The organism is Cellulomonas cellasea, from assembly GCF_006538745.1.
GTDB classification, from domain to species: Bacteria; Actinomycetota; Actinomycetes; order Actinomycetales; family Cellulomonadaceae; genus Cellulomonas_A; species Cellulomonas_A cellasea.
Genome location: NZ_BJLR01000030.1, coordinates 226,899 through 283,990, shown reverse-complemented (window position 1 = coordinate 283,990; position 57,092 = coordinate 226,899). Strand labels below are relative to the sequence as shown.

At 76.2% G+C, this 57,092-nt stretch carries 47 protein-coding genes, 1 tRNA gene, 1 pseudogene and 1 riboswitch (2 of these 50 cut by a window edge); of the genes and pseudogenes, 32 read left to right on the top strand and 17 right to left on the bottom strand.

The genetic code is table 11. From position 1 onward, the window contains the following. A protein-coding gene (locus CCE01nite_RS16520; RefSeq protein ID WP_425322231.1) for a response regulator crosses the window boundary here: on the top strand, nt 1-242 show its 3' portion. 424 nt of this gene lie to the left of the window's left edge; the window shows 242 of its 666 coding nt (coding positions 425-666); its start codon lies off the left edge, out of view; it ends in the stop codon at nt 240-242. A 6-nt stretch (nt 243-248) separates the two neighbouring features. Here the strand turns inward: CCE01nite_RS16520 and CCE01nite_RS16515 are convergent, their stop codons facing one another. From CCE01nite_RS16515 to CCE01nite_RS16495, 5 genes are read right to left on the bottom strand one after another with little or no spacing between them, the layout of a single operon-like run. After that, nucleotides 249-1,976 (bottom strand): GAF domain-containing sensor histidine kinase, encoded by a 1,728-nt coding sequence (locus CCE01nite_RS16515; RefSeq protein WP_052104497.1) that lies wholly within the window; start codon nt 1,974-1,976, stop codon nt 249-251. Next, complete coding sequence (locus tag CCE01nite_RS16510) at nt 1,973-4,009, bottom strand: amino acid ABC transporter ATP-binding/permease protein (protein WP_141372707.1); 2,037 nt, start codon at nt 4,007-4,009, stop codon at nt 1,973-1,975. The genes CCE01nite_RS16515 and CCE01nite_RS16510 overlap by 4 nt, the downstream gene beginning before the upstream one ends. Beyond that, complete coding sequence (gene cydD / locus CCE01nite_RS16505; protein WP_141372706.1) at nt 4,006-5,724, bottom strand: thiol reductant ABC exporter subunit CydD; 1,719 nt, start codon at nt 5,722-5,724, stop codon at nt 4,006-4,008. The genes CCE01nite_RS16510 and cydD overlap by 4 nt, the downstream gene beginning before the upstream one ends. A 13-nt stretch (nt 5,725-5,737) precedes the next feature. Beyond that, nucleotides 5,738-6,868: a cytochrome d ubiquinol oxidase subunit II gene (gene cydB, locus CCE01nite_RS16500; protein ID WP_141372705.1), complete on the bottom strand. Its 1,131-nt coding sequence runs from the start codon at nt 6,866-6,868 to the stop codon at nt 5,738-5,740. A gap of 19 nt (nt 6,869-6,887) precedes the next feature. After that, the gene (locus CCE01nite_RS16495; RefSeq protein WP_141372704.1) at nt 6,888-8,375 is read right to left on the bottom strand and encodes a cytochrome ubiquinol oxidase subunit I; all 1,488 of its coding nucleotides are present in this window, start codon (nt 8,373-8,375) and stop codon (nt 6,888-6,890) included. A 469-nt stretch (nt 8,376-8,844) separates the two neighbouring features. Here CCE01nite_RS16495 and CCE01nite_RS16490 point away from each other — a divergent pair, with 469 nt between their 5' ends. Then, nucleotides 8,845-12,444, top strand: a complete 3,600-nt coding sequence (locus tag CCE01nite_RS16490) for a ribonuclease E/G (protein ID WP_218026489.1) — start codon at nt 8,845-8,847, stop codon at nt 12,442-12,444. A gap of 31 nt (nt 12,445-12,475) precedes the next feature. On the opposite strand, the gene CCE01nite_RS16485 is transcribed toward CCE01nite_RS16490, so the two are convergent. Further along, nucleotides 12,476-13,738 carry an acyl-CoA thioesterase/bile acid-CoA:amino acid N-acyltransferase family protein gene (locus tag CCE01nite_RS16485; RefSeq protein WP_052104527.1) on the bottom strand — a complete coding sequence of 421 codons (1,263 nt, stop codon included), beginning with the start codon at nt 13,736-13,738 and terminating at the stop codon, nt 12,476-12,478. 205 nt (nt 13,739-13,943) lie between these two features. Here CCE01nite_RS16485 and rplU point away from each other — a divergent pair, with 205 nt between their 5' ends. The 14 genes and pseudogenes from rplU (at nt 13,944) to CCE01nite_RS22530 (ending at nt 26,299) form a co-directional block, all read left to right on the top strand. Further along, nucleotides 13,944-14,255 carry a 50S ribosomal protein L21 gene (gene rplU / locus CCE01nite_RS16480; RefSeq protein WP_211254616.1) on the top strand — a complete coding sequence of 104 codons (312 nt, stop codon included), beginning with the start codon at nt 13,944-13,946 and terminating at the stop codon, nt 14,253-14,255. 63 nt (nt 14,256-14,318) lie between these two features. Next, nucleotides 14,319-14,573 carry a 50S ribosomal protein L27 gene (rpmA, locus tag CCE01nite_RS16475; RefSeq protein ID WP_034635467.1) on the top strand — a complete coding sequence of 85 codons (255 nt, stop codon included), beginning with the start codon at nt 14,319-14,321 and terminating at the stop codon, nt 14,571-14,573. Between the two features lie 130 nt (nt 14,574-14,703). Beyond that, nucleotides 14,704-16,218, top strand: a complete 1,515-nt coding sequence (gene obgE / locus CCE01nite_RS16470; protein ID WP_034635470.1) for a GTPase ObgE — start codon at nt 14,704-14,706, stop codon at nt 16,216-16,218. A 19-nt stretch (nt 16,219-16,237) separates the two neighbouring features. Beyond that, nucleotides 16,238-17,410 carry a glutamate 5-kinase gene (gene proB, locus CCE01nite_RS16465; RefSeq protein ID WP_034635472.1) on the top strand — a complete coding sequence of 391 codons (1,173 nt, stop codon included), beginning with the start codon at nt 16,238-16,240 and terminating at the stop codon, nt 17,408-17,410. Between the two features lie 331 nt (nt 17,411-17,741). After that, nucleotides 17,742-18,299 carry a GNAT family N-acetyltransferase gene (locus tag CCE01nite_RS16460; protein ID WP_141372702.1) on the top strand — a complete coding sequence of 186 codons (558 nt, stop codon included), beginning with the start codon at nt 17,742-17,744 and terminating at the stop codon, nt 18,297-18,299. 181 nt (nt 18,300-18,480) lie between these two features. Beyond that, nucleotides 18,481-19,848 (top strand): glutamate-5-semialdehyde dehydrogenase, encoded by a 1,368-nt coding sequence (locus CCE01nite_RS16455; protein WP_141372701.1) that lies wholly within the window; start codon nt 18,481-18,483, stop codon nt 19,846-19,848. Nucleotides 19,849-19,908: 60 nt separating this feature from the next. Continuing rightward, a complete protein-coding gene (locus CCE01nite_RS21440; protein ID WP_170223982.1) occupies nt 19,909-20,061 on the top strand; it encodes a hypothetical protein in 153 nt (50 codons plus the stop codon). A gap of 53 nt (nt 20,062-20,114) precedes the next feature. Next, nucleotides 20,115-20,717 carry a nicotinate-nucleotide adenylyltransferase gene (nadD, locus tag CCE01nite_RS16450; protein ID WP_141372700.1) on the top strand — a complete coding sequence of 201 codons (603 nt, stop codon included), beginning with the start codon at nt 20,115-20,117 and terminating at the stop codon, nt 20,715-20,717. Between the two features lie 694 nt (nt 20,718-21,411). Continuing rightward, nucleotides 21,412-22,032, top strand: a complete 621-nt coding sequence (locus CCE01nite_RS16445; RefSeq protein ID WP_141372699.1) for a hypothetical protein — start codon at nt 21,412-21,414, stop codon at nt 22,030-22,032. Nucleotides 22,033-22,040: 8 nt separating this feature from the next. Beyond that, the gene (gene rsfS / locus CCE01nite_RS16440; RefSeq protein WP_141372698.1) at nt 22,041-22,427 is read left to right on the top strand and encodes a ribosome silencing factor; all 387 of its coding nucleotides are present in this window, start codon (nt 22,041-22,043) and stop codon (nt 22,425-22,427) included. Then, nucleotides 22,424-23,098 carry a histidine phosphatase family protein gene (locus CCE01nite_RS16435; protein ID WP_141372697.1) on the top strand — a complete coding sequence of 225 codons (675 nt, stop codon included), beginning with the start codon at nt 22,424-22,426 and terminating at the stop codon, nt 23,096-23,098. Before rsfS ends, CCE01nite_RS16435 begins: the two co-directional genes overlap by 4 nt. 80 nt (nt 23,099-23,178) lie before the next feature. Further along, nucleotides 23,179-23,251, top strand: a tRNA-Ala gene (locus tag CCE01nite_RS16430). Between the two features lie 221 nt (nt 23,252-23,472). Next, nucleotides 23,473-23,985, top strand: a pseudogene (locus CCE01nite_RS22535) (ATP-binding protein); the annotation flags it as partial. Between the two features lie 2,077 nt (nt 23,986-26,062). After that, complete coding sequence (locus CCE01nite_RS22530) at nt 26,063-26,299, top strand: helix-turn-helix domain-containing protein (RefSeq protein ID WP_307722751.1); 237 nt, start codon at nt 26,063-26,065, stop codon at nt 26,297-26,299. 339 nt (nt 26,300-26,638) lie between these two features. Here CCE01nite_RS22530 and CCE01nite_RS16420 read toward each other — a convergent pair whose 3' ends face one another. Continuing rightward, on the bottom strand, nt 26,639-26,953 hold the full coding sequence (locus CCE01nite_RS16420) for a hypothetical protein (RefSeq protein ID WP_141372695.1): 315 nt from the start codon (nt 26,951-26,953) through the stop codon (nt 26,639-26,641). A 522-nt stretch (nt 26,954-27,475) separates the two neighbouring features. Here CCE01nite_RS16420 and CCE01nite_RS16415 point away from each other — a divergent pair. Together CCE01nite_RS16415 and CCE01nite_RS16410 are read left to right on the top strand one after the other, a co-directional pair. Continuing rightward, the gene (locus CCE01nite_RS16415; protein WP_141372694.1) at nt 27,476-29,602 is read left to right on the top strand and encodes a CHAT domain-containing protein; all 2,127 of its coding nucleotides are present in this window, start codon (nt 27,476-27,478) and stop codon (nt 29,600-29,602) included. A gap of 13 nt (nt 29,603-29,615) precedes the next feature. Next, entirely contained in the window at nt 29,616-31,127 is a 1,512-nt protein-coding gene (locus tag CCE01nite_RS16410; protein ID WP_141372693.1) for an esterase/lipase family protein, read from the top strand. Between the two features lie 209 nt (nt 31,128-31,336). Here the strand turns inward: CCE01nite_RS16410 and CCE01nite_RS16405 are convergent, their stop codons facing one another. Further along, on the bottom strand, nt 31,337-31,753 hold the full coding sequence (locus CCE01nite_RS16405) for a GNAT family N-acetyltransferase (RefSeq protein ID WP_141372692.1): 417 nt from the start codon (nt 31,751-31,753) through the stop codon (nt 31,337-31,339). Between the two features lie 115 nt (nt 31,754-31,868). Between CCE01nite_RS16405 and CCE01nite_RS16400 the strand changes: the two genes are divergently transcribed. The 3 genes from CCE01nite_RS16400 to CCE01nite_RS16390 all read left to right on the top strand — a co-directional run bounded on the left by CCE01nite_RS16400 (nt 31,869) and on the right by CCE01nite_RS16390 (nt 35,354). Next, on the top strand, nt 31,869-33,386 hold the full coding sequence (locus CCE01nite_RS16400; RefSeq protein ID WP_141372691.1) for a hypothetical protein: 1,518 nt from the start codon (nt 31,869-31,871) through the stop codon (nt 33,384-33,386). An 88-nt stretch (nt 33,387-33,474) separates the two neighbouring features. Then, a complete protein-coding gene (locus CCE01nite_RS16395; RefSeq protein ID WP_141372690.1) occupies nt 33,475-34,122 on the top strand; it encodes a hypothetical protein in 648 nt (215 codons plus the stop codon). A 98-nt stretch (nt 34,123-34,220) separates the two neighbouring features. Continuing rightward, complete coding sequence (locus tag CCE01nite_RS16390) at nt 34,221-35,354, top strand: winged helix DNA-binding domain-containing protein (protein WP_141372689.1); 1,134 nt, start codon at nt 34,221-34,223, stop codon at nt 35,352-35,354. On the opposite strand, the gene CCE01nite_RS16385 is transcribed toward CCE01nite_RS16390, so the two are convergent. Beyond that, nucleotides 35,338-35,817 carry a DUF6463 family protein gene (locus CCE01nite_RS16385; protein ID WP_141372688.1) on the bottom strand — a complete coding sequence of 160 codons (480 nt, stop codon included), beginning with the start codon at nt 35,815-35,817 and terminating at the stop codon, nt 35,338-35,340. The two genes, CCE01nite_RS16390 and CCE01nite_RS16385, sit on opposite strands and share 17 nt — an antisense overlap. 179 nt (nt 35,818-35,996) lie before the next feature. Between CCE01nite_RS16385 and CCE01nite_RS16380 the strand changes: the two genes are divergently transcribed. After that, nucleotides 35,997-36,536, top strand: a complete 540-nt coding sequence (locus tag CCE01nite_RS16380; protein ID WP_246056619.1) for a DUF2243 domain-containing protein — start codon at nt 35,997-35,999, stop codon at nt 36,534-36,536. A gap of 19 nt (nt 36,537-36,555) precedes the next feature. Further along, complete coding sequence (locus tag CCE01nite_RS16375; RefSeq protein WP_218026487.1) at nt 36,556-37,515, top strand: cytochrome c oxidase assembly protein; 960 nt, start codon at nt 36,556-36,558, stop codon at nt 37,513-37,515. Here the strand turns inward: CCE01nite_RS16375 and CCE01nite_RS16370 are convergent. After that, nucleotides 37,490-38,383, bottom strand: a complete 894-nt coding sequence (locus tag CCE01nite_RS16370) for an SDR family oxidoreductase (protein WP_141372687.1) — start codon at nt 38,381-38,383, stop codon at nt 37,490-37,492. The genes CCE01nite_RS16375 and CCE01nite_RS16370 overlap by 26 nt on opposite strands. Before the next feature lie 92 nt (nt 38,384-38,475). On the opposite strand from CCE01nite_RS16370, the gene CCE01nite_RS16365 reads away from it, so the two are divergent. Then, complete coding sequence (locus CCE01nite_RS16365) at nt 38,476-39,129, top strand: CYTH domain-containing protein (RefSeq protein ID WP_141372686.1); 654 nt, start codon at nt 38,476-38,478, stop codon at nt 39,127-39,129. Nucleotides 39,130-39,189: 60 nt separating this feature from the next. On the opposite strand, the gene CCE01nite_RS16360 is transcribed toward CCE01nite_RS16365, so the two are convergent. Then, nucleotides 39,190-39,591 (bottom strand): DUF2510 domain-containing protein, encoded by a 402-nt coding sequence (locus CCE01nite_RS16360; protein WP_141372685.1) that lies wholly within the window; start codon nt 39,589-39,591, stop codon nt 39,190-39,192. 99 nt (nt 39,592-39,690) lie between these two features. Between CCE01nite_RS16360 and CCE01nite_RS16355 the strand changes: the two genes are divergently transcribed. Further along, entirely contained in the window at nt 39,691-40,620 is a 930-nt protein-coding gene (locus tag CCE01nite_RS16355) for a VOC family protein (protein ID WP_246056618.1), read from the top strand. 136 nt (nt 40,621-40,756) lie between these two features. On the opposite strand, the gene CCE01nite_RS22220 is transcribed toward CCE01nite_RS16355, so the two are convergent. The 5 genes from CCE01nite_RS22220 to CCE01nite_RS16330 form a co-directional block, all read right to left on the bottom strand. Next, nucleotides 40,757-41,677 (bottom strand): energy-coupling factor transporter transmembrane component T family protein, encoded by a 921-nt coding sequence (locus CCE01nite_RS22220; RefSeq protein ID WP_246056615.1) that lies wholly within the window; start codon nt 41,675-41,677, stop codon nt 40,757-40,759. Nucleotides 41,678-41,682: 5 nt separating this feature from the next. Continuing rightward, complete coding sequence (locus CCE01nite_RS16345) at nt 41,683-43,344, bottom strand: ABC transporter ATP-binding protein (protein ID WP_141372683.1); 1,662 nt, start codon at nt 43,342-43,344, stop codon at nt 41,683-41,685. After that, on the bottom strand, nt 43,341-44,084 hold the full coding sequence (locus tag CCE01nite_RS16340) for an ECF transporter S component (protein WP_141372682.1): 744 nt from the start codon (nt 44,082-44,084) through the stop codon (nt 43,341-43,343). The genes CCE01nite_RS16345 and CCE01nite_RS16340 overlap by 4 nt, the downstream gene beginning before the upstream one ends. Beyond that, the gene (locus tag CCE01nite_RS16335; RefSeq protein WP_141372681.1) at nt 44,081-44,824 is read right to left on the bottom strand and encodes a YkoF family thiamine/hydroxymethylpyrimidine-binding protein; all 744 of its coding nucleotides are present in this window, start codon (nt 44,822-44,824) and stop codon (nt 44,081-44,083) included. Before CCE01nite_RS16335 ends, CCE01nite_RS16340 begins: the two co-directional genes overlap by 4 nt. Nucleotides 44,825-44,941: 117 nt before the next feature. Beyond that, nucleotides 44,942-45,064, bottom strand: a riboswitch (TPP riboswitch). Nucleotides 45,065-45,196: 132 nt separating this feature from the next. Next, nucleotides 45,197-46,237, bottom strand: a complete 1,041-nt coding sequence (locus tag CCE01nite_RS16330; protein WP_141372680.1) for a glutathione S-transferase family protein — start codon at nt 46,235-46,237, stop codon at nt 45,197-45,199. Nucleotides 46,238-46,463: 226 nt separating this feature from the next. Between CCE01nite_RS16330 and CCE01nite_RS16325 the strand changes: the two genes are divergently transcribed. The 7 genes from CCE01nite_RS16325 (at nt 46,464) to CCE01nite_RS16290 (ending at nt 56,114) form a co-directional block, all read left to right on the top strand. Next, nucleotides 46,464-48,254: a hypothetical protein gene (locus CCE01nite_RS16325; protein WP_141372679.1), complete on the top strand. Its 1,791-nt coding sequence runs from the start codon at nt 46,464-46,466 to the stop codon at nt 48,252-48,254. A gap of 74 nt (nt 48,255-48,328) precedes the next feature. Next, nucleotides 48,329-49,102: an LLM class F420-dependent oxidoreductase gene (locus CCE01nite_RS16320; RefSeq protein WP_034635251.1), complete on the top strand. Its 774-nt coding sequence runs from the start codon at nt 48,329-48,331 to the stop codon at nt 49,100-49,102. Between the two features lie 157 nt (nt 49,103-49,259). After that, nucleotides 49,260-51,092: a metallophosphoesterase family protein gene (locus tag CCE01nite_RS16315; protein WP_084142992.1), complete on the top strand. Its 1,833-nt coding sequence runs from the start codon at nt 49,260-49,262 to the stop codon at nt 51,090-51,092. A 165-nt stretch (nt 51,093-51,257) separates the two neighbouring features. After that, nucleotides 51,258-52,214 carry a metal ABC transporter substrate-binding protein gene (locus CCE01nite_RS16310; RefSeq protein WP_052104505.1) on the top strand — a complete coding sequence of 319 codons (957 nt, stop codon included), beginning with the start codon at nt 51,258-51,260 and terminating at the stop codon, nt 52,212-52,214. After that, nucleotides 52,211-53,062: a metal ABC transporter ATP-binding protein gene (locus CCE01nite_RS16305; protein ID WP_084142991.1), complete on the top strand. Its 852-nt coding sequence runs from the start codon at nt 52,211-52,213 to the stop codon at nt 53,060-53,062. Before CCE01nite_RS16310 ends, CCE01nite_RS16305 begins: the two co-directional genes overlap by 4 nt. Continuing rightward, the gene (locus CCE01nite_RS16300) at nt 53,059-53,970 is read left to right on the top strand and encodes a metal ABC transporter permease (RefSeq protein WP_052104503.1); all 912 of its coding nucleotides are present in this window, start codon (nt 53,059-53,061) and stop codon (nt 53,968-53,970) included. The genes CCE01nite_RS16305 and CCE01nite_RS16300 overlap by 4 nt, the downstream gene beginning before the upstream one ends. Further along, nucleotides 53,967-56,114, top strand: a complete 2,148-nt coding sequence (locus tag CCE01nite_RS16290) for an MFS transporter (protein ID WP_428829504.1) — start codon at nt 53,967-53,969, stop codon at nt 56,112-56,114. The genes CCE01nite_RS16300 and CCE01nite_RS16290 overlap by 4 nt, the downstream gene beginning before the upstream one ends. 100 nt (nt 56,115-56,214) lie before the next feature. Here the strand turns inward: CCE01nite_RS16290 and CCE01nite_RS16285 are convergent, their stop codons facing one another. Next, nucleotides 56,215-57,092 carry the final stretch of a helicase HerA-like domain-containing protein gene (locus CCE01nite_RS16285; protein ID WP_141372678.1) on the bottom strand. It continues 1,108 nt past the right edge of the window, so the window shows 878 of its 1,986 coding nt (coding positions 1,109-1,986); its start codon lies off the right edge, out of view; its stop codon occupies nt 56,215-56,217.

The window sequence follows — 57,092 nt, the reverse complement described above, 5'->3', positions numbered from 1 at the left end:
GCCGCGCCGGGCACGAGGACCCGACCGAGAACCTCACGCCGAGCGAGCTCAAGGTGCTCGACCTCATCGGCGAGGGCATGTCGAACCGGGAGATCGCCGAGCGCCTCGGGGTCGCCGAGAAGACCGTCAAGAACCACATCACGTCGCTGCTCGCGAAGATGGGCCTCCAGCGGCGCACCCAGGTCGCGGCGTGGGTCGCCGCGCGCAAGCACAGCGGGTGGCGCGCCGAGACGGGGCACTGACCCCGCTCAGCCGAGCGGCGCCTCCCACGACAGCAGCGCCCCGCGGCCGTCGGGCGTCGCGCCGAGGCTGAACGTGCCGCCGTGCTGGCTGGCGCGCGCCGCGAGGTTGCCCGTGCCGGACCGCCGGTCGCTGCGGCCCGAGAGGCCCGCGCCGTCGTCCTGGACCTCGACGAGCACCCGGCCCGTGGGCCCCGAGCCCCGGACCGAGACGCGCACCGACACCGACGACGCCTGCGCGTGGCGGGCGGCGTTCGCGAGCCCCTCCCGCACCACGGCTACGACGTCGTCCGTGAGATCGGGGCCGATGCGGGCGTCGAGCTGGTCGGCCTCGATGTAGTCGCCGTCGGGCACCACGGTGCCGTCGAGCGAGACGACGAACGACGGCGCGAACCCCAGCCCGGTGCGCGCGAGCGACGCCTCCCGGCGCAGGCGCTCGACGAGCCCGGTCGCCGCGTCGGGGTCGCGCAGCGCGTAGACGATCTGCCGGATCTGGCGGACCGAGCCGTCGACGTTGTCGAGCGCGTCCTCGACGATGCCCATGAGCTCGCTCGGGTCGACGCCGCGAGCGGCCCGGCGACGGACTGTCTCGAGCTGCATGCCGGTCGCGAAGAGCTGCTGGATCGCGAGGTCGTGCAGGTCGCGGGCGATGCGCTCGCGCTCGTCGAGCAGCGCCGCGACGTCCTGCGCGTGCCGGGCCTCGGCGAGCACGAACGCGAGCGCGGCCTGCGCGGCGAACGACTCCGCGGTGACGAGGTCGCTCGGCTCGAACGGCGCGCTGCCGATGCGGCGGAGCACGATGAGCACGCCGACCCCGCGCCCGGACGTCTGCAGGGGTGCGAACAGCGCCGGCCCGAACGCACGCATGGGCGCGACCCGGACGACGCGGGAGGCCGAGAGCGACTCGACGAGCAGCCCGCGACCCTCGTCCATCACGGACCACGAGCGCCCGTCGCGCGGCATCACCGCGCCGATGAGGCTCTCGGCCGCGTGCCCGTCCGCGAGCTCGACGACCAGCTCGCCGCCGACGCCGGGGAGCGCGAGCGCCGCGGTGTCGGCCCCCGAGACCTCGCGGGCGGTCGCCGCGATGTGCTCGAGCGCCTCCTCCTCGTCGACGCCCGAGAGCAGCATCGTCGTGATGTCCTGCCCGGCGCGCAGCCAGTGCTCGCGGCGCGCGGCGTCGGCGTAGAGCTGGGCGTTCGCGACCGCGATGCCCGCGGCGGCGGCGAGCGCGACGACGACGTCGGCGTCCGCGCGCGTGAAGCCGCCGTCCTTCTCGGACAGGTAGAGGTAGCCGTAGACCTGCTCGCGCACGCGCACGGCCGCCCCGAGGAACGAGCCCATCGGCGGGTGGTTCGGCGGGAAGCCGCGGAACGCGGGGTGCTGCGTGAGGTCCTCGAGCAGCAGGACGCCGTGCGCCGGGATCCGGCCGAGCACGCCGATCGAGTGCGGCGGGTTGCTCATCATCTCGGCGATCGACGTCGGCATCCCGGACTGCACGAACGTCGTCGACGCCCCACGGGCGTCGAGCACGTTGATCGCGCCGTACCGCGCGTTCGTGAGCTCCGTGCTGACCTTGACGAAGCGCTCCATGACCCCGCGCAGGTCCAGCCCGCTCGCGACCGAGAGCACCGCGTTGAGCAGGTCGGTCAGGCCGTCGCCGGTGACGACGTCGCTGTCCTGCCCGGTGGCCGGCGGCCGGCTCGGGCGGGTCGGTCGCGTCACCGCGTCGGTCATGGGTCCTCCCGGTCCTCGTGCTGCTCACGTGCCTGCGCCTCACGGTAGCCCGCGTCGCTCGCGAGGAGCTGCGCGTGCGTACCGCGGGCCGCGACCCGGCCGTCGCGCAGCACGAGGACCTCGTCGGCGGCGTCGAGCGCGGACAGCCGGTGTGTCACGACGACGACGCCGCGCGCGGGCGGGCCCGCGGGGGAGCCGGGGCGGGCGGGGGAGCCGGGGGCGGCGGGGGAGCCTGGGCCGGCGGCGAGCGGGTCCGTGCCGGTGGTCAGCAGGTCGCGCACGAGCCGGTCCGCGGTCGCGGTGTCGAGGTGCTCGGCGGGCTCGTCGACGAGCAGGAGCGGCGCACGCGAGAGCAGCGCCCGGGCGAGCAGGAGCCGCCGGCGCTCGCCGCCCGAGACGTTGCGCCCGTCGGCGCCGAGCGGCGTCGCGAGGCCGTCCGGCAGGCCCGCGAGCCAGGCGGTGAGCCCGGCGCGGTCGAGCGCGGCGCGGGCCTCGTCGTCGGTCACGTCGCCGCGTGCGACGCGGAGGTTCTCGAGGACCGTCGTCTCGAACAGGTGCGCGTCCTCGGTCGTGAGCACGACGCGCGAGGTCACCTCGGGGCGTGGCAGGGCGCCCGGCGGGAGCCCGCCGAGCGTGAGGCTCCCGCCACGCGCCGGGAGCAGGCCCGCGAGCGTGAGCAGCAGCGTCGTCTTGCCCGTCCCGCTCGGGCCGACGACCGCGACCGACCGGCCGGGGCGCACGTCGAGGTCGAGGCCGCGCACGACGGGCTCGCGGCCGGGCCAGCCGCACGCGAGGTCGCGGGCGGCGAGCGTGGCGGACGACGCGGGCTGCTGCGTCGCTCCGGACGGACCCGCGTCCGCAGCAGCCGCGGAGGCGACGGCCGCCGGCTCGGGCGGGCAGGCGGAGGACGGCGCGAGCTCGGCGTCCGATGCCGGCGTGCTCCGCCTCAGGGGGTCGGGTGCGTCCCCGGGCACCGCCGCGCCGACGGGCACCGGCCGGTCGCGCCCCATCTCGTCGGACGCCGTCCCGTCCGGCGCCGTCCCGTCCGACGTCGCCTCGTCGAGCAGCGCCAGCACGCGCGCCGCGGCCGCGCGCGAGCGCTGCACCTGGATGGCGGCGGCGGGCAGCACGGCGGTGGCCTCGAACGCCGCAAGCGGGGTCAGCACGAGCACCGCGAGCTCGACCGGGGCGATCATGCCGGCGGTGAGCGCCGGCACGCCGAGCACGAGCGCCGCGAGGACGGCGAGGCCGACCGCGAGCTGCCCGAGCGCCGCGGACAGCGCGGCGGGCCGCGCCCCGGCGTCGACCGCGCGCGCGAGGGCCGCGTCGGCGGAGCGCAGGGCGTCGAGCTCGCGCGGGAGGAGGCCGGCGACCGTGACGGGCCCGGGTGCGTCGAGCACGCCGAGCGACACGCTCGCGACCGCCGCGCGTGCCTCGATGGCCCGCGCCTCGCTCGTCCGGGCCGCGCGGGCGGCGAGCGCGGGCGACACGACGCCCGCCAGCACGAGGCACACCGCGAGCGCGAGGCCCGCGGCGGGCAGGAACAGCGCCATCGCGACCGCGGTCCCGACGCCGAGCACGGCGGCGACCGCGGCGGGCAGCAGGCCGCGCACGACCGCGTCGCCCACGGTGTCGACGTCCGCGCCGACCCGGGCGAGCAGGTCGCCGCGCCGCAGGGCGAGCGCGGCGCCGACCCGCCCCGTCGCGACCCGTTCGTAGAGCGTCGTGCGCAGCGTCGCCATGCCGCGCAGCGCGACGTCGTGCGAGGTCAGGCGCTCGACGTAGCGGAACGTGCCGCGCCCGATCCCGAACGCGCGCACGGCGACGGTCGCGACGGACAGCTCGAGCACGGGCGGCATCTGGGACGCGCGGGCGATGAGCCACGCCGCGACGGCGGCGAGCGCGACCGCCGAGCCGAGGCTGAGCACGCCGAGAGCCACGGCGAGCGCGACGCGGGTGCGGTCGACGTCGAGCAGCGCGAGCGCGCGGCGCAGGGGGTCGCCGGCGGACCAGGGACGGGTGGGGGCGCTCACGCGACGACCTCCGGGCGCGCCGCGGACGGGCCGGCGCCGGGGGAGAGCCCGGCGGGGAGCTCGGCGGGCCGGACCGCGACGACCTCGTCGGCGACCGCGACGAGCGACGCCCGGTGCGCGACGAGGACGACGGTGCGCCCGGCCTCGCGCAGGGCGGCGACGGCGTCGAGCACGACCTGCTCACCCGCGGCGTCGAGGTGCGCGGTCGGCTCGTCGAGCACGACGAGCGGAGCCGTGCCGAGCAGCGCGCGCGTGAGGGCCGCGCGCTGGCGCTGCCCGACGCTCAGGCCGTCGCCGCCCCGCCCGACCGGCGTGGCCCAGCCGAGCGGCGCCGCGGCGACGACCGCGTCGAGCCCGGTCAGCGCGGCGGCGGCGTCACGGCGCCCGGGCGTGACGTCCGCACCGCCGGTCACGACGTCGGCGAGCGTGCCGGGCTCGAGGAGCGGGCGCTGGGGGAGCCAGGTGAGCTGCGCCCAGAAGGTGGTGGGGTCCACGTCGGCGAGCGCGGTCGCCGTGCCGTCCGGGGCGACGAGCTCGACCGTGCCGTGGTCGGGCCGCACGAGGCCGAGCAGCACGTCCACGGCGGTCGTCTTGCCGCTCCCGCTCGGGCCGGTCAGGGCGACGACCCGACCGGGGCGCACGTCGAGGTCGAGCCCCGCGGGTGCCAGCACGTCGCGGCCGGGCGCCCGCACCCCGACGCCGCGCAGCCGCAGCGACGCGGTGCGCAGGTCCGGCGCGGGCCGCGTGCCGCGTGCGGGCAGCGGCGTCTCGAGCACCGCGAACACCTGCTCGGCGGCCGCGACGCCGTCGGTGGAGGCGTGGAACTGGGCGCCGACCTGGCGCAGCGGCAGGTACACCTCGGGCGCGAGCACCAGCACCGCGAGCCCCGTGACGAGGTCGAGCTCGCCGTAGACGAGCCGGAGCCCGATCCCGACGGCCACGAGCGCGACCGAGAGCGTCGTCAGCAGCTCGAGCACCATGCCGGACAGGAACGCGACCCGCAGCGTGCCCATCGTCGCGCGCCGGTGCGCGTCGCCGAGCTCGCGCACGCGCGCGACCGGCCCGAGCTCGCGCCCGAACGCCCGCAGCGTCGCGAGGCCGGCGAGGAGGTCGAGCACCTGCGACCCGAGCCGCTGCATCACGCGAAGCCCGCGCTCCGAGCGGCCCTGGGTCAGGCGGCCGACGAGCACCATGAAGAGCGGGACGAGCGGGATCGTGCCCGCGACGATCGCCGCCGAGACCCAGTCGAGCCCCAGGATCACGACGAGGGTCGCGGGCGTGACCGTGGCCGCGAGCACGAGCTGCGGCAGGTACCGCACGAAGTACGGCTCGAGCGCGTCGATCCCGCGCGTCGCGAGCGTCACGACGCGGGACCCGTCGCCCTCGACGGTCCAGCGCGGACCGAGCAGCGCGGACCGCTCGACGAGCTGCGCCCGCAGGTCGCCGATCACCCGGGTCGCCGCCCGGTGCGCGAACCGCTCCTGGACGCCGGCCACCAGCGCGCGCACCGCGACCACGGCGGCGATCCACACGACCTGCGGCCCGATCTCGGCGAGCGTCGCGCCGTCGTGCACCGCCGCGGCGAGCGCGTGCGCGAGGAGCAGGGCCTGCGCCACGACGAGCGCCGCGACGACGGTCCCGAGCACGACCGTCAGGGCGATGTAGCTCCGCGCGGCGCGCGCGTGCCGGAGCAGCCGGGGGTCGAGCGGCTTCACGCCGGGCAGCGTCTCACGACGCGGTCGGGCGGTCGGTCGCGTCGCTGCCGGCATCGCTCCCGGCGGCGATGCCCGCGCCGCCGTCGCCAGGGCGGCGGGTCCCGACGCCCGCCGCAGCGGGTGCGCGGCGCGCGAACGTGAGGCCGACGCTCGCCGGGATCTGCTCGGCCGAGACCCGCTTCCGGAACACCCAGTACGTCCAGCCCTGGTAGAGCAGCACGAGCGGCGTGAGCGCCACCGCGACCCACGTCATGACCGTCAGCGTGTAGTCGGTCGAGGACGCGTTCGTCACGGTGAGGGAGTGCGCGGGGTCGAACGCCGGCATCACGTCGGGGAACAGCGACCCGAAGATCAGCACGACGGCCGCGACGATCGTGACGGCCGAGGCGACGAACGCCCAGCCCTCGCGCCGGTCCCGCGTCGCCCGGACGAGGACGAGCAGCGCGGCCGCGGCCAGCCCGACGGCGCCCCACGTCCACGCGACGGAGTACGCGAGCTGCGCCCACACGGCCCAGGCCGCGGTGACCGCGAGCGTCACCGGCGCGATATGCGCGGCCAGCGCACCGGCGCGCTCCCGCACGTCACCGGCCGACTTGAGCGCGAGGAACACCGCGCCGTGCGTGAGGAACAGCAGCGCCGTGACCGCCCCGCCGAGCAGCGCGAACGGGTTCAGCAGGGCGACGAACCCGCCGACGTACTGGTGGTCGGCGTCGAGCTCGACGCCGCGCACGATGTTCGCGAACGCGACGCCCCACAGCACCGCGGGGACCCACGAGCCGACGGTCAGCGCGAGGTCGGCGCGCGCCCGCCACCGGTCGTCGTCGATCTTGCCGCGCCACTCGAACGCCACGACGCGGATGATCAGCGCGAGCAGGATGAGCAGGAGCGGCAGGTAGAAGCCCGAGAACAGCGTCGCGTACCACTCGGGGAACGCCGCGAACGTCGCACCGCCGGCGGTGAGCAGCCACACCTCGTTGCCGTCCCAGACCGGGCCGATCGTGTTGATCATGACGCGGCGGTCGGTGTTGTTCCTGCGTCCCAGGACGGGCAGCAGCATGCCGACGCCGAAGTCGAAGCCCTCGAGGACGAGGTAGCCGGTCCACAGGACGGCGATGAGCAGGAACCAGACGGTCGTGAGCTCCATGTCTTTGCGGTCTCCTGCCTCAGTACGCGAAGGACAGCGGGCGGTCGGCCGCGGAGTCCGGGTCGTCGGGGTCGTCGGTGCGCGCCTCGGGGCTCGGGTCGTGCTCGGAGTCCGCGACGCCCTCGACCGCGAACCGGTGCATGAGCTTGAACCAGATCACCGCGAGGACGCCGTAGAGCAGCGTGAACGCCGCCATCGACGTGATCACCATGGCCGGGCTGACGACCGTCGAGACGCCGCGCGCGGTCAGCAGCCACACGCCGTCGACGCCGCTCGGGTTCGGGTTCGGGACCACGACCCACGGCTGGCGACCCATCTCGGTGAAGATCCAGCCGAACGCCGACGCGAGGAACGGCGTCGGGATCGCGGCGAGCGCGATGCGGGCGAGCCACGGGTTGTCGCTGACCCGTCCGCGGCGCGTGAACCACAGCACCGCCACCGCGAGCAGCGCGGACCCGGCGGCCATGCCGATCATGAGCCGGAAGCTCCAGTACGTGACCGCGAGGTTCGGCGTGTAGTCGACGCCGGCGCCGTACTTCTCCTCGTACTGCGCCTGCAGGTCGTGCACGCCGTCGAGGGGCGCGTCGAACTCGCCCGTCGCGAGGAACGCGGTCATCCCCGGGATCTCGATGAGGTGGCTCACGCCGTCGCAGTCGTTGGCGAGGTCGCCGATCGCGAGGATCGAGAACGCGGCGCCGTCGGTGCTCTCGCACAGGGCCTCGGCCGCGGCCATCTTCATGGGCTGCTGGACGAACATGAGCTTCGCCTGCCAGTCGCCCGTGACCCCGAGGCCGACGCCGGCGACGAGCATCGTGATCGTGCCGAGCACGACGGCCGGGCGGTAGACGGTGCGCGCGAGGTCGACGTCGCCGCGGCGCACGGTCCGGACCATCCACCAGGCGCCGATCCCCGCGACGAACGTGCCGGCGGTCAGCAGCGCGGCGGTGATGGTGTGCGGGAACGCGGCGAGCACCGTCGGGTTGGTCAGCACCGCGACGATGTCGACCATCTCCGCGCGGCCGGTCTCGGTGTTGAGGATCGCGCCGACCGGGTGCTGCATCCACGAGTTCGCCGCGAGGATGAAGAACGCGGACAGGTTCGTGGCGAGCGCGACGGCCCAGATGCACGCGAGGTGGATCTTCTTGGGCAGCTTGTCCCACCCGAAGATCCACAGCCCGAGGAAGGTCGACTCGACGAAGAACGCGGCGAGCGCCTCCATCGCGAGCGGCGCCCCGAACACGTCGCCGACGAAGCGGGAGTACTCGCTCCAGTTCATCCCGAACTGGAACTCCTGGACGATGCCGGTCGCGACGCCGATCGCGAAGTTGATCAGGAAGAGCTTCCCGAAGAACTTCGTGAGCCGGAGCCACTTCTCGTCGCCCGTCCGCACCCAGAACGTCTGCATGAGCGCGACGAGCGGGGAGAGCCCGATCGTGAGCGGGACGAAGATGAAGTGGTAGACGGTCGTGACACCGAACTGCCAGCGGGCCAGGTCGAGGGCTTCCACGCGGGGTCTCCGTCGGGTCGAGCGGCGGCGGGTGCGCGCCCTGTGGCGAGTGCGCGCACCGGTCCGGCGGTGAGCCCAGGACCGCCTACGACGCTAGGTCGGTGCCGCGTGGGGCCGTGGGACCAAGGTCCCGCTTGCTGACACGACGTCGTCACACCCGACCGTGTCGCTGAGGGCCTCCGACGGTGCCTGTGCGATACTGAACGCGGTTCCGGGGCGCCCACACCGCCCCGACTCCGTGACCGTGCTCGCCGCACCAGCGCATCGCGCTCGCCAGGCGCCGCCGGCTTTCCGCCGGGCCCCGCAACGGGACCCGCTCGACGAGCAGGCAGGGCGATGGCGCCGACCGCCTGTGCAGCCAGCCGCGACCGACGACTTCCGTCGCAGCGCACCGCGCGAGCGACGACTGACCGCCCGCGGGCGCCGAGGTGTGTGGACGGCACCCGTCGGGCACACAGGAGCACCCCGCGTGACCTTCGACACCGCAGGAACCCCCAGCAACGACGCCCCGCTCGACGCACCGAGCCGCGAGGACGCGGCCGTCGCGGAGGGGGCGACGCCCGCCAAGAAGCCCGCACGTCGTCGCGCGACCCGCAAGGTCGCCGCACCGCCCGACCCGTCCGCACCGCAGGCCGCCCCCGAGGCGTCCGGCGCACCGAGCGCCCCGGCTGGCCCCGAGGGCGCCGCCGCGCCCGCCGCGGACGTGTCGAGCCCCGCCGCCCCGGTGACGGCCGAGCCGGCCGCAGCGCCCGTCGCGGGGACGACCGCCCCCGAGCCCGCACCGGCGGCGCCCGCGCGTCGCTCCCGCCGCGTGACCCGCACGGTCGTCCTGCCCGACCCGGCCGCCGCGGGCACGTCCGAGCAGCCGGCGGCCTCGGCCCCTGCCGCCGCGACGCCCGCCGCGTCCGCTCCGGTCGAGCCCGCCCCCGTCGAGCCGGCTCCGGTCGTCGATGCTCCCGCCGCCGCCGCGCCGGCCCCCGTGGCCGACGCGCCGGCCACGGACGCCGAGCCCGCCGCAGCCCCGAAGAAGCGCGCACCGCGGCGCAGCCGCAAGTCCGCCGAGGCGCCCGTCGAGGTCGCGCCCGTCGTCGAGCCCGCCGCCGAGGAGGAGGACGAGGAGGCTGCCGCCGAGGCCGCCGCCACCGAGTCCGCCGCGACCGCCACCACCCCGCCGCCCGCCGCGCCGCCCGCGCTCGACGTGCTCGCCGAGCTCGCAGGCACCGTCGCCGCCAAGCCGCCCGCCGAGCCGCGCACCGGCTCGCCGCGCCTGGCCACGACCGCCCTGCTCTTCCAGGCCCCGGACCCGGACGCCCGCCCGCGCCGCCGCCGCGCGCAGTCGCCCGCCGGGACGCCGCAGGCCATCTCCGAGGCCGCCGCCGCGCTGCACACCGAGGAGCCCGCCGCCGAGGTCGAGGCCCCGGTCGCGGAGAAGCCGGCCGCGGAGAAGCCCGCCGCGACGCGTCCGTCGCGCCGCCGCGGTCGCCGTGGTGCCGCTGCCGACGCCGCGGCGGAGGCCCCCGTCGAGGAGCCGACCGTGCTGCTCGCGGGTGCGCCCGACCTCGTGGTGGACCTCGAGGAGCTCGTCGAGGCCGAGCCGGAGGCCGTGCAGGACGAGGACGCCGAGGATCAGCGCGCCGCCGACGGCGACGACGCCGACGAGCAGGGGCCGCGCCGCCGCCGCCGTCGCGGGGGTCGGGGTCGCCGTGGCCGCAGCGCCGAGGACGAGGACGCCGCCGACGACGAGGACGCCCCGCGCGCCGCGGAGCCGGACGCCGAGCCCGAGGCCGAGGGCGACGCGGAGGACACCGACACCGACACCGACGCGGACGCGGACACCGACGAGCAGGGCGGGTCGAGCCGTCGTCGCCGTCGTCGCCGCAGCCGCAGCGGGCGCGGGGAGGGCACCGAGCCCGAGGTCGCCGCGCCGAGCCGCAGCCGTGCCACGCGGGCGCCGAGCGACGAGGTCACCGCGCTGCGCGGGTCCACGCGCCTCGAGGCCAAGCGCCAGCGCCGTCGCGAGGGCCGCGACGCGGGTCGCCGCCGCCAGATCATCACGGAGTCGGAGTTCCTGGCCCGGCGCGAGTCGGTCGAGCGGACGATGGTCGTGCGCGAGCGCGACGGCCGCACGCAGATCGCCGTGCTCGAGGACGGCGTGCTCGTCGAGCACTACGTCTCCCGCCAGGCGCAGCTGTCGATGGCCGGCAACGTCTACCTCGGCCGCGTGCAGAACGTGCTGCCGAGCATGGAGGCGGCGTTCGTCGACGTCGGCAAGGGCCGCAACGCGGTGCTGTACGCCGGCGAGGTCAACTGGGACGCCGCCGGGCTCGAGGGTGGCCAGCCGCGCCGCATCGAGCAGGCGCTCAAGTCGGGCGACTCGGTGCTCGTGCAGGTCACCAAGGACCCGATCGGCCACAAGGGCGCGCGCCTGACGTCGCAGATCACGCTCGCGGGCCGGTACCTCGTGTACGTGCCCGGTGGCGGGATGACCGGCATCAGCCGCAAGCTCCCCGACGTCGAGCGCAACCGCCTGAAGAAGATCCTGCGCGAGATCGTCCCCGAGTCGGCCGGTGTCATCGTGCGCACCGCCGCCGAGGGCGCGAGCGAGGACGAGCTGCGCGCCGACATCGCGCGCCTGCAGGGCCAGTGGGAGTCGATCTCGAAGAAGGCGAAGACCGCGTCGGCGCCCGTGCTGCTGCAGGGTGAGCCGGACCTCGCGATCCGCGTCGTGCGCGACATCTTCAACGACGACTTCAGCTCGCTCGTCGTGCAGGGTGACGAGGCGTGGTCGACGATCTCCGGCTACATCGGCGACCTCGCCCCGGACCTCGCGAGCAAGGTCTCGCGGTGGACCGCGCAGGGCGACGTCTTCGCCGCGCACCGGGTCGACGAGCAGCTCGCCAAGGGCATGGACCGCAAGGTCTGGCTGCCGTCGGGCGGCTCGCTCGTGATCGACCGCACCGAGGCCATGACGGTCGTCGACGTCAACACCGGCAAGTTCACGGGCTCGGGCGGCACCCTCGAGGAGACGGTGACGCGCAACAACCTCGAGGCGGCCGAGGAGATCGTGCGCCAGCTCCGCCTGCGCGACATCGGCGGCATCATCGTCATCGACTTCATCGACATGGTGCTCGAGCTCAACCGTGACCTCGTGCTGCGCCGGCTCGTCGAGTGCCTCGGGCGCGACCGCACGAAGCACCAGGTCGCCGAGGTCACGTCGCTCGGGCTCGTGCAGATGACGCGCAAGCGCGTCGGGCAGGGGCTCGTCGAGGCGTTCAGCGAGACGTGCGAGCACTGCAACGGGCGTGGCTTCATCGTGCACGCCGACCCGATCGAGCGGTCGTCGCGCTCCGAGGCCGGTGCCCCGCAGCACCAGCACCAGCCGCAGCAGGCTCCCGCGCCCGCCGAGGCCGACGCCAAGCGCTCGCGCCGCAAGCGCGGGGGCAAGGACGCCGGCCCCGCCGGGTCGGCCCTGCCGGCCGTGCCCGTGCTGCCCGAGGCCCGCGAGGCGGTCAAGGCCACGCTCGCGACGATCGCCGCCGCGGCGGCGCACGCCCACGAGCACGCGCACGACCACGACGACGCACCCGCCGCCGGCACGCCCGTCGCCGGGGGAGCCGTGCGGGTCGCGGACGCGCCGGTCGACCTCGCGGACGCCGCACCGACGGACACGGCCACGGACGCCGGGGATGCGCCGAACACCGGGGACGCCCTCGGTGCCCGCTCGTCGGAGGACGGTGCCACGTTTCGCGACGCCGAGGGGGACGCTCCTGAGCCGGCTGCGCCGGGCGCTGCCGGGGACGGAGAGCCCGGGGACGTCGACCTCGACGCCGAGGCGTCGGTGGGCGAGACGCTCGAGCTGACCCCGGTCGACCCGAGCACGTTCGACGTGCCGGACGACGCGGACGACGACGCCGACGACGACGACGCCGACGACGACGAGCAGGGCGACGCCGGGCAGGACGCGGCGGAGCTCGTCGGGTCCGAGCCGGGCGACCACGCCGCACCCGAGGCGGCCGACGCCCCGGAGGCGACCGACCGCCCCGACGCCGAGCAGCCCGCCGAGCGCTGACCGCTCCCGACGCCCTCCGGCGGACCGTGCCTCAGCGCACGGACCGCCGGAGGGCGTCGTCGAGCGCGGCCGAGAACGCGACCCGTGCGCGATGCGTCGCCTGCGCGGTCGCGGGGTCGTCGAGCCCCCTCGGGATCATCGGCGAGGCCGAGACGAAGTGGTCGGCGTCCGGCTCGTACACGAGCTCGTGGTCGCCCGGGCGCAGGTCGTCGAGCCGCGTCGAGGCGTGCACCGCGTAGGTGCACGACGGCCACAGTGCGTCCTGGCCTCCGCACGCGAGCACGACGGGCCCGCGGATGTCCTCGACGGGGACGAGCGGCGACCCCTCGGGCACGTCGCCGGGCGGGTAGTCGGACACGAAGCCGACGCGCAGGTTCTCGAGCGGTACGCCGCCGAGCGCCCACGCGGGGCCGCAGTCGTCCGGGCTGCACATGAGCGCGTGCGCCCCCACGGGTGCAATCGCCCCGTGCACGAGGTCGGGACGGTGCGCGGCGAGCCACAGCGCCATCTCGCCGCCGCGCGACGTGCCGTAGGTCAGGATCCGCTCGGGGTCGACGCCGGGCTGCACGCGGAGCCAGTCGAGCGCGCGCAGGAACGTCTCGACGGGCACCTCGTCCAGCGTCGCCGGCTGCCCCGGGCTCGCGAAGTACGAGATCGCCAGCGCGGGGTACCCCCGGTACGCCGTGAGCGCGGCGTCCTCCTCCGCGGCGTCGATCCCGCCCTCCGACCCGCCGAAGACCAGGACGGCGGGCACGGGCTTCGCGGGGTCGGGCGTCCAGGCGGTCGGCACGGCCCAGCGCCCGACCATCCCGTCCTGTTCGACGGGCTCGACGCGGACCTGGGAGAGCGCGTCCTCGCGGTGCAGGTCCGCGGACGCGACGACGACGCCGTCCACGTGCGCGGTCAGGCGCACGGTGTGCTCCCGGGCGAACCACGCGTCGGTCCGGGCGGCGTCGTCCGCGGGGTCGACGGGGGCGAGCGTCCAGAACAACCCGGTGCCGTCCGGCTCGTCGAAGGGCGCGTCCCGCGGTGTGGCCGTGTCGAGGTCGACGCGTCCCCGGTCGTCGGCCGTGTAGGTGGCGCTCGAGCGCCAGGTGAGGTCGGACCGCACCTCTGCGCGCACCTGGACGTCCTCGCCGGGCGGCAGGCCGGTCAGGGTCACGTGCACCGGGTCGAGGAACCGGTCGGGCGACCCCTCGACGAGGATCGCCGGCTCGTCGCCGGGCGTGCACCCGGCGAGCACGAGCCCGGCGAGGGCGACGACAGCTGCTCCGACGGCCGTGCTGCGGTGCACCGCGCCCCCCTCATTTGACCCTGCCAGATGCGTTCCGTACTCTTGAACGTCGGCGCGTTTGTTACGCGCCGGTTGTGCGTGCACCAGGTACCGAGAGCATCCCGCAGCGTGCTGCGGGAGCGCCGGCCGTGTGAAGCGGCTCCACCGTACCGAGCACGCCCCCGACTTGTGTGACTGAGTTCGACGAGCAGAGATGAGCAGCAACGTGGTGTACGCGATCGTGAAGGCTGGCGGCCGCCAGGAGAAGGTCGCCGTCGGCGACGTCGTCGTCGTCGACCGTCTCGCCGCGCAGGCCGGCTCGACCGTGGAGCTCACGGCGCTGCTGCTCGTGGACGGGGACAAGGTCACGACCGACGCCCAGGACCTCGCCAAGGTGAAGGTCACGGCGGAGGTCGTGCGGGCCGAGAAGGGCCCGAAGATCGACATCCTCAAGTACAAGAACAAGACCGGCTACCGCAAGCGCCAGGGTCACCGTCAGCAGCTGACCCGCCTCAAGGTCACCGGCATCGACAACTGAGTGCGCGCCGCGGCCCCGTCGGCCGCGACTCCTCCCGTCTCTGAGCACGAAAGCAGGTTCGTCATGGCACACAAGAAGGGCGCGAGCTCCTCGCGCAACGGTCGCGACTCCAACGCGCAGCGTCTCGGCGTCAAGCGCTTCGGCGGTCAGGTCGTCAAGGCCGGCGAGATCATCGTCCGCCAGCGCGGCACGCACTTCCACCCCGGCATCAACGTCGGGCGCGGCGGTGACGACACCCTGTTCGCGCTCGCGCCGGGTGCCGTGACGTTCGGCACGCGTCGGGGCCGCAAGGTCATCGACATCGTGACGGCGGCCTGAGCCACCACAGCACGTTCGTCGGAGGGGCGCACCGAGGCGGTGCGCCCCTTCGTCGTGTCAGGATCGACCCACCGGGATCCTCCGCGGTGGTCATGCACGGGGCCCGACCGGCTCCGGGAAGAGGTGTCCGATGGCGACGTTCGTCGACCGTGTCGTGCTGCACGCCACCGGCGGTGACGGTGGGCACGGCTGCGTCTCCATCCGCCGCGAGAAGTTCAAGCCCCTGGCCGGCCCCGACGGCGGCAACGGGGGTCACGGGGGCAGCATCATCCTCGAGGTCGACCCGCAGGTCACGACGCTGCTCGAGTACCACCACTCGCCCCACAAGCACGCGCCCTCGGGCGGCCAGGGCATGGGCAACTACCGCCAGGGCTTCACGGGCGAGGACCTCGTGCTCGGCGTGCCCGACGGCACCGTCGTGAAGTCCCCGAGCGGCGAGGTCCTCGCCGACCTCGTCGGGACCGGCGCCCGGTACGTCGTCGCGGCCGGCGGCCACGGCGGTCTCGGCAACTCCGCGATCGCGTCGCCCAAGCGCAAGGCGCCCGGCTTCGCGCTGCTCGGCGAGCCCGGCGACACCCAGGACGTCGTGCTCGAGCTCAAGACGATCGCCGACGTCGCGCTCATCGGGTACCCCAGCGCGGGCAAGTCGAGCCTCGTCGCCGCGATGTCGGCGGCCCGGCCCAAGATCGCGGACTACCCCTTCACGACCCTGGTCCCGAACCTCGGCGTCGTGCAGGCCGGCTCGTCGCGCTACACCGTCGCGGACGTGCCCGGGCTCATCCCCGGCGCGAGCGAGGGCAAGGGCCTCGGCCTGGAGTTCCTGCGGCACATCGAGCGGTGCGCGGTGCTCGTGCACGTGCTGGACTGCGCGACCCTCGAGCCCGGCCGCGACCCGCTGAGCGACCTCGACGTGATCGAGCACGAGCTCGCGGCGTACGGGGGCGACATCGGCATCGAGGGCGGCCGCGTTCCGCTCATGGAGCGCCTGCGCATGGTCGTGCTCAACAAGATCGATGTCCCCGAGGCCCGCGAGCTGGCCGACCTGGTCAAGCCCGACCTCGGGGCGCGCGGTCTGCAGGTCTTCGAGATCTCCGCGGTCAGCCACGAGGGCCTGCGCCCGCTGACGTTCGCACTCGCGGACCTCGTCGAGCAGGCGCGCCGCGAGGCGCCCCAGCCGGAGCCGACGCGCGTCGTCCTGCGCCCGAGGGCGGTCGACGAGTCCGGGTTCACGGTCACGAAGCGCACCGATGGCCCGCACGACTACTTCCAGATCCGCGGCGTCAAGCCCGAGCGGTGGGTGCGCCAGACGGACTTCACGAACGACGAGGCCGTCGGCTACCTCGCGGACCGCCTCGCGCGCCTGGGGGTCGAGGAGAAGCTCTTCGCCGCGGGTGCCGTCGCGGGTGCCGAGGTCGTCATCGGCGACGGGCCGAAGGCGGTCGTCTTCGACTGGGAGCCGACGCTGCTGACCGGCTCGGAGCTGCTCGCGGGCCCGCGCGGGACCGACCTGCGCATCGAGGAGCGCTCCCGCCCGACGCGCGGGGAGAAGCGCGTCGAGTACAAGGAGCGCATGGACGCCAAGGCGGAGGCGCGCGCCGAGCTGTGGACCGAGCGCGAGGCCGGGGTCTGGACCGACGAGTCCTGAGGGTGGCCGTACGGGCACAATGCGTCCCGTGAGTGCCGCCTCCCCCCTCCTGCACCGCCGCGAGCTGCCCGACGCCGCGCGGGTCGTCGTCAAGGTCGGCTCGTCCTCGCTCACGACGCCCGACGGGCACCTCGACCCCGCGCGCGTGCGTGCGCTCGCCGAGGTGCTCGCCGACCGGCACGCCGCCGGCGGTCAGGTCGTGCTCGTCTCGTCGGGTGCCATCGCCGCCGGGATCGGCCCGCTCGGGCTCTCGGCGCGCCCGCGCGACCTCGCGACGCAGCAGGCCGCCGCGTCGGTGGGGCAGGGGCTGCTCGTCGCGCAGTACGCGCAGGCGTTCGCGGACCGGGGGATCCGCGTCGGGCAGGTGCTGCTCACCGCCGACGACACCGTGCGGCGCGGCCACTACCGCAACGCCCAGCGCGCGCTCGAGCGGCTGCTCGACCTGGGCGTCGTCCCGATCGTCAACGAGAACGACACGGTCGCCACGGACGAGATCCGGTTCGGCGACAACGACCGGCTCGCCGCGCTCGTCTCGCACCTCGTGCGGGCGCACGCGCTCGTGCTGCTCACCGACGTGGACGGCCTGCACACCGGCCCGCCGACCCGGCCCGGCTCGGTGCGGATCCCGGAGGTCCGGGGCGAGCACGACGTCGCCGGCGTCGACGTCACCACGCGGGGGAGCGCCGTGGGCACGGGCGGCATGGTGACCAAGCTCGAGTCGGTCTCGATCGCCGCGGGCTCGGGCATCCCCGTCGTCCTGGCGTCGGCCGCGAACGCGCGTGCGGCGCTCGCCGGCGAGGACGTCGGGACGTGGTTCGCCGCGACCGGGCGCCGGGCGTCCACGCGGCTGCTGTGGCTCGCGCACGCGGCCCGCACGCGTGGGCGGCTCGTGCTCGACGACGGCGCCGTGCGGGCGGTCGTCGAGCGCCGCACGTCCTTGCTGCCGGCCGGGGTCACCGCGGTCGAGGGCGACTTCGAGGCGGGCGACCCGGTCGCGCTGACCGCCCCCGACGGCACGGTCGTGGCCCGCGGGCTCGCGGCGTACTCGTCGCAGGAGGTCCCGGGGCTGCTCGGGCGCACGACGTCGGACCTGCGCGCCGAGCTCGGCCCGGGGTACGACCGCGCCGTCGTGCACCGCGACGACCTCGTGCTCGTCAAGCGGCGCGCGTCCGCGGTCCCGCGACCGCGCTGAGCGTGCCGAGGCGTCTCCGCCCGGGCGTGCGGCCGTCGCCGAGAGGGCCGCGCCGGGCCTGCGGTCTCGCGATGCGGGCGGCCCCTGCCCGACATGTTGACCCCGGCGCGGCCCGCGGCCTAGGTTCGGCGGCGGTCGCGTACGGTCCCGGCCGCCTCGAGACGCCGGGGTGCGGGCCGCGCCGACGCAGCGCTGCACCTGCCCGCCCGTCGCGGGCACGTCGTCGAGGGGGACACATGAGCACGGATCGCACGCGCGCGCCCGAGCAGCACCCGCAGGCGCCGACGAGCGGCCCGCGCCGCTCGGTCTCCGCGCCGACGCAGGCGCGGCGATGATGGCCGACCCGGTGCACGCCCCGTTCCCCGACCACGCCCCGTCGGTCCTGCGCGACGAGCTGCGCACCCGGATCGCCGCGTGGGGGCACCCGCACGCCGCCGAGCTGCGCGAGCGCCTCGCCGCCGAGCTGCGCCACCGCACGGCGCCCGCCGCGGGCGGCCCCGGCCAGCGCCGCGCGCGGCCCGACGCCGCCGACCCCTCGTCGGTCCTGCTCACGGTCCTCGTCTACGACGGCCAGGACGCCGTCGCCACGGCGTCCCTCCAGGAGCGCGACGGCCGCTACGAGGTGACCCGGCTGTACGTCGTCCCCGAGCGGCGCCGCCGCGGGCTCGCGCGGCGCGTGCTGGCCGAGCTCGACGAGTTCGCGCGCGCCGCGGGCGTCGCCGAGATCGTGATGGGCGTCCCCGACGAGCTGCACGAGCTGCGGGCACTGTGCGCTCGGGACGGCTGGGTCGAGGTCGCACCGTTCGGCGCGCACGAGGGCGAGTGCTACGCGAGCCCGGTCGACACCTCGCGGGTCGGGGCGTCGCTCGCGCGGGCCGGGATCGTCTGACGGCCGACGGTCGGCGACTCCCGCGTGACGGCTGACGGCTGACTCGTGACGGCTGGCGGCTGACGGCTGCAGCGTCAGGGCCGACGCCTGCCGCCTGCCGGCGGACCTCCGGCCGGGCCGGGCACCGTCCGGCCTGCGGGAGGCCTCCGTCGACCCGCGCCTCCCGGGCTACCCTGGCCGGATGACCACCTCGCTCGAGACGACGTCGGCCGCTGCGCCCGGAGCGGCCTCCCTCGCTGCCCCGCAGCCGTCCGCCGCGGCCCCGGCGGGCACCGCGCCCGGGCCCGACGTCACCGAGGCCGTCCTCGACGTCGCGCGCCGCGCCAAGGTCGCCTCGCGCGCGCTCGCGACCGCGACGCGGGCCACCAAGGACGCGGCGCTGCTCGCGCTCGCGGACGCGCTCGTCGCGGCCTCCGCCGAGATCGTCGCGGCCAACGCCGAGGACCTCGAGCGCGGGCGTGCGAACGGCACGTCCCCGGGGCTGCTCGACCGGCTCGCGCTCACCGACGAGCGCATCGGCGGGATCGCGAACGCCCTGCGCGAGCTCGCGGCGCTGCCCGACCCGGTCGGCGAGGTCGTGCGCGGCTCGACGCTGCCCAACGGCCTGCGGCTGCGCCAGGTGCGCGTCCCGATGGGCGTCGTCGGCATGATCTACGAGGCCCGTCCCAACGTGACCGTGGACGCCGCCGGGCTCGCGCTCAAGAGCGGCAACGCGGTGATCCTGCGCGGCGGTTCGGCCGCGGCGCGCAGCAACGAGGTGGTCGTCGACGTCCTCGGGCGCGCGCTCGCCGGCGTCGGGCTGCCGGCCGACCTCGTGCAGTCGATCGACGCGCACGGCCGCCCCGGCGCCGTCGCGCTCATGCACGCGCGGGGTCTCGTCGACGTGCTCGTCCCGCGCGGGGGAGCGGACCTCATCCGCACCGTGGTGCGCGAGTCGACCGTGCCCGTCATCGAGACCGGCGTGGGCAACTGCCACGTCTACGTGGACGCGAGCGCCGACCCCGCGACCGCGCTCGCGATCCTGCTGAACTCGAAGACCCAGCGCGTCGGTGTGTGCAACGCCGCCGAGACGCTGCTCGTGCACGCCGACGCGGCGCCCGGCTTCCTGCCCTCCGCGCTCGTCGCGCTCGCGCAGGCCGGCGTCGTCGTGCACGGCGACCACGCGACCGGGGCCCTCGCGCCCGCCGGCGTCGACGTCGTCGCCGCGACCGACGAGGACTGGGCGACCGAGTACCTCTCGCTCGACCTCGCGGTGCGGGTCGTGCCGGACCTCGACGCCGCGCTCGAGCACATCCGCACGTGGACGTCGGGCCACACCGAGGCCATCGTCACGCGGGACCTCGCGGCGTCCGAGCGGTTCGTCGCCGAGCTCGACTCCGCGGCGATCATGGTCAACGCCTCGACCCGGTTCACCGACGGCGGCCAGTTCGGGCTCGGCGCGGAGATCGGCATCTCGACCCAGAAGCTGCACGCGCGCGGCCCGATGGGGCTCGGCGAGCTCACGACGACCAAGTGGGTCGTGCACGGTGACGGGCACGTCCGAGCCTGACGCCCGGCCTGACATGCGACACTGGTCGCTCCGACGAACAGCCTTCTCAGGAGGATCGACGTGCACTCCATTCTGCTGGCCACCCAGGAGTACGCCGAGCACGGCACCGAGCTGACCGTCTCCCCGGTGGTCTTCGGGCTCTCGGCGTTCGGTGGCCTCATCGCGATGCTGCTCGTGACCTACGCGTTCCGGAGCGTCGGCACCCGCCACTGAGCTGCCGCGAGGGACCAGCCAGCCAGCGAGGACGAGAGCGAGGAACCCGACCGATGACCCAGCGACGACTGCGGCTCGGCGTGATGGGTGGCACGTTCGACCCCGTCCACCACGGCCACCTGGTCGCCGCGAGCGAGGTCGCCGCGGAGTTCGAGCTCGACGAGGTCGTGTTCGTGCCGACCGGTCAGCCGACGTTCAAGCAGGACCAGGACGTCACGCCCGCTGAGCACCGCTACCTCATGACCGTCATCGCGACGGCGTCGAACCCCCGCTTCACCGTGAGCCGCGTCGACGTCGACCGCGCGGGGCTCACGTACACCGTCGACACGCTGCGCGACCTGCACGCGGCGCGGCCCGACGCGGAGCTGTTCTTCATCACGGGCGCGGACGCGATCGAGCAGATCCTCAGCTGGAAGGCGCCCGACGAGCTGTTCGAGATGGCGCACTTCGTGGCGGTCAACCGACCGGGACACACGCTGTCCACCGACGGGCTCCCTGCGGACAGGGTCAGCCAGCAGGAGATCCCCGCGCTCGCGATCTCCTCGTCCGACGTCCGCGCACGCGCTCGGGGTGGAGCGCCCGTCTGGTACCTGGTGCCGGACGGGGTCGTCCAGTACATCGCCAAGCACGGTCTGTATCGAGGTAACGATGAGTGAACCCGGAGAGCGTCGCCGCCGCCGCGAGGCCGAGCGGACGACCGACGTCGGTCCCGACGCACAGGGCAGCGGCGGCCCGCCGTCGCGCCGTGCGATGCGCAGCCAGCCCGTGCCGTCGGTCGGGCCCGACGGCAGCGCGGGCGGGGGGCCGTACCAGGTGCCCGGCATGGGTGCCGAGTCGGCCGCGATGCGCTCGCGCCGCACGATCCGCGACACGTCGCTCGAGCCGTCCGGCCCGCGAGCGCCCCAACCGGGCGCAGGCCCGACGCGCGCTCCGGGCGCCCCGGGTGCGGCTCCGCGGGAGTGGGGCAGCGCGCCCGGTGCGCCGGCCGGCCCCACCCGCACGCCGCAGGCTCGCCCCGCGGGTCCGGCCCCGAGCACGGCGCCCCCGGGCTACCCGGCTCCGGGGACCGCTCCGCGCCCGTCGGCGTCCGGCCCCACGGCTCCCGGCCCGGCCCGGCCCGGCCCCGGTCAGCCGGCTCCCGCGCGCGGCACCGGCTGGGCCGGCGCGACCGGCGCTGCCCCGGCGGCGTGGGGGTCCTCCCCGCAGGACCGTCCCGCGACGCAGCGGCCGGCCGGCGCTCCTCCCTCGTACCCCGGCGCCCCGGGGCACCCCGGCGGCGCCGGACCGGCCCGCGCGGCGGCCCCGGCCCCGGCTCCGGCAGCACCGTCGGCCGCTCCCACGCGACCCCCGGTGTGGGGTTCTCCAGGGGCGGCTCCGGCCGGCCCCACGGGCACCCCGGCCGGCGGCCCCGCACCGCAGGCGCCGACCCGGACGAGCGCCGCGACCGCGCCCGCGGCTGCTCCCGCGCCCTGGGGTTCGACGACCGCGCAGCGCGGGCCCTCCTGGGCCGCAGCGGCCGGCGCCGCGCCCGCGGACGCCACGACCGTCGGCGCCCCGCCGGTCCCGACCGGCGCCCCGGCAGCGGCCGGTGCGTGGCCGTCGGGGAGCGCGACCGCCGCCGAGGAGGCGCCCGCAGGCCCGCGCTGGGGCTCGCTCTCGAAGGCCGAGCCCGCCCGTCCCGGTGCGGGGCAGCCCGACTCCCTGCGCCCCGACTCCCTGCGCCCCGACCCGGTGCGGGCGACACGCCCCGTGGACGAGCTCGACGACCTCGACGAGGACGACGACGACGAGGACGACGAGCGCCCGTCGCACCCGTACACCTGGCTCCAGCTGCTCGTGCTCGCCCTGGTCGCGTTCGTGCTCGGCTTCCTGATCGTGCTGCTCGGCAGCCGCGGGAGCGACGACGCGTCCGGCACCCCCCCGATCCCAGCGACGGCCAGCGCCGTCGCCGGCCACACCACCACCACCTGAGGAGACCCGTGCCGGCAACCGAACGCGCCGTCGAGCTCGCCGTCGCGGCAGCCCGCGCCGCTGCCGACCTGAAGGCCGACGAGATCATCGCGCTCGACGTGAGCGAGCAGCTCGTCCTGACCGACGTGTTCCTGATCGCCTCGGGCACCAACGAGCGGCAGGTCGGCTCGATCGTCGACGCCATCGAGGAGTCGCTGCACAAGCTCGGCTCGAAGCCGCTGCGCCGCGAGGGCAAGTCCGAGGGCCGTTGGGTGCTCATCGACTTCGGCGACGTCGTCGTGCACGTGCAGCACGCCGACGACCGCGTGTACTACGCGCTCGAGCGGCTCTGGAAGGACTGCCCCGTCATCCCGCTGCCCGACGACATCCGGGACGGCGACGGGGCGGTGCAGTGAGAGCTGGTCGCCTGCTGCTCTGGCGGCACGGACGCACCGCGCACAACGCCGAGGGCCGGCTCCAGGGTCAGTCCGACATCCCGCTCGACGACGTGGGCCTGTGGCAGGCACGCACGGCCGCGACCGCGCTCCTCACCCGGTACAAGCCCACGAAGATCGTCGTGTCCGACCTCGGGCGTGCCCGGGCGACGGCCGACGCGCTCGCGGAGCAGGCCGGGCTCGACGTGGTCGTGGACCCGCGCGTGCGCGAGCGGTCCTTCGGGGCGTGGGAGGGGCTCACGGCCGCCGAGATCGGCGAGCGCTGGCCCGAGGAGCACGCCGCCTGGGCGGCCGGCGGCGAGCCGACCCGCGCGGGTGGCGAAGCGCGTGCGACCGTCGCGGCCCGCATGGTCGAGGCCGTCAACGAGCACGCCGCCGGGCTCACGGACGGCGACACGCTCGTGGTGGTCTCGCACGGCGCCGCGATCGGCCTCGGCGTCGCCGGGCTGCTCGACCTCCCGGCCGACTGGCGGGGGATCGTCGGCGTGAGCAACGCCCACTGGGCCGAGCTGCGTGCCGCGCGCGGCACGGCCCCCCACACGTGGCGGCTCACGGGGTACAACCTCGGTCCCACGGACGCGTCGTCGGACTGGAACGCCGGGCCCGACCAGGAGGCCCGCGACCCCGATTAGCGTTCCGGGGCAGGTCTCGCCTAGACTTCACGACGCCCGCAAGGGCGGTGACGACTCGCTCCACGGGGTGAGGGTGTCACGGGGCTGTGGCGCAGCTGGTAGCGCACCTGCATGGCATGCAGGGGGTCAGGGGTTCGAGTCCCCTCAGCTCCACTCGAAGTGCTGGTCAGTGGCCACGTCCGGATCCTGAGCACAGGATCCGGACGTGGCCACTGGTCGTTGTACCGACGATGTGAGGGCTGCGCCGTCTCCGGAGAGCACGAGAGGCACGCCACGGCCCGGACGACGACCGACCGGCGGCCGCTCGGGTCACGACCGGCACCACCGCGTCGGCCTCGGCGTATCCCGCGACGGTCCGGCCGATCCTCACCCTCGTGGCCTCCCTCAGCACCGTGCTCGTCCGCGGACCGCAGCACCGCGACCCGCCCGGACCGGTGCCCACCGGGTCCGCGTCCACCGCCACCCCCGCCACCGCCGTCGTCGGGCGTGAGGTTGAGCGCCGCCGCATGGACGCGTTCGCCGACCGGGTGCGGACGCGGCCGGGCCGGCTGGTGCTGGTGGGCGAGGCGGGGATCGGCAAGACGACGCTCTGGGCGTACGGCGTCGAGCGCTGCCGGGCCGCGGGCGCGCGGGTCCTGGTGACGCAGCCGACGGAGGACGACCGGGACAGCCCGGGCCAAGGACTGCTCGACCTCTTCGACCGGCACACCGAGACGTCCGCCCTGGGCGCCGACCTGCCGCTCGTCGAGCGCTCGCGGTGGGTCCTGCGCGAGCTGCGTGCGCTCGCCGCCGTGGGCCCCGTCGTCCTCGCCGTGGACGACCTGCCGTGGCTGGACGACGTCACCGCGCGCACCCTGCGGTTCGCCGTGCGACGCCTCGCGGACGAGCCCGTCGCGCTGCTCGGCACCGCGCGCACGTGGGACGCGGACAACAGGATCGGTCCGAGCCTGGACCGTGACGTCGACCTGCTCGACGTCGTCGCCCTGCCGGCCCTGACCCTGCGGCGGATCGTGGCCGGCGCCGCGCCCACGCTCAGCACCGCGGCGGTGGCCGAGGTGGCCGACCTGGCCCACGGCAACCCCTTCTTCGCCCTCGAGCTCGCGCGTGCCCGCCGGCTCGGTACCCGCCCGGCCGGGGAGGGCTCACCGCTCGCGGCGCTCCGGCGTCGCCTGGCCGGGCTCCCGCCGGACACGCTGCACCTGGTCCGGCTGCTGGCGGTCGCCGGTCCGTCGCCCCTGCGGGTGCTCGCCGCGGCGAGCGGTCCGGTGCGGCTCGACGACGTGCTGCGGCCCGCGCTCGAGGCGGACGTCGTCACGGTGGAGCACGACTTCGTGCTGCGGTTCACCCACGCGCTCGTCGCGACCGCGGTGCTGAGCGGCATGCACGCGCTGGACACGCAGCGGCTGCACGCCGCGCTGGCCGACGCCGTCACGGACCCCGACGCGCGTGCCGTCCACCGGGCGCGTGCGTCGGACGCGGTCGACGCCGTCGTCGCCGCCGAGGTCGAGGCGGCCGCGCTGCGTCTCGCACGGCGCGGCGCACCGCGGCTCGCGGCGGACCTGCTCGGTCACGCCGCGCGCCTCACGCCCCCCGACGACGTCGCCGCCTCGGTCCGCCGGACGCTCGCTCGGATGATGCAGTGCGCCGCCGCGGGCGACCTCCCGACCGCCCTGACGCTCGCGGACGCCCTGCTCGACGACCTCGAGCCGGGGCCGCTGCGCGCGGAGGTGGTCACCTGCCGCGTCGTCCTCGACTTCACCGGCGCGGAGGCGTTCCTCCGCGCCGCGCTCGACGAGGTGCCCGACGACGGCACGTCCGCCCACGCCTGCCTGCGCGTGCGGTTGCGCGGGCTGCTCGGCTGGCTGCTCGCCATCCACCTGGGCCGGGTCGACGAGGGGCTGACGCACGCCCGGGCGGCGCTCGAGGCCGGCCGGGCGCACGGGGACGCGGTCCTGGTGGCGCAGGCGGCGTCCGCCGTCTCGACGGCCTCGCTGCTGCTCGGACGACGGCAGCCGGACCTCGTCGAGGAGGCCGCGGCCGGCGGCCCCGAGGTCGTCCGGTCGCAGCTCGCGCTCTGGCCGCAGGTGCTGCGCGGGCGCGAGCAGCTGTGGGACGGCCACCTCGTGCAGGCACGCACCGCCTTCGACGAGACGTACCGCCGCGCCGTCGGCAACGGTGCCGAGTTCCAGCGCCCGTACCGGCTCGCCGACCTCGCGCAGGCCCTCCTCGCCGCGGGGGACCTCGACGCGGCGGCGCGGGCGGTCGCCGAGGGGGAGGAGGCGGCGCGCGACAGCCGGGACGAGCGGGCGCTGTGCTGGCTCGCCTACCCCGGCGGGCTCGTCGCCGGGTTGCGCGGTGACGTGGCCCCGGCCCTGGCGCACGCCGACCGGCTGGACGCGCGGGCCGCCCGCACGGGGGAGCGGCCGCGGCACGCCATGGCCGCGCACCTGCGCGGCGTCGTCGCCGCGGCCGGTCGCGACTGGGACACGGCGCTGGGCGAGCTCGAGGCCGGCCTGGCGGTGCTCGACTCGCTCGGGTACGCGCACCCGGGCGCGGTCCCGGTGCTCCCGCAGGCGATCCAGGTGGCCTCGCTCGCGCACCGGACCGACCGCGTCGGGCACCTGCGGGAGCGCCTGCGCGCGCAGTCCGCCGGCCTGGGCTCACCGTGGGCGGACGCGCAGCTGCTCGCGGCCGACGGCCAGCTGATGCTGCTGCGGGACGAGCCCGCTGCCGCCCTCGACGCGCTGACCCGGTCCCACGCCGCGCTCGACCGGCTGGGGTACCGGCTCGACGCCGCGCGGACCGGGTGCTTCGTCGTCGCCGCCGCGCTGCGGGCGGGTCGGCGCCGGGCTGCCCGGGAGGTCGGCGAGCGCGTCCTTGCCGCCTTCGTCGACATGGGGGTGTGCGGCTGGGACGGCGTCGCTCGCGAGCTGCTCGGCCGCGTCCGGGGGGGCGGGCGACGACGTGCTGACCCGGACCGAGGCGGAGATCGGGTCCCTCGTGACCGCGGGGCTGCGCAACCGCGAGATCGCCTCGCGGATGTTCGTCAGCGAGTCCACCGTCGAGGCGCACCTCACTCGCATCTACCGCAAGCTCGGGCTCCGGAACCGTGCGGAGCTGTCGGTGCACGTGGCGGGACCGGGGGAGCTGTCGGTGCGCGTGGCCGGACGGGGCGAGCCGTCGGGGATCTCGCCGCTGTAGCGGGTGGTCCGTGCCGCGCCGGTCCGTCGGTGCCGACCCGGCCGTCGTGCGTCGGCGCCCGCATGACGCCGCATCGTCCGCCGCGCGCACGCCGACCCCGCCGGCACAGGAAGCCGGCGGGGACCGGGGTCACCGGGTCAGTGCGTGCGGCGGAGCCGGGCGACGGCCTCGGACACCTCCCGCTCCGCGTCCGGGCCGGTCAGCCTCGGGAAGTCGTCCGGGAGGTCGATCTCCGTGGAGTCCTCGTCGTCGTCCGGCAGCAGGTGCTCGCCGATCCCGATCGAGGCGATGCGGTCGTCGCTCGTGTACGTCACGCGTGCCTTCATGGTCGTGCTCCGATCACGGGTCGACGATGCTGAGGTTGAGGTACCAGATGAGGGGAGCGTCGGGGCCGATGCTCTCCACCTTGACGCGCACCACCGGCTCGTCGTTGCTTCCGGGGTTCGGGTCCTTCGCCTTGATCGACTCGGTGGTGACCCGGAGCTGGCGGTCCTCGTTGCTGGCCGCGAAGGGCGCCGCCGTCGCCGACACCGCCGTCTGCACGTAGAGGCCGGGGGCGGTGGCGGGCAGGTAGATCTTCTTCTTCCGGGTGGTCCCCGGCTGGAAGCCGGCGGCCTCGAAGAACTCGAAGTGCGCGTGGTCAACGGTGGCCACGGGAACCTCCGGTGGTGCGGGCCGCCGGGCGTGCGCGGCCGGTCGTGTCGTGCTGGTCGTGCGGGCACATGTCGGGCCCCTTCCGGTGCGGTGGGCCGCGTGCCGGCCCGAGCTCCCGACGCTAGGGAGCGAGGGCCGGTGCCCGGCAGCGGGGAAACCCCAGGATCGACCCCACATCCCGGCGTGGCGCCGCGGCCGTCCGCCCGCGACCCCGTGTGGATGTCGTCGCACCGGCGTCGAGCAGCTCGGGGTGCCCGCGCGTGGCGGGTGCGACGGGACCGCGCCCGTCCCGATGACGGTCGACGTGCTGCGTCCGGGCCGTCGTGCCCGTCCGCGCACCGGAGCCTGCGCCTTCGGTGCGGAAACCGGCGCGGTCCTTGCCGACGGGGTGCGACGCGCGGAGCATGACCCCAGGGAGGCAGCGCCCGAGCCGGCCGCCACCTCAGCAGACCGCGCGGGCCCGCAGGAGACCGTCGACAGCGAGCCGGCGGTACGTCGGCGCGTGGGGAGGCAGCTGTGTCCATGACCGAGGACGACTGGCGCGCGCTGGCCCAGGCCGCGCTGGAGGCGCTCCCGGCGATGGGCCTGGGCCGCGACGTCGAGCGCGAGGTCCGCACAGAGATCCTCCGTGCGCTCGACCTCCCGCGGGGGAGCGCACGGGATGCTCTTCGCGCGGCCCTGACGCGTCATGACGGGCTGAAGCGATGGACCGAGGCGAGGACCACCGCGGAGGCGACGGGCTCGGCCGTGGTCATCGCCGATCCGCTCCCCGCAGGCGCGCGACCCTCCGACACCTCGAGCGGCAGCACCCACGAGGTGCGGGGCCTTGGGGGGCCCGGGCGTGGGGGCCGCGGTCCGACGGGCGACAGCCGGCCGGCCGGGGACGGCGACGGGTTCGTCGAGGGCGAGCACGCCGTAGCGGGCGAGGTCGACGGCGCCAGCGACAACGTCGAGCTCATCCGGGGGCGCCGGGAGTCCGGCGTCGAGCCACAGCTTCCCGGCGAGCCCGTGATCGACTCGATCACCGACCCGGTCACCGACCCGTTCACCGAGGCGTTCACCGACCAGGTCAGGGACCCCTTCACCGAGCCGTTCGTCGAGCCCTTCACCGAGCACCGCACCCAGCCCGACCCCGTCTCGGCCCCCAGCCGCACCGCGTACGCGCGGCTGGAGGCGCCGGAGACGGTGCAGGTCGAGGTCCCGTTCCCCGTCCTTGTCGGCCTCGGGGCCGTCCAGGGCGACGGCGTCGTGTCCGAGGCCCCGTTCCAGGTGCCGACCGAGGAGTTCGAGCTGACGGTCGCGCTCCTCGTCGACGGCCTGCGGACGGCAGACGGGTCCGGCGTCGTCCGCACGATGCGGGGCTCGCCCGACGTGCCCTTCCCCGCGGTGGTCGTGGACCTGGTCGCGGCGGGCGGCCCGGGCTACCGCGCGGCCCGCACCATCCTCGCGAGCTACAGCATCGACGGCCGTCCCCTGGGCACGGCAGCGCGGAGCGTCCACGTCACCTCGGGTCCCGTCGCGCAGGCAGCCGCCGTGCCGCTGGCGTCGGTCGAGGCGTCGGCGACGCCCGTGACGGTGTGGGCGTTCCCCGAGGGCCCGGCCCCCGACCTGTACCTGGTCGTCTCGCGCGGTGACGACTCCGCCGGTCAGCGGCTGCTGTGGTCGGCGCAGTCGCCGCACGCGGGCGCTGCCCTGCCCGCGGCCCCCGTCACGTCGGACATCGGTGACGCGAGGGAGTTCGGCCGGGCCGTCATGCGCGGGATCGAGCAGCGGCACTCGGCCCCGGGCCTCGCGGCGTACCTCAACGGGGTGCAGAGCACCGTGGGCGAGAAGATCCCGAAGCAGATCTGGGACGCCCTCGACTCGGTGGCGGCGCTCTCCGCCGGCTCCAGGCCCACGGTCCTGCTTGCCACGGCAGAGCCGTACGTCCCGTGGGAGCTGGCCCGGGTGCCGCACCCGTGGGACGCCGGGGCCCCGGCGATCCTGGGCGCCCAGACACGGTTCGGGCGGTGGCTCCACAGCGAGGACAACCCGTACCCGTCACCCGTGCCGTCCGTCGCCGCCCGCACCCTGGCGGTGGTCAAGGGCGAGTACGCGGGAAGCGGCAGGCTGCCGCAGGCCGAGGCGGAGGCGGACCACCTGGTGACGGCCTTCGGTGCCTCGCCGGTCGCCGCCGAGGTCGCGGCCGTCCTGGCCTGCCTGGGCGGGAGCCCGGAGGCGGACGTCGTGCACTTCGCGGTCCACGGCAGGTTCGACGCCTCGGGCACGAGCGACGGCATCCTCATGAGCGACCGCTCGACGCTGGCACCCCTCGACCTGCGGGGGGTGGAGAGGGCACGGCCGAGGTTCGCCTTCCTCAACGCCTGCCAGGTCGGCCACACCGAGGAGATGCTGGGCGACACGGCGGGCGTCGTCCCGGCGTTGATCCGCATCGGCGCGCAGGCGGTCCTGGCGCCGCTCTGGAAGGTCGACGACACCGTCGCGCGCGAGTTCGCCGAACGGTTCTACGCCGCGGTGTTCGCCGGGCGGACGGTCTCCGACGTGCTGGCCGACGAGCGCGCCGCGGCCGCGGCCGCCAGCGGCGCGCCGCGGTCGACCGTGCTGGCGTACGTGTACTTCGGCAGCCCCGACCTGACCCTCGACCGCTAGGAGGCGAGCACCGATGCCGCTGCTCGACGTCGACACCGCGCTCGACCTGCCCGGCGCGCGCATCCGGTCCGTCGGCGTCGCGGCCGAGGTCGACGCCGTCCCGCGCGAGCAGGCGGGCGGGCGACGTTCCGATGCCGCCGAGCTCGACGTCGAGCTCGCCGACCACGGGGTCCCCGAGCGCGGCGCGCGCCTGCTCGCCGACACCCTGGCCCGGCTCGAGATGCGTCCGGTCCTCACCATCCCGCTCACCGACGTCAGCACCGTCACCACGGGCGGACCGCACCGCGGGGACGCCGACGAGCCGAGCCTCGAGGTGACCGTCGAGGCACCGCTCCCGGACGAGGGACAGGTCGTCCTGGAGGTGGACGCGACGGGCGTGGTGGCCTGGCACGTGCCGCTCGCGGCCGAGGCGTCCGCCGAGCGCTCGGGCCTCGAGCAGGTCTTCCGGATCCCCGTCCGCCAGCGCGACGTCCCCGGTGAGCCTCCGGACGGCAGCGCGGAGCGCGGTGTCCTCGGGTTCGGGGTCCGCAAGGTCCTCGAGGTGCTCCGGTACCCGCTCCACGCCGCTGCCGGGGCCGTCGGTGAGCTCGCCGTGGCCGCGTGGGAGGGCAGGTTCCGTCCGTACGGCGCCCGGCTGGGCTCGTCGGTCCAGGCGCTCGCCGCGCGGGCGGACGGGTTCGCGCTGTCCGCCGACCAGGTCCGGTCCTGGGACGGCAGGCCCACGCTGCTGCTCCTGCACGGGACGTTCAGCACGGGGACGGCCGCCTTCAGCCATCTCCTCGGCGACGCGGACCTCGCCCGGACGTTGCGGGACACGTACGAGTCCCGCGTCCTGGTCCTCGACCACCCGTCGCTGCACGTGGACCCGGTGGAGAACGCCCGGTGGCTGCTCGCCCGGCTGCCGCCGGACCTCGACCTGGTGCTCGACGTCGTCGCGCACTCCCGCGGGGGCCTCGTCGCACGCGCGCTCGCCGCGCCGCAGACGGCGGAGGGGCTGCACCGCCGCCCGGTCCAAGTCCGCACGACGATCCACGTCGGCACGCCGAACTCGGGCACCGTGCTCGCCGGCCCGGAGCGCTGGGGGACGCTGCTCGACATCATGACGAACCTCGCCGTGCTGCTGCCCGACGACACCGTGAGCGCGCCGCTGACCGCCGTGATCGAGACGGTGAAGCAGGTCGCCACCGGCGTGCTGGACGGCCTGGACGGGCTCCGTGCGATGGCGCCGGGCTCGGACCTGCTCGGGAACCTCACGGTGCCCCCGTCGGCGCGGGGCCGGGTGTTCACCGTCGCGAGCGACTACGAGGCCGTCGACGCGCCGGTGCCCCTGCGGGCCCTCGACGTCCTCGTCGACCCGTTCTTCGGCGAGGGCAACGATCTCGTCGTGCCGAGTCAGGGCGTGTCGACCGGGATGGGTGCCCTCGAGAGCCACGTCGTGCCCCGGGCCCCGTCGGTCACGCACACCGCGTACTTCCGCGACCCGGCCGTGCGCCGCCTCGTCGCGGGATGGCTGTCGGGCGGCTAGCGGCCGGACCGTCCCGGCGACGGGCCTCACGCGACGGGCCTCACGCGACGGGCTTCACGCGACGGGCTTCACGCGACGGGCCTCACGCGACGGGCCTCACACGACGGGCCTCACGCGACGGGCCTCGGAGCGGAGCGTCCGGACGAGGCCGAGTGCCCCTCGCACGCCGCTGGACGGGGTGACCGGTCGGCGTGCGGCCCGGGCCCTCGTCACCGGAGCCGGAGCAGCCCGGCGCTCGTCGGGGCGAAGCCGCACGCGTCCAGGTAGAAGTCGCGCAGCCGGTCCTCGAAGTCGACGTGCAGCCACTCGCACCCGGCGGCAGCGGACTGCTCGCGTGCGACGGCGACGAGCCGCGCCCCGACACCCTGCCGGCGCGCGCGGCGGGCGACGGCGGTGTCGAGCACGAACGCGTGCGCACCGCCGTCCCACGCGACGTTGACGAAGCCGACGAGCCCCTGGTCGTCGCGGGCCACGACCCAGCCGAGGCTGAGCCGGGTCAGCCGCCCGACCCGGTCGTCGCCGAGCGGGGCGTGGCCGAACGCCTCGGCGTGCAGCGCGTCGACCTCGGCGTTCGTGAACGGTCCCCGCCACTCGGCGTGGACGGGACCGGCGGCAGGCTCGGGCACGGCTGTCTCCTCGGGTGCTCGTCGCGTGGGTCCGCGCCGGTGGGTGCGGAGCCGGTCACGGTACCGACCCCGGCGCCCCGCCCGCGGCCGGGGCGCCCTGTGTGACGATGTCGCGGTGCCCGACTGGACCTACCACCCGCTGAGCCCCGCGCTCGTGGCGGTCCTGGGCCGCGGCCGGGCGCACCGGGCCGCGCTGCACGCGCTCGCGACGCTGAGCTCGACGCGTGCCGGGCGGGGCGTCGTGCGGTTCCTGTCGCACCACCCGCCGGTGCCCGACGACCTGCGGGGGCGGTTCGGCGCGGTCGTCCCCGTCGAGCACGCGGCCGACGCGGTGCGCGCGCTGCCCGCCCTCGGCGCCGGCGTCGTCGAGGTCGGGCCCGTCGCCGCCGCGGACGCCGACGCCGTGCGGCGCGCGGCCGAGGGCCGCACGTGCACGCTCGTCGTCCGGGCCGCCGACGCCGCCGCCGCGCGCGCGTGCGCACCGTTCGCCGACCGCGTCGTCGTCGGCCCCGTGCCCGGCCACGTGCACCTCGACGACCCGGCACCCGGCGCCGCGCTCGACGCGCTCGCGGACCCGGGCAGCACCGTGCTCGCGACCCCGGCGCTCCTCGTGCGGTCGGGGCCGGGCTGGTTCCAGCGCGTCGTCGAGGCCAGTACGCCGACCGGGTCGCCCGCGCCGCTGCGGTCAGTCGGGCGTGACCCGCGGCGGTGGCCCGCGTGGCTGTGGGGTCTGCTCGTCGGGCTGGGGATGGTCGGTGCCGGATTGGGGGCCGCCCTCATCACGCTCGGGCCGCTGCTGCTCTGGTACGACCGGGCCTACCTCGGCATGGACCGCACGCAGCTCGGGGACCTCAACGACCGCCTCGTGCCGTTCCTCCAGCACGACCGCATCACGATGGCCGGCACCATGGTCGCGATCGGCGTGCTCTACGCCGGGCTCGCGTGGGGCGGGATGCGCGCCGGCTGGCCGTGGGCCCGCACCGCGCTCGCGGTCTCGGGGATGCTCTCGTTCCCCACGCTGCTCTACTTCCTCGTGATCGGCTTCGTCGAGCCGCTGCACACCGCCGTCACGGTCGTGCTGTTCCCGATGTTCCTGCTCGCGGTCCTCGGCCGCCCGGCCGCGCCCGCCTGGTCCCTGCGGCCCGACGTCGACGAGGGGGTGCGGCGACGGTCCCTCGTGGGCCAGCTCCTCATGGTCGCGACCGGGCTGGGCATGCTCGCCGGCGGGGTCGTCATCTCCTTGGTCGGGCTGTCCGACGTCTTCGTGCCGAGCGACCTCGTGTTCCTGGGCGTGCACGCGGACGAGCTCCGCGAGGCGAGCGAGCGCGTGGTGCCGTTCGTCGCGCACGACCGCGCCGGCTTCGGCGGTGCCCTCGTCGGGGCGGCCCTCGCGGTGCTGCTGCTCAGCGCGTGGGGTTGGCGCGCGGGGGAGCGGTGGGTGTGGTGGACGCTCGCGCTGTCCGCCGCCGCGGGCTTCCTGCCGGCCGTCGTGGTCCACCTGCTCATCGGGTACACCGACGTGCTGCACCTCGCGCCGGTCCTGGTGGGGGTCGTGCTCACCGCGGTGGCCCTCGTCCTCGCGCGCCCGTACCTGTGCGCGGCGACGGCGCGCGTCGCCGCGCGGACCCGCTGAGCCCGGGCGGCGCGCGGTGCTCGACGGGCAGTGGGAGGGCGACGAGGTCGTCCGCTCGACAGAGGCGCCCGGGCGCCTGGTGCTCCGGATGCTGCTCTGGGCAGGGGCCCTGGTGGTCGGGCCCGTGCTCGTCGCGCTCGTGTGGCTGGGGTCGCGGACGGGCTTCGAGCCGGTCCCGCTGCCGCCGACCGCGACGTCCGAGAGCGTGCTCGCGGCGCGGGACGCGGAGGCCGCGCGGCAGGAGGCAGTCCTGCGCGACGCCCTGCGTCCCGTGCGGACCGCGACCGGCGCCGAGCACCTCGCGACCGGGCAGGAGGCGTCGTGCGACGACGACCACGGTTGGCCGTGGGGGTCCGGCGCGGACGTGGAGTGCCGCGTCAGGACGGTCGTGGTCGTCGGACCGCGGCCGGTCACCGACGTCGGGCCCGAGACGGCGGCGCTGCACGAGTCCCTGCTCGCCGCGGGCTTCGAGGGGGAGGCCGGGCGGCCGACGCTCGTCGACGTCCTCGCGGAGCAGGTGCCCGGGACCGACGTCGCGCTTCTCGAGCCCGCCGTGTACGAGCACCCGGACGGCCCGGAGGTCACGGTCCGCTGGACGCACCCGGCCGACCGCCCGGACGCCCTGCGCTGGTCGCTGCCGGGCGGGCGCGAGCTGCTCGGGACCGAGCTCGACGATCTGGTGCCCCCGGAGACCTACGTCATCGGGTTCTCGACGGAGGACCACCTCACCTTCTGACGGCGCGGACGTCCGTGCACGCGGCGGGCCGACGCCCGTTCGCGCCGCGCTCGGCCGACCCGACGGTGGCCGGACCGGTCGGGCGTCAGACTGGGGGCATGGCGCGCACGGCGAGCGCGAGGGCCGCGGGCCCGGTGGTGACGACCCGTGCGCTCGGGCGGGCGACGCTCGCGCGGCAGCTCCTCCTGCGGCGGGATGCCCGGGACGTGACGGACGTCGTCCGCGGCCTGCTCGGGCTCCAGGCGCAGGTGCCCGCCGTCCCGTACCTCGCGCTGTGGTCGCGGCTCGACGGCTTCGCCCCCGAGGACCTCGCCGGCCCGGTGCGCCGGCGCGAGCTGGTCCGTGCGCCCCTGATGCGCACGACGATCCACACGGTGACCGCCGACGACGCCGTCGGGCTGCGTCCGCTCGTGCAGCCCGTGCTCGAGCGCACGTTCGCCTCGACCGCGTGGGGTCAGCGGCTGCGCGGCCACGACCTGACGGAGGCGTTCGACGTCGCGGTCCGGCTCGTCGAGGAGCGTCCCCGCACGCGGGCGGAGCTCGCGGGCCTGCTCGCGGAGGCCGTCCCCGGCCTCGACCCCGTGAGCCTCTCGTGGGCGTTCAGCTACCACGTGCCGCTCGTCCAGCCGACGCCGCGCGGGCTGTGGGGGGAGAGCGGCGCGTCGGCGCTCACGACGTACCGGGCGTGGCTGGGGCGCGACGCCGAGCCGGGCGCGACGAGCGTCGACGAGGTCGTGCTGCGCTACCTGCGCGGGTTCGGGCCGGCCACGGTGCGCGACGTGCAGGCGTGGTGCGGCCTGACGCGGCTGCGCGAGGTCGTCGACCGGCTCGGCGACCGCGTGCGGCACCTGCGGGGCGAGGACGGCCAGGACCTCGTCGACGTGCCCGACGGCGTCGTGCCGGACGCCGACGTGCCGGCCGCGGTGCGGCTCCTGCCGGAGTACGACAACGGGCTGCTCTCGTACGCCGACCGCGCGCGGGTCGTCCACCCGGCGCCGCATGAGCCGCTGCTCGGCGGGCCGGGTGGGTACGTCGGCTCGGTGCTCGTCGACGGGCTCGTGCGCGCGACGTGGGCCCTGCGGCGCGAGCGCGACACCGCGGCGCTCGAGGTGCACCGGTCGACCCCGCTGACCGCCGCGGAGACGGACGACGTCGAGGCGGAGGGGCGCCGGCTGCTCGCGTTCGTCGTGCCCGACGCGCCGCACACCGTGGCGTTCAGCGGCGCCGGGTGAACCGGGCTGCGTCGTCCGGCCCGGCCGCGCCGTCCCGGCCGGCCGCACCGTCCGGCCCGGCTGCGTCGTCCCGCCCCGCGGCGCGCCGGACCGCCGTGAGCCCGAGCGCCAGGAGCACCCAGAACGGGCTCGCGGGGAGCATCGCGGCTCCGGCGGCACTGATCCCGGCGACGGCACGGCCGGTGCGGCGCTGCGTCGCGCGGTCGCCGCGCTCCTCGGCGGCGCGCAGCTCGCGACCCAGGGCCCACCACGCGGGCGAGGCGAGCAGGAACCAGAACCCCGTCGACCGGTCCCCCCGCAGCGGGACCGCGCCGACGCCGCCGTGGCGCGCGACGTCGACGATCACGTCGCGGAAGAGCGCCGACCCCACGACGAGGTGCCCGACCGCCACGACCTCGACCCACCACCCGAGCGTGCGGGCGCGTGCGCGGAGGACGTCGGCGGGCTGCACGGGAGTGGTCATGCCCTGATCGGACCGCCTCCGCCGAGGGTGGTCAAGCGACCGGGGCCCGAACCACAGGCGGCTCTCAGGCGCGGCCACAGCGGGCTCTCAGGTGCGACGCGGGGCGGCGTCGCGCGGTCGGTCGTGGTAGGCAGGACCCGGCAGGCAGGGCCACCACCGAGCCGATCCCGGAGCGCACCGTGACCGCACCGCCGCCCGCCGCCCCGCCGCCCTCCGGAGGCACGCCCGCCGGGACCCGCACCGTCCCGACCGACCCGTCCCCGCCGCCGCACGACACCCGCCGCTCGCTCGGCGCCGGCGCGATGATCGGCGTCGGGCTCATGGCCGCGGTCGACGAGATCGTCTTCCACCAGCTCCTCGGCTGGCACCACTTCTACGACCGGTCGACGAGCCAGGTCGCGCTGCTCTCCGACGGGGTGCTGCACGCCGTCGAGCTCGTGCTGCTCGTCGCCGGCTTCTTCGTGCTCGCCGACCTCCAGCGTCGCCGGACGCTCGCGCGCGGGTTCGTGCAAGCCGGGCTGCTCGTCGGCGCGGGCGGGTTCCAGCTGTTCGACGGGCTCGTCGACCACAAGGTCCTGCGCGTGCACCAGGTGCGGTACGGCGTCGAGCTGCTGCCGTACGACGTCGCGTGGAACGGCGTCGGGGCGCTCGTGCTCGTCGCGGGGCTCGTCGTGCTGGCCCGCGCGCGTCGCCGGGCGCGCGCCGCCGCCGGCCGGTAGGGCGGGAGGCGCGGGGAGCGTGGCCGGGCTCGCGACGCGCCCCGGCGTCGAGCACCGGGACGACGGCGGCCACGGGCACGGCCACGGCGGCCACGCGGGGTCCGGCGCCGGGGAGCTCGTCGTCGACCCGGCGCTCGTCGCTCTCGTCGTCGTCGGCGTCGTGCTCGTCGCGTACCTCCTCGGCGCGGCCCGGCTGCGGGCGCACGGTCCGCGCGGGTGGAGCGCATGGCGGACCGCGGCGTTCACCGCCGGCGCGCTGCTCGTCGCGGCCGCGCTCGCGCCGTGGCCGGACGCGGTCCTCGGGGGCGGCGCCCGCGCGCACATGGCGCAGCACCTCGTGCTCGGGATGCTCGCGCCGCTCGGGCTCGTGCTCGGTGCCCCGGTGCGCCTGCTGCTCGGGGCGGTGCCGCGCGCCCGGCGCCCGGTGGCCCGCGTCCTGCGGCTGCGGGCGGTCCACGTCGCCGGGCACCCCGCGGCGGCGGCGCTGCTGCACGTCGGCGGGCTGTGGGTGCTGTACCTGACGCCGCTGTACGCGCGGAGCCTCGACGCGCCGGCCGTGCACCACCTCGTGCAGGTGCACTTCCTGCTCGCGGGGTACCTCTTCGCGTGGTCGCTCGTCGGGCCCGACCCGGCGCCCGGCCGGCCCTCGCTCCGCGTCCGTGCGGTCGTCCTCGTGCTCGCCGCCGCGGCGCACGCCGTCCTCGCGAAGCTCCTGTACGCCCAGGCGGGGACGCTGCCGCCGGGCGCAGCGAACCCCGCCGCGGAGGCGGAGCAGGCCGCGCAGTGGATGTACTACGGCGGCGACGTCGCCGAGGTGCTGCTCGTGGTGCTGCTGTGCGCGGAGTGGTACCGGCGGGGTGCGCGGGCGGGCGCGCGCCCCGCCGGTACCGCCTCCGCGGTCCCCGGGCGGGTGAGGTCGGGGACGGAGGCACGCGCCGGGTGGCGTGCCGGGGTCACGCGAGCGGCTGGCCGCCCGTGACGCCGATGCGCTCGCCGGTGACGTAGCTCGACTCCTGCGAGGCGAAGAACACGAATGCCGGCGCGAGCTCCGCGGGCATGCCCGCACGGCCCATGGGCGTCTGCTGCCCGAAGCTCTCGACCTTCTCCTCGGGCATCGTCGCCGGGATCAGCGGCGTCCAGATCGGCCCGGGCGCCACGGTGTTCACGCGCACGCCCTTGTCGGCGAGGTACTTGGCGAGGCCCTTCGTGAAGTTGACGATCCCCGCCTTGGTCGTCGCGTAGTCGAGCAGCTCGGGGCTCGGCTGGTACGCCTGGATGGACGACGTGTTGATGATGCTCGACCCGGGCTTCAGGTGCGGCAGGGCCGCCTTGCTGAGCCAGAACATCGCGTAGATGTTCGTCTTCATGACGCGGTCGAGCTGCTCGGTCGTGATGTCCTCGAGGCTCTTGGCCTGCGACATCTGGTACGCCGCGTTGTTCACCAGGATGTCGAGCCCGCCGAGCTCGCTCACGGCGGTGTCGATGATCGTCTGGCAGTGCGCCTCGTCGCGGATGTCACCGGGGACCGTCACCGCCTTGCGGCCGGCCTGCTCGATCCAGCGGACGGTCTCCTGGGCGTCCTCCTCCTCGTCGGGCAGGTACGAGATGAGGACGTCCGCGCCCTCCCGCGCGAACGCGATGGCCACCGCGCGCCCGATGCCCGAGTCGCCGCCGGTGATCACGGCGCGCTTGCCCTCGAGTCGCCCGCTGCCCCGGTAGGACTCCTCGCCGTGGTCGGGCTTCTCGGGCATGTCCTGCGTGCGGCCGGGGTGCTCGATCGACTCAGCCGGGTGCTCCGCCGAGTCGTACTGGTCCGTGGGGTTCTGAGGTGTCGTCTGATCACTCATGCCTCAGTCGTACGCGCGCGGCTCGGGTGCCGCCACCTGAACGGAGGACCTACGGTAAGGGGCGTGATCACAAGGCTGCGCAGGTCCACGGAGTGAGCGACGGCGGCAACGGCGACTTCGAGTTCGAGCGCCGGTTCTTCGTGCGCGAGCTGCCGCCCGAGCTGCTCGCGGAGCCGTCGCCCGCGTTCATCGTGCAGAGCTACTACCTCGCCGAGCAGGGCTACGCGCTGCGCCTGCGCGTCCAGGCCAGCGACGCGGTCGTGCCGCTCGACGCGATGGACGACGACCTTGCGGTGCTCGACGAGCTCGCGGACCGCGTCGACTTCTGTGCGCTGACCGTGAAGAGCCCCATGAACGAAGGCACCCGGTACGAGGCGGAGCGGGAGATCGACGTCGCCGTCGGGCTGCAGATGATCCGCCTGGGCGGCGCGCGGGTCGTGAAGAACCGCTACTCGATCTGGCTCGGGTCGGACGGCTGGGTCGTGGACGTGTTCGGCGGCGCCAACCGTCCGCTCGTCATCGCGGAGTGCGAGCGCGGCGGGCCCGTGACGGACCTGACCATCCCGGCGTTCTGCGTGACCGAGGTGACCGACGACCGCCGGTTCGCGAACGACGCGCTCTCGGGTACGCCGTACTCCGGGTGGGCCGCGCAGTTCGAGGCCGAGCTCGCCGCCGAGGGGCCGCGGTTCCTGCAGGGGCTCGGCCACAACCACTTCGCGCGGGACGACGCGCCGGGCGGAGCCTGAGCTCCGGCGCTCACCGGGACCCGTCGACGGCCGTCGCCGGCACGTGCACCGGGCCCGGCGTCAGCGGACGAAGCCCTCGAGCAGCAGCGTGATGACCGTGCCGACGGTGGAGAGCGCGAGGCCCCACGACGCGCGGCGCTGCCCCTCGGGCCGGTAGCCCTCGGTGACCCACGCGCTCGCGCGGCGGCGGCCGAGCAGGCTCGCGAGGAAGCCGGCGAGCCCGACGGCGAGGAACGGGTTCCAGCCGAGCGAGAGCAGCCCGAGCAGGAGACCGGCGATCGCCGCGTAGTTGCTGCTCGGCGCGCGCTCGAGGTCGGCGTACGGGTCCTCGGGCGTGCGCGCGGGGTCCGGGCGGGTCGCGACCGTCCACCGCTCGCCGTCGTACCAGCGCTGCAGCGTGCCGCCGCGGGGGTCGGTGTACCAGCCCGCGGCCTTCCCGGGCGGCGGTCGGTGCTCGTCCATGCGGACCAGTGTGGTGCACCGCAGGAGCGGGAATGACACCGTCTTCTCTTTTGTTGAAGCATCAACTAACGTAGGTCGGACCCGAGCAGAGGACACCCCATGAACGCCCACACCACGCAGCCCGCACCCGGCGTGCTGCAGTCCCCGACGACCGAGTCGATCGCCGCCGGCACGGGCATGGACGCCGTGACGCTGCTCGTCGCCGACCTCGACCTGCAGACGCGCTACTACCGCGACGGGCTCGCGCTCGAGGTCATCGAGCACCCCGACGCGCGCCTGCTCGGCACCGACCGGCCCGACGTCGTGACGCTCGGCCGCGCCGGCCGGCCGCTCGTCGTCCTGCGGCACACCCCGGACCTGCCGCGCGCCCAGCGCGGCTCCGCAGGCCTGTTCCACACCGCGCTCCTGTTCGAGGACCAGGCCGCGCTCGCCGCGACGCTCGCGTCCGTCGCCGAGACGTTCCCGCACACCTACACGGGCAGCGCCGACCACCTCGTGTCGCTCGCGTTCTACCTGACCGACCCCGAGGGCAACGGCGTCGAGCTCTACTGGGACCGCAGCCGCACGCTGTGGTCCTACGGACCCGACGGGCGCGTGCAGATGGACTCCCTGCGCCTCGACCCGAACGCGTTCCTGCGCGACCACCTCGACGGCTCCGCGGCCCCCGGGACCGGCGGCGCGACGGTCGGGCACGTCCACCTCCAGGTCGGCGACGTCGCCGCGGCGCGCGGCTTCTACGTCGACGCGCTCGGCTTCGACGTCATGGCCGACTGGCACGGTGCGCTGTTCGTCTCGGCCGGCGGCTACCACCACCACCTCGCGATGAACACGTGGAACAGCGCGGGCGCCGGGCCGCGGGCGTCGTCGCTCGGGCTCGGCGAGGTCGCGATCGTCGTCCCGACCGCCGACGACGTCGCGGCGCTCACCTCCAGGCTCGCCTTCCATGACGTCGCCGTGCGGCACGACGGCGCGACCCTGCGCTTCGAGGACCCGTGGCGCAACGCGATCTCGGTGACGACCGCGGGCTGAGCCCGGCGTCGCGAGCGCCGGTCCGACGCGGGGCCGCGCGCCCGGTCGGGCGTCCTCCCCGGCGGAGTCGGGCCGGACGGCGCGTCCGACGTCCGACGTCCGACCTCCGACGTCAGGGTCAGGGTCAGGGTCAGGGTCAGCCGAACGTCGAGCCCCACGACGCGAGCACGCCCAGGCGGGCGGCCGCCACGATCACCGCGACGCACACCCCGACGGTCACCGCCGCGAACGCCGCGTCCCGGCGGTCGAGCGTGACCGGGGCGTGCACCGTGCGCGGCCCCGCGCCGAGCCCGCGCGTCTCCATCGCGACCGCCATGCGCTCGCCCTGGCGGAGCGTCACGACGAGCAGCGTGAACGCCGCGCGGGCCAGCGCACGCGGGGACACGGGCAGCCGAGTCCCGCCGCCGCGCCGAGCGCGCCATTCCCGTGGGGCGGCGTCGTCCTGCCGGGCGGCGTCGTCCGGCAGGCCCCGGCCGGTCCGAGCCGCCCGGAGCCACGCCGGCGCCGAACCCTGCCGGCGGGCGCGGGCCGGTTCGCGCGCCGCCTGCGCGAGCCGGATCGTCGTCCACCGCTCGGGGAGCTGCTCGAGCATCCGGTAGCCCGCGAGCACCGCGTAGGTGGGGCGCGCGCCGAGCCGGACGTGCTGGTGCAGGCTCGTCATGAGCCGGGCGCCGTCGGTGGTGAGCACGAACGCGACGGACAGCGTCCCGACGAGCAGCGTGCGCAGCATGAGCGAGAGCCCGATCGCGAGCCCCGGCCCGGTGACCTCGAACGGCCCGAGCGCGCCGACGACCGGCCCGTCGCGCGTCACGCAGTTCACCGCGAGGATGCTGACCGCGAACGGCCCGAACAGCAGCTGGGCGCGCAGGAGCAGCCGCCACGGGATACGCCCGGCCCGTGCGACCGCGACGAGCGCGAGCACCCACAGCGCGAGCGGCGTCCACGGGTCGACGACCGCGAGCAGGACCGTCGAGACCACCAGCAGGACCGCGAGCTTGACCGTCGGGTTGCGCCGGTGCAGCACCGAGTCGTGCGCGAGCGGTCGGCCGAACCCCACGCCGCTCACGCGACGCGCTCCGGCTGCGCCGCGGGGGAGCCCGCCGTTCGCGCGTCGAGTGCCTCGAGCAGCGGCCGGAGCGGCAGGCCGGTCGTGCGCCACGCCGCGAGCAGCGGGGGCAGGCGCAGGCCCGCCCGGGCGAGCACGTCGTCGTCGGCGAGCACCGCCTCGGCGGGGCCGTGCGCGAGGACCCGGCCGGCGTGCAGCACGAGCACGTCGTCGGCGACGAGGCCCGCGAGGCGCAGGTCGTGCGTCACGAGCACGACGCCCCGGCCCTCGCGGGCGAGCGCGGTCAGCGCCCGGGCGGTCGCGCGCGTCGTGCGGCGGTCCTGGCCGAACGTCGGCTCGTCGGCGACGAGCACCTCGTGGTCGCACACCGCCATCGCGGCGAGCGAGAGCCGCCGCTGCTGACCGCCCGAGAGCCGGAACGGGTCGTGGTCGGCGAGCCCGTCGAGCACGTGCTCGCGCAGCGCGCGCTCGACCCGCCCGTCCACGTCCGGCAGGCGTGCGCGGCGCGGGCCGTACGCGACCTCGTCGCGCACCGTCCGGGTCAGGAGCTGGTGCTCGGGCTGCTGGAAGACCATCCCGACGCGCGCACCGGTCACCGTGCCGGCGTCCGGCCCACCCGGCAGCAGGCCCGCGAGCGCGTGCAGGAGCGTGCTCTTGCCCGAGCCGTTGAGCCCGAGCACCGCGGTCACGCGCCCGGCGTGCACGTCGAGCGAGACGCCATCGAGCACCGTGCGGGTGCCCCGGCGGACGCCGAGCCCGTGCGCGCGCAGCAGCGGTGCGGCGGTGGTCCGGGGGAGCGCGGCGCCCGGTGCGCCCGGCCCGGCGTCGGGGGCGAGCGCGTCGAGCGAGGTGACCCCCGCGGCGCGCAGCTCGGCCGCGAGCGGCAGCCACACGCCCTCAGCCGCGAGCGCGCGCGCCTCGTCGAGCACGACCACCGCGGTCGCCCCGTCGGCCCGCACGCCGCCGTGCGCGTCGAGCACCACGAGCCGCGCCGGCAGCTCGCCGAGCTCGTCGAGGCGGTGCTCGATCAGCACCGACGTGCGCGCGCCCGCGGAGCGCACCGCGTCCGCGACGTCGCGCGCGCCGACCGGGTCGAGCAGCGCCGTCGGCTCGTCGAGCAGGAGGACCTCGGGGTCCGCGACGAGCGCCGCCGCGAGCGCGACCCGCTGCCCCTCGCCGCCCGAGAGCTCGCTCGTGCGCCGGTCGGCGAGGTGCCCGGCGCCGACGGACGTGAGCGCGGCGTGCACCCGCGGGCCGATCTGCTCGGCCGGGACCGCACGGTTCTCGAGCGCGAACGCGACCTCGTCGCGGACCGTCGGCAGGCACAGCTGGTCGGCCGGGTTCTGGGTGAGCGTCGCGACCCGCCGGGCGAGGGTCGGGACGTCCGTGACCCCGGGCGCCTGCCCGGGGTCGGTGCCGCCCGGGCGCGCGGGGTCGACGACCACCGGCGCCCCGGCAACGCGCACCGAGCCCCACACGTCGGCGTCCACGGTCTGCGGCACGATGCCCGCGAGCACGCGCAGGAGCGTGCTCTTGCCCGAGCCCGACGGCCCGAGCAGCAGCACGCGCTCGCCGTCGGCGACGTCGAGATCGACGCCCCGCAGCACCGGGCCCTCGGCGCGCGGGAAGCGCACCGAGAGCCCGCGGACCTCGATCACGCGCCGGCCTGCTGCGGGGCCGGTGCCGGCGCCGCACCCGGGTCGCCACCGTCCCCGCGGCGGGCGGCACGGGCCGCGCGCCCGATCGCGTGGTTGTCGAGCACGCCGGTGCGCAGCAGCGCGTCCCCGAGCACCTTCGCCAGGATCCCGCTCAGCACGATCCCGCTGACGAGCTCGAGGCCGACCCGGTACGCGAACCAGTCCTGCGTGAGCCACCCGAACCGCACGGTCCCGAGCGCGAGGCTCGCGAGCGCCGCCGTCACGCCGGACGCGACGAAGACGCCCCACCCGTACCGGCGGTAGCGGGTCGCCGTGAACGCGAGCTCGGCGCCGGCGCCCTGCACGAACCCGACGAGCAGGAGCATCGGCCCGACCGGCGAGCCGATGAACACGACCTCGATCGTCGCGGCCAGCAGCTCGGCGACGATGCCCACCCCGGGCTTGCGGACGATGTAGAGCGCGAGCGGCGCGACGACCATCCAGCCGCCGATGAGGACGTGCTGCGCGAGGTCGCCGAGGGGCCCCATCGCGAGCTGGAGCCACGCCCACGCCTGCACGAGCGCCCAGTACAGGAACCCGAACACGACGCCGAGGGCGGCCACGAGCACGAGCTCCTGGAGCGTGAGGCCACGCCGGCGCTGCGCCGTGGTGGGGCCGGCGGTGGCGGGGCCGGCGGTGGTGGGCCCGGTCGGGGCAGGCCCGGTCGCGCCGGACCCGGTGGGAGCGGCCGGGGCGCTCATCGGGCGTCCTCGTGCGCCGTGCCGGACGTCGCGGCACCGGTGGTGCCGGCCGGCGGCGGCGCGCCCGGGGAGCCCAGCGAGATCGTCGCGTGCGTCGTGACGTGCCGGACCTCGCGCCCGACGAGCAGCCACCCGTCCGCCACGGTCGCGAGCACGTCGGCGAGGTCGCCGTCGAGCCGGGTCACGAAGTGCTCGCCGCGGGTCAGCGTCCCGCGCTCGCGGGCTCGCTCGATCGCCGCGTAGATGCCGGCCATGTGGTCCGCGGTGCGCGCGCCCCCGTGCGGGTCGGGCCCGCCGTCGTCGAGCGGGTAGAGCGCCCAGTGCGCGCTCGCGCGCAGCCCCGTGGGGGCCAGGGCGGGCAGCTCGACCGGGTGGAGCACGACGTCGTCGGGCAGCTCGCACGCGACCTCGCCGGGGCACCCGCGCGAGAGCAGCACCTGGGCGACGACGTGCACGCCCCCGGAGGCGGCCGCCCCGATCACGTCGCGCAGATAGGTCAGCACGTCGGCCTCGTCGCCGCGCACGAACGTCGAGACGTCGTCGGTCGTGACCTCGAGGCGGCTCGCGTCGCCCGCGGCCAGCGCGCCGAGGATCACGTCGACGAAGTCCGACGTCATGGGGTGCAGCGAGAAGCGCGCGCCGACCCCGAGCTGTGCGGGGGTCACGGCCGGTGCTGCCGGTGCCGCCGGTGCGGCGGAAGCGACGGGCGCGGTCGGGGGAGGGGAGAGCGTCGGGTTCATGGCGGTCCTTCACCGTCGGTGCGGACCCCCGCGGAGCGTCCCGACGGCTCCGCCCCGCGCACGCGTGCCGACGGGTCGCCCACGGGCTGCCCGACGGGGACGCGGCGACGGGCGGACCCGGCGACACATGCCCTGCTCCCTACGCTGGTGTGAACCAGATCAGGTTCCACGGGTCTGCGGGTGGGACACCTGCGTGTCCGGCCGCACTCTCAGCGCTCCTGCGCTCCCCGGGGGCTTGTTCCGGGCGAACGTAGCAGAACGGTCGGCGCGCGTCAGCGTCCGCCCGGACCGTGACCGCCGGCAGCGCCCTCGCCGGTGCCGGCGCCGGGTCCCGCGCCGCCCGCGCTCGGCCCGCCGTCGCGCCGCCCGCGCTCACCCCGCCATCGCGGCGGCCGTGTGCGCGGCCGGGACCGCCTCGCCGGGGCGCACCGGCCCGGGCGGGGTGCCGTCGCCGAACGGGCGCCCCCCGAGCTGCTCGCGCCCGTGCGGCGTGAGCCACCCGCGCAGGTCGGGGCCCTTCGGCACGATGCGCGACGGGTTCACGTCCTCGTGCACCACGTAGTAGTGCTCCTTGATGTGCTGGAAGTCGGTCGTGTCGCCGAACCCCGGCGTCTGGAACAGGTCGCGCGCGTACGCCCACAGCACCGGCATCTCGGTGAGCCTCGACCGGTTGCACTTGAAGTGCCCGTGGTAGACGGCGTCGAACCGCGCGAGCGTCGTGAACAGGCGGACGTCGGCCTCGGTGATCGTGTCGCCGACGAGGTAGCGCTGCGTGGCGAGGCGCTCGGAGAGCCGGTCGAGGCGGGCGAAGAGCCGGTCGTACGCGCGCTCGTACGCCTCCTGCGAGCCCGCGAACCCGCACCGGTACACGCCGTTGTTGACGTCCCGGAACACCCCCAGCATGACCTCGTCGATCTCGTCGCGGCGGGCCTGCGGGTACAGGTCGGGCGCGCCGTCGCGGTGGAACGCCGTCCACTCGGTCGACAGGTCGAGCGTCATCTGCGCGAAGTCGTTGGTGACGACCTGCCCGGTCGGCACGTCGACGATCGCCGGCACCGTGATGCCCCGGTCGTAGTCCGGGAACCGCGCGAGGTAGGCGTCCTGGATCCGCTCGATGCCGAGCACCGGGTCGACGCCGCCGGGGTCGAGGTCGAAGGTCCACGAGCGCGCGTCGTGCGTCGGGCCGCAGACCCCGAGCGAGATCGCGTCCTCGAGCCCGAGCAGGCGCCGCACGATGATCGAGCGGTTCGCCCAGGGGCACGCGCGCGCGACGACGAGCCGGTACCGGCCGGCCTCGACGGGGTAGCCGTCGCGCCCGTCGGCGGTGATGCGGGTCGGGATGTAGCGCATGTCGCGCGTGAACTCGCTGCCCGGCGTCACGTAGGACCCCGCGGTGGTGTGCTCGTCGGCCATGGCCCGATCCTCTCCCGGCGGGCGGCGGGCTGCCCGGTCGGCGCACGCGCCCGGTCCCGCGCCGGCCGGCGGCGGAAGGCGACCGTCCGGTCTGCCCCGGTGTGCCCGGCGACCTAGAGTGGCGACGTCCACGACCTCGTCACCCGGGAGAGCTGTGCCGTTCCGAGGACCTGCCGACCTGTCCGCGCCGAGCCGTCGCCGCCCCGGTCGGGCCGCGCTCGCGGTGGTGGCCGTCGGAGCTGTCGTCGCGCTCGCCGCCTGCACCGCGGACCCGGCACCCGGGCCCAGCCGCACGGACGGGGCGAGCGCGAGCGCGTCGCCGGAGCGCCTCGCAGCGCAGGCGCAGGCCCCCGGCGCTCCCGTGACGCTCGTGCCCGACGGCGCGCCGGAGGCGGTCGCGCTCGCGACCAGCCGTGCGCTGTTCACCACCGCCCCAGCGGTCGTCCTGGCCCCCGCGGACGACGCGCGTGCGGTCCTGCTCGCGGCGTCGGGGGCGGTCCGGCTCGGCGCCCCGGTGCTGCTGACCGGCGCGGGCGTCCCGGACGCGGACCTGACCGCGGAGCTCGAGCGGCTCGGGGCGCGCGCGGCGCTGACGCTCGGGGCGGCTACGCTCCCCGCGGGCGCCGACGTCGACGCGGTGGCGCCGGTCGTCGGGCCCGAGGAGGTCGACGCACTGCCGGACGCGCTCGCGGACGCCGCCGCCGCACCCTTCGGCGACGTCCAGCCGGTCCCCGCGGGCCAGGAGGTCACGGCCGTCGTCGGGCTCGCCGCGGAGGGGACCGCGGTGCTCGTGCCGGACGCGCCCCCGGCGGCGCCCGCGGACCCCGCCACCACGGCCGCGCCCGAGGACCCCGCGGCACCGGGCGCCACCGCGAGCGGGGGTCCCGGGTCGAGCGGCTCGTCCGCGCCGACCGACCGCGGCTCCGCGGACCCGTCGGCGTCCGCGCTCCCGCCCGTCGAGCGTCCGGCCGCACCCGCCGGCGCGCTCGTGCTCACCGACGGCTCGCCCGCGCACCTCGCGGCGGTCGCGACCGCCCGCGCCGCGGGCGTCCCGGTCACCGTCGTGCCCGGCGGCGACCCGCGCGCGACCGCCGCGAGCGTCGAGGCCGTCGCCGCGGCCGCCCCGCAGGCGGTGCTCGCGCTCGGCTCGGCGTTCGGGACCCCCGAGCTGCTCGCGCCCCGCGTCGCGTCGGCGGCGACGGGCGTGCAGCTGCCGGGCGGCGGCCAGCTCGTGTTCCCGACACTGCCCGGCCAGCCGGGCAAGCGGTACGTCGCGCTCTACGGGACCCCGGGCACGGGCGCGCTCGGGGTGCTGGGCGAGCAGGACGTGCCCGCGACGCTCGCGCGCGCCGAGGGCCATGCCGCGCCGTACCGCACCCTGACGTCGGACACCGTCGTCCCGACGCTCGAGATCATCGCGACGATCGCGTCGAGCGGCGCCGAGGCCGACGGCAGCTACTCGCGCCGCCGCGCCGTGGAGGACCTGCGCCCGCTCGTCGACGCCGCCGGGGCCGCGGGGATGCTCGTCGTCCTCGACCTGCAGCCCGGACGCACCGACTTCGTGACGCAGGCGCAGGCGTACGCCGAGCTGCTCGCGCTCCCGCACGTCGGGCTCGCGCTCGACCCCGAGTGGCGGCTCGGCCCCGACCAGGTGCACCTGCGCCAGATCGGCTCGGTCGGCGTCGACGAGGTCAACGCCGTGATCGCGTGGCTCGCGACGTTCACGCGCGAGCGCGCCCTGCCGCAGAAGATGCTCGTCCTGCACCAGTTCCAGCCGCGCATGGTCGCCGAGCGCGAGCGCCTCGACCTGAGCCACGACGAGCTCGCGCTGCTCGTGCACGTCGACGGCCAGGGCGGGCAGCCCGCGAAGGCCGGCACGTGGGCGCGGCTGCGCGAGGGCGCCCAGCCGCAGCTGCGGTGGGGTTGGAAGAACTTCTACGACGAGGACGTCCCCATGCTCGACCCGGTGCAGACCATGCAGGTCCAGCCGGTGCCGGACCTCGTCACGTACCAGTGACGCCCGGGGACCGGTCGTCGGGACGCAGCCCGTGCGAGATGTGACGCGCGCCCGCGAGCCCTAGGGTCCCTCGCATGACGCATGACATCCGTATCGGGGTCCAGCTCCAGCCGCAGCACGCCGACTACGCCCAGATCCGCGACGCCGTGCGCGCCGCGGAGGACGCCGGCGTCGACATCATCTTCAACTGGGACCACTTCTTCCCGCTCTACGGCGACCCCGACGGCAAGCACTTCGAGTGCTGGACGATGCTGGGCGCGTGGGCCGAGCAGACGAGCCGCGTCGAGATCGGTGCGCTCGTGACCTGCAACTCCTACCGGAACCCCGAGCTGCTCGCGGACATGGCCCGGACGGTCGACCACATCTCGGGTGGGCGCCTGATCCTCGGGATCGGCGCCGGCTGGTTCGAGAAGGACTACGACGAGTTCGGCTACGAGTTCGGGACCGCGGGCTCGCGGATCGCGGACCTCGGCGAGGCGCTGCCGCGGATCAAGGCGCGGTGGCAGAGGTCGAACCCGGCGCCGACGCGGGAGATCCCGATCCTGATCGGCGGCGGCGGGGAGAAGAAGACGCTGCGGATCGTCGCGCAGCACGCCGACGCGTGGCACTCGTTCGGCGACGTCGAGACGCTGCGGCGCAAGAGCGCGATCCTCGACGAGCACGGCGAGGCCGTCGGGCGCGACGCGACGCAGGTCGAGCGCTCCGTCGCGGTGCAGGCGCCTCCCGGCGAGGTCGCCGACGAGCTCGTCGCGGCCGGGGTGACCCTGTTCACCACGAGCGCCGGGGGACCGGACTACGACCTCTCGCTGACCCGCGAGTGGGTCGCGTGGCGGGACTCGCGCCGCTGAGCCGGGCGCACGGGGACCGGTCCGCCCGCGGGCCGGTCCTCGCACGCACCCCTGCTGCCACCGCGCGGGACGCGGCCGTGTGCCGAGCCCGGTTCCACCCGCAGGTCCACCCGGTCCCGTGCTCGATCGGCCCGGACGCCCGACCTAGGCTCGACGCATGACCAGGCCGGACCCCGCGGCGCACGCGACCGCGGACGACGCGCCGGCGCGCGAGGACACCGCGCCCCGGCTGCCGGCGTGGCTGCGCCTCGGGGTGCCCGCGCTCCTCGTGCTGCTCGGGGCGCTCGTCTTCGGGGTCACGACCGCGACCGCCGACCTGAGCCTCGGGCCGCACGAGGCGCGCTACGACGTCACGACCGACGGCACCGTCACGCTCGACCTGGGCCCGCTCGGCACGCTCGAGATCGACTCCCCGGTGCCGCTCGGTCTGGGCGCGCGCGTGACCGTCCAGGAGATCCCGTCGGGCGTCACGGCGGTCGACCCCGCGACGACGCTCACGGCGCTCAGCAGCGACCTGCAGGGCTACCTGCAGTTCTTCGCCGGTCCGCAGGCGACCCTGCAGGACGCCGTGCGCGCGCTGGTGACCGACGCGCTGTGGCGCACGCTCGGCGCTCTCGCGGCGGTGACGGTGCTCGTCGTGCTCGGGCGCGCGCTGCTCGGTCACGCGCGCCGCGACGAGCTCGCCGCCGTCCTCGCACCGCAGGCGCGCCGGCTCGTCGCGGGTGGAACCGTCGTCGCCGTCGGCCTTGGGGTGCTGACCGCGAGCACGGGCGGTGCGGCGCGCGAGTCGCAGCCGGTCGCGTCCGCCGTGTTCGCGGGGACGCCGCTCGAGGGCGCCCGGGTCACGGGCCGGCTCGGCGGCGTGATCGACACCTACGGCTCGTACGCCGTCGAGGCGTACCGGTCGAACACCGAGTTCTACGCGAAGGCCGAGGAGTCGCTCGGGGACGCGTGGGCCGAGCGCTCGGCGCGCATCGAGGCCGCGCAGGCCGAGCACGCCGAGCAGGCCGCGTTCACCGTGCCCGGGGGGACGACGGAGATGACGGGGACGACGGCGACCGCGTCCCCGTCCGCTCCGGGCGCTCCCGGTGCAGCGACGGGCCCGTCAGCGTCGCCCGGCACCGCCGACGCCTCGGCGAGCCCGTCCCCGAGCCCGACCCCGACCCCGACGGCGGACGCGCAGGAGGACGACGACGCCGCCGAGCCGGTCGTCCTCGTGCTCGTCTCCGACCTGCACTGCAACGTCGGGATGGCGCCGGTCATCCGCTCGCTCGTCGAGCTCGCGGGCGCGGACGTGCTGCTCGACGGCGGCGACACGACGATCGACGGCACCGCGGTCGAGCAGTACTGCGTCACGACGTTCGCGCGCGCGGCGGGCGGCGTGCCGGTCGTGGTGTCGCCCGGCAACCACGACTCCCGCGAGACCGAGGCGGCCTACCGCAGGGCCGGGGCGACGGTCCTCGGCGGCGAGGTCGTCGAGGTCGCCGGCGTGCGGATCCTCGGCGACCGGGACCCGCGCGAGACCCGGATCGGCGCCGGGACGTCGCCGTCGGGCGTCGAGTCGCCGAGCGAGGCGCGCCAGCGGCTGGCCGACGTCGCGTGCGACGACGAGCGCGTCGACCTCCTGCTCATCCACACCCCGCCGATCGGGGACGCGGCGCTCGAGCGTGGCTGCGTCCCCGCGCAGCTCTCGGGGCACAAGCACGTCCGGTCGGGACCCGAGCAGGTCGGTGCCGGGATGCGCTACGTGAGCGCGAGCACCGCGGGCGCGGCGCCGGGCCAGCCGACCGTCGGCCCGCTGCGCAGCACGGCCGAGCTCACGGTCCTGCGGTTCGACCCGGACGAGGCGCGCCTGCTCGACTACCAGCTGGTCCAGGTGGGGACGGACGCCGCGGTGTCGGTCGGTCCGCGCGTCGCGTGGCCGCGCCCGGTGCCCGTCTCGGCGGTGCCGGACGAGATCGCCGGGGCGGCGGGAGCGCCGACGCCCTGACGCCGGCGCGACCCGGGGTCGACGGCGGCGTGCCGTCGGTGCGGGGGACGGGGCGAGGGTCGGCGTCGAGCCTGGGCTGACGGCGAGGGTGAGAGGGCAGTCCGGGCCTCGCCGACACACCCCGCTCCGGTGGCAGGTGCACAGCACCGTGGCAGGATGTTCGGCATGCCGAACTCTCAGTTTCGCACGACCCCGGTGCGCCGGCTGGCACTGCTCGCGGGAACCGCGGCGCTGGTGCTCGCCGGCTGTACCGGTCCGGGGGAGCGCGCCGCGGCAGCGGCGGCGCCGGGCGACGACCGCCCCGTGGTGCTCGCGACGTTCACGGTCCTCGCCGACATGGCGCGCGTCGTCGGCGGCGGGCACGTGCGCGTCGAGTCGGTCACCAAGGTCGGGTCCGAGATCCACGGCTACGAGCCGACCCCGGACGACCTGCGGCGCGCGCAGGACGCCGACCTCGTCCTCGACAACGGGCTCGGCCTCGAGGCGTGGTTCCACCGCTTCGTCGACCGCGTCGACGCACCGCACGTGACCCTGACCGACGGCATCGAGACGGTGCCCATCGCGAGCGGCGCTGCGGAGGGGCACGCGAACCCGCACGCGTGGATGTCCCCCGACGCCGCCGCGACGTACGTGGCCAACATCGCCGACGCTCTCGTCGACCTCGACCCCGCGCACGCCGACGAGTACCGGGCGAACGCCGCCGCCTACGCCGCGCAGGTCACCGTGCTCGGTGAGCGCCTGCGCGACGAGCTCGCCGGCCTCGACCCCGAGCAGCGCGCGCTCGTGACGTGCGAGGGCGCGTTCTCCTACCTCGCGCGGGACGCCGGGCTGGCCGAGGCGTCGCTGTGGCCCGTCAACGCCGAGCGGCAGGGCACCCCGCAGCAGGTCGCGCGCGCGATCGACCTCGTGCGCGACCGCGACGTCCCCGCGGTGTTCTGCGAGTCGACCGTGTCGCCGACGGCGCAGGAGCAGGTCGCGCGTGAGACCGGGGCGCGGCTCGGCGGCGTGCTCTACGTCGACTCCCTCTCGGAGCCCGACGGCCCCGTCCCGACCTACCTCGACCTGCTCGAGCACGACGTCCACACGATCATCGAGGGCCTGACCGGCGAGGAGACGTCATGACCGGCACGACCGGCACGACCGGCAAGGCGGTGCCGCCGGGCGCGGCTGACGGGACGGGGACGGCGACCCCGGCGACCGACGCGGCCGGCGGGACGGCGAACCCGGCGAGCGGCGCGGCCGGCGGGACGGCGACCCCGGCGCTCGCCGTGCGCGGCCTGACCGTGCGCTACCGCGACGTGCTCGCGCTCGACGGCGTCGACCTCGTCGTCGAGGCGGGCCGCCTCACGGGCCTCGTCGGCACCAACGGCTCGGGCAAGTCGACGCTGCTCAAGGCCGTCATGGGCATCGTGCGGCCCGACGCGGGCAGCATCGCGGTGCTCGGCCACGACGGCGCGCAGGCGCGGCGCCGGGCGCTGCTCGGGTACGTCCCGCAGGCCGAGGACGTCGACTGGACGTTCCCGCTCTCGGTGCGCGACGTCGTCGCGCAGGGCCGGTACGGGCGCCTCGGGCCCCTGCGCCGCCTGCGGGCGGCCGACCGCGAGGCCGTCGACTCGGCGCTCGAGCGGGTCGGGCTCACGGCGCTCGCGGACCGCCAGATCGGCCGCCTCTCGGGCGGTCAGCGCAAGCGGGCGTTCGTCGCGCGCTGCCTCGCCCAGGAGGCCCGGGTCCTGCTGCTCGACGAGCCGTTCGCGGGCGTCGACGTGTCCTCGCAGGCCGCGATCACCGCGCTGCTGCGCGACCTCGTCGCCGGCGGGGTCTCGGCGCTCGTCTCGACGCACGACCTCGCCGGGCTCCCGGCGCTCGCCGACGACGCGGTCCTGCTGCACCGGCGCGTGCTCGTGCGCGGCGCACCTGAGGTCGTCCTGCAGCCCGAGAACCTCGCCCTGGCCTTCGGAGGTGCCCGATGACGGTGCTCGACTGGCTCGCCGCGCCCTGGGGCTACGAGTTCATGCAGCGCGCCCTGCTCGTGACCGGCGTCGCCGCGGTCGTGTGCGCGCTGCTGTCGTGCTGGCTCGTGCTCATCGGCTGGTCGCTGCTCGGGGACGCCGTCGCGCACGCGGTGCTGCCCGGCGTGGTGCTCGCCTACCTCGTGGGGCTGCCGTTCGCCGTCGGCGCCCTCGTCTTCGGGGTCGGGGCGGTCGCGCTCATCGGGCTCGTCCGCGAGACGTCGGGCCTGCGCGAGGACACGTCGATCGGCGTGGTCTTCACGACGCTGTTCGCGCTCGGCATCGTGCTGGTCTCCACGACGCCCAGCCAGGTCGACCTCGGCCACATCCTGTTCGGCAACGTCCTCGGCGTCGCGGACGTCGACATCGCGCAGGTCGTCGGGCTCGGCGTCCTGACGTTCGCGGTGCTCGTGCTCAAGCGCCGGGACCTCACGCTCTACGCGTTCGACCGCACGCACGCGCACGCCGTCGGGATCTCCCCGCGCGTGCTCGGCGGCCTGCTGCTCGGGCTGCTCGCGGTCACCGTCGTGGTCGGGCTCCAGGCGGTCGGCGTGGTGCTCGTCGTCGCGATGCTCATCATCCCGGGCGCGACGGCGTACCTGCTGACCGAGCGCATGAGCCGCATGCTCGTCATCGCGCCGGTGCTCGCGGGCGCGTGCGCGGTCGTCGGGCTCTACGCGAGCTACTACCTCGACGCGTCGAGCGCGGGCATGGTCGTCGTCGCGCAGGGGATCGTCTTCACCGCGGCGTACGCGTTCGCGCCGCGCACGGGCCTGCTGCGGCGCTCGTCGCGCACCTCCCGGGACGGCGAGCGAGGTGCGGGAGCCGCGCCGGGACGCGAGCTCGTCGCGCCTAGGCTGGCGCCGTGAGCCCCGAGCCGAGCGCGCTGACCGCCGTGGCGCAGGACTACCTCAAGGTGATCTGGTCGGCGCAGGAGTGGTCGGACGCGCCGGTCACGACCAAGATGCTCGCCGAGCGGATCGGCGTCGGGCCCTCGACGGTCTCCGAGACGGTCCGCCGGCTCGGCGACCAGGGGCTCGTGTCGCACGCCCGCTACGGCGCCGTCGAGCTCACCGAGGCGGGCAGCGCGCACGCGCTCGCGATGGTGCGCCGGCACCGCCTGCTCGAGACCTTCCTCGTGAACGAGCTCGGCTACGGGTGGGACGAGGTGCACGACGAGGCCGAGGTGCTCGAGCACGCGGTCTCCGACCTGCTGGTCGACCGGATCGACGCCCGCCTCGGCTTCCCGACCCGCGACCCGCACGGCGACCCCATCCCGACGCGCGACGGCGCGGTCCCGAGCCCGGCAGCGCGCGTGCTGTGGGGGCTCGAGGGGGGGCGACTGGGTCGTCGCGCGCATCTCCGACGCGGACCCCGAGCTGCTGCGCTACCTCGCGTCCGTCGGCCTCGTGCTCGACGCGCGGGTGCACGTCGTGGCGCTGCGCGCCGCGGCCGGCGTCGTCGCGGTCCAGGTGCACGCACCGCTCGACGGCGAGCCGGGGGAGGAGCGGGCGGTCGAGCTCGGCCAGGCCGGCGCGGGCGCCATCTGGCTGGTCCCCGCCCCGGCGGGGTAGCCTGGCCGTACATCACCGCAGTGGACGACGGAGTTGCGCTCGGCGAGATCGAATCGATTCGACACAGATCGGGCGCCCTTCACCACGGGTTCCCGGACGCCATCCGAGGAGCACCCGTGGACCACCTGCTCGACACGGCGCCGCCCGCCTCCGCCGCGGCGCCGCCCACGGCGCCCGGCGTCACCCCGGCCGCCGGCGCTGCGGCTCCGCGTCCGCACCGCACGCGCCCCGCGCTCCTGGCGCTCGCGCTCGGCGGCTTCAGCATCGGCACGACCGAGTTCGCGACGATGGGCCTCCTGCCGCTCGTCGCGCGCGACCTCGGCGCGAGCATCCCGACCACCGGCTGGGTCATCACCGCCTACGCGCTCGGCGTCGTGGTCGGCGCCCCGCTCCTGACGACTCTCGCCGCGCGCGTCGACCGCCGCACGCTGCTGCTCGGCCTCATGGCCGCGTTCACGGCCGCCAACGTGCTCGCCGCCTTCGCCCCGAGCCTCGGCTGGCTCGTCGTCGCGCGGTTCGTCGCCGGGCTGCCGCACGGCGCGTTCTTCGGGGTCGGTGCGGTCATGGGCACGCACGTCGCCGGGGCCGAGCGCCGCGGCCAGGCCGTGTCGATGATGATGGCGGGCCTGACGATCGCGAACGTGGTCGGCGTCCCGCTGTCCACGGTCGTCGGCCAGCAGCTCGGCTGGCGGCTCGCGTTCGGGCTCGTCGGCGTGCTCGGGCTCGTGACCCTCGGGGCGCTGCTGCGCTGGACGCCCGGCCTGCCCGTGAGCGAGGGCACGAGCGTGCGCACCGAGCTCGCGGCGCTGCGCAACCGCAGCCTCTGGATCGCGGCCGGAGCCGGGTCGATCGGCTTCGGCGGCATGTTCGCCGTCTACTCCTACGTCTCACCGCTGCTCACCGAGGTCACCGGCCTGCGTGAGGCGACGGTGCCGCTCGTCCTCGCGCTGTTCGGCGTCGGCATGACCGTCGGGACGCTCGTCGGCGGACGCCTCGCCGACCGGGCCGTGCTGCGCACCGTGCTCGTCGGCTTCGTCAGCACGGGGGTCGTGCTGTGCGCCCTCGGGCTGACCGGCCGCAACCCCGTGCTGGCCGTCGCGTCGATCGTCGCGCTCGGCGTCGCGTCGCAGATCCTCGGGATCTCGCTGCAGACCCGGCTCATGGACGTCTCCCCGGCGGCGCCGTCGCTCGGCGCCGCGCTGTGCCACTCGGCGCTCAACCTCGGCAATGCGAGCGGCGCGTGGCTCGGCGGGCTCGTCATCGCGGGCGGCCTCGGCTACCTCGCACCCGCGTGGGTCGGTGCCGGGCTCACGCTGGTCGGGCTCGTCGTGGTCGTGACGGTCGGGCGCACGCCTGCGCCCGCCGCGGCCGGTCACCCTGCCGCACACGACGAAGCCGTGGTCGGCGGCACGTCCGCACCCGAGCCCGCCGCGCGCTGAGCCGCCGAGCCGCCGACCTCGCGGCCGACCCGCCGCACGCTGCCGCGCGCGCGCCGACCCGCACCCCGGTCCGTGGCGGGCCGAGGCGCCGAGCGACGCCTCAGCGCCGGCGCGTGCCGAAGATCGAGCGGGTGATCTCGCGCCCGAGCTGGGTCCCGGCGGACCGCAGGAAGCTGTCCAGCGGGCTCGACGTGCTGGTGCGGCGCGACGCGCCGGACCCGCGCGACGCGCCGGACCCGCGCGACGCGCCGGACCCGCGCGACGCGCCGGAGCGGCGCGACGACGTCCCGGAGCCCCGGCGCAGGTCCCGCTCGATGCGCTCGAGCTCCTTCGCGCGGTCCGCGGCCTCGCGCTGCGCGGCCGACGCCCGGTCGCGCGCCTCCTCGGCCGCACGCTCGGCCGCCTCCGCGGCCTCCTGCTCGCGCGCGGTCGCCTTGGCCCGGCGCTGCAGCAGCTCGTACGCGGACTCGCGGTCGACCGCCTGGGTGTACCGCGCGGCGAGCGGCGACCCGGAGACCGCGGCGGCCAGCACGTCCGCGGGCGCGGGCGCCATGAGCGACTGCGGTGCGCGCAACCGGGTCCACGCGACCGGCGTCGGGACGCCCTCCTCGCCCAGCACCGTGACGACCGCCTCGCCGGTCCCGAGCGTCGTCAGGAGCTCCTCGAGGTCGTAGGGCGAGGTCGGGAACGTGCGCGCCGCGGCCCGGAGCGCCTTGGCGTCGTCCGGGGTGTACGCGCGCAGGGCGTGCTGCACGCGGTTCCCGAGCTGCGCGAGCACGTCGGGCGGCACGTCCTTCGGGCTCTGCGTCACGAAGAAGACGCCCACGCCCTTCGAGCGGATGAGCCGGACCGTCTGCGTGACCTGCGTGAGGAAGTCGTCGGAGGCGTCGGTGAACAGCAGGTGCGCCTCGTCGAAGAAGAACACGAGCCGCGGCTCGGCCACGTCGCCGACCTCGGGCAGCACCTGGAACAGCTCGG

What these genes read in the sequence shown, in the direction of transcription:
- CCE01nite_RS16305 (WP_084142991.1), top strand. Translation starts at nt 52,211, where the DNA reads ATGACCGGCACGACCGGCACGACCGGCAAGGCGGTGCCGCCGGGCGCG.
- CCE01nite_RS16300 (WP_052104503.1), top strand. Translation starts at nt 53,059, where the DNA reads ATGACGGTGCTCGACTGGCTCGCCGCGCCCTGGGGCTACGAGTTCATG.
- CCE01nite_RS16460 (WP_141372702.1), top strand. Translation starts at nt 17,742, where the DNA reads ATGATGGCCGACCCGGTGCACGCCCCGTTCCCCGACCACGCCCCGTCG.
- obgE (WP_034635470.1), top strand. Translation starts at nt 14,704, where the DNA reads ATGGCGACGTTCGTCGACCGTGTCGTGCTGCACGCCACCGGCGGTGAC.
- CCE01nite_RS16385 (WP_141372688.1), bottom strand. Translation starts at nt 35,817, where the DNA reads ATGACCACTCCCGTGCAGCCCGCCGACGTCCTCCGCGCACGCGCCCGC.
- CCE01nite_RS16355 (WP_246056618.1), top strand. Translation starts at nt 39,691, where the DNA reads ATGAACGCCCACACCACGCAGCCCGCACCCGGCGTGCTGCAGTCCCCG.
- CCE01nite_RS16415 (WP_141372694.1), top strand. Translation starts at nt 27,476, where the DNA reads ATGACCGAGGACGACTGGCGCGCGCTGGCCCAGGCCGCGCTGGAGGCG.
- CCE01nite_RS16340 (WP_141372682.1), bottom strand. Translation starts at nt 44,084, where the DNA reads ATGAGCGCCCCGGCCGCTCCCACCGGGTCCGGCGCGACCGGGCCTGCC.
- CCE01nite_RS16390 (WP_141372689.1), top strand. Translation starts at nt 34,221, where the DNA reads ATGGCGCGCACGGCGAGCGCGAGGGCCGCGGGCCCGGTGGTGACGACC.
- CCE01nite_RS16310 (WP_052104505.1), top strand. Translation starts at nt 51,258, where the DNA reads ATGCCGAACTCTCAGTTTCGCACGACCCCGGTGCGCCGGCTGGCACTG.
- CCE01nite_RS16315 (WP_084142992.1), top strand. Translation starts at nt 49,260, where the DNA reads ATGACCAGGCCGGACCCCGCGGCGCACGCGACCGCGGACGACGCGCCG.
- CCE01nite_RS16515 (WP_052104497.1), bottom strand. Translation starts at nt 1,976, where the DNA reads ATGACCGACGCGGTGACGCGACCGACCCGCCCGAGCCGGCCGCCGGCC.
- CCE01nite_RS16360 (WP_141372685.1), bottom strand. Translation starts at nt 39,591, where the DNA reads ATGGACGAGCACCGACCGCCGCCCGGGAAGGCCGCGGGCTGGTACACC.
- CCE01nite_RS16320 (WP_034635251.1), top strand. Translation starts at nt 48,329, where the DNA reads ATGACGCATGACATCCGTATCGGGGTCCAGCTCCAGCCGCAGCACGCC.
- proB (WP_034635472.1), top strand. Translation starts at nt 16,238, where the DNA reads ATGCGTCCCGTGAGTGCCGCCTCCCCCCTCCTGCACCGCCGCGAGCTG.
- nadD (WP_141372700.1), top strand. Translation starts at nt 20,115, where the DNA reads ATGACCCAGCGACGACTGCGGCTCGGCGTGATGGGTGGCACGTTCGAC.
- cydB (WP_141372705.1), bottom strand. Translation starts at nt 6,868, where the DNA reads ATGGAGCTCACGACCGTCTGGTTCCTGCTCATCGCCGTCCTGTGGACC.
- CCE01nite_RS16330 (WP_141372680.1), bottom strand. Translation starts at nt 46,237, where the DNA reads ATGGCCGACGAGCACACCACCGCGGGGTCCTACGTGACGCCGGGCAGC.
- CCE01nite_RS16455 (WP_141372701.1), top strand. Translation starts at nt 18,481, where the DNA reads ATGACCACCTCGCTCGAGACGACGTCGGCCGCTGCGCCCGGAGCGGCC.
- CCE01nite_RS16370 (WP_141372687.1), bottom strand. Translation starts at nt 38,383, where the DNA reads ATGAGTGATCAGACGACACCTCAGAACCCCACGGACCAGTACGACTCG.
- CCE01nite_RS16335 (WP_141372681.1), bottom strand. Translation starts at nt 44,824, where the DNA reads ATGAACCCGACGCTCTCCCCTCCCCCGACCGCGCCCGTCGCTTCCGCC.
- CCE01nite_RS16410 (WP_141372693.1), top strand. Translation starts at nt 29,616, where the DNA reads ATGCCGCTGCTCGACGTCGACACCGCGCTCGACCTGCCCGGCGCGCGC.
- CCE01nite_RS16395 (WP_141372690.1), top strand. Translation starts at nt 33,475, where the DNA reads ATGCTGCTCTGGGCAGGGGCCCTGGTGGTCGGGCCCGTGCTCGTCGCG.
- rpmA (WP_034635467.1), top strand. Translation starts at nt 14,319, where the DNA reads ATGGCACACAAGAAGGGCGCGAGCTCCTCGCGCAACGGTCGCGACTCC.